General features: G+C 70.7%; 47 protein-coding genes, 1 tRNA gene, 1 rRNA gene and 1 other RNA gene. 30 read left to right on the top strand and 20 right to left on the bottom strand.

The genetic code is table 11. The features are described from left to right. The 3 genes from rrf to C5H89_RS06505 all read left to right on the top strand — a co-directional run. A 5S ribosomal RNA gene (rrf, locus tag C5H89_RS06495) occupies positions 1 to 77 on the top strand; the annotation flags it as partial. Positions 78 to 587: 510 nt separating this feature from the next. Further along, positions 588 to 1,247, top strand: a complete 660-nt coding sequence (locus C5H89_RS19335; protein WP_240181740.1) for a hypothetical protein — start codon at positions 588 to 590, stop codon at positions 1,245 to 1,247. Between the two features lie 156 nt (positions 1,248 to 1,403). Beyond that, a complete protein-coding gene (locus C5H89_RS06505) occupies positions 1,404 to 1,946 on the top strand; it encodes a DUF3145 domain-containing protein (RefSeq protein WP_101524819.1) in 543 nt (180 codons plus the stop codon). A 127-nt stretch (positions 1,947 to 2,073) separates the two neighbouring features. Here C5H89_RS06505 and C5H89_RS06510 read toward each other — a convergent pair whose 3' ends face one another. The 6 genes from C5H89_RS06510 to C5H89_RS06535 all read right to left on the bottom strand — a co-directional run bounded on the left by C5H89_RS06510 (position 2,074) and on the right by C5H89_RS06535 (position 8,691). After that, positions 2,074 to 3,474 (bottom strand): carboxyl transferase domain-containing protein, encoded by a 1,401-nt coding sequence (locus C5H89_RS06510; RefSeq protein ID WP_205304950.1) that lies wholly within the window; start codon positions 3,472 to 3,474, stop codon positions 2,074 to 2,076. A gap of 80 nt (positions 3,475 to 3,554) precedes the next feature. Then, positions 3,555 to 4,805, bottom strand: a complete 1,251-nt coding sequence (gene fabF / locus C5H89_RS06515) for a beta-ketoacyl-ACP synthase II (protein WP_104106247.1) — start codon at positions 4,803 to 4,805, stop codon at positions 3,555 to 3,557. Between the two features lie 72 nt (positions 4,806 to 4,877). After that, positions 4,878 to 5,123 carry an acyl carrier protein gene (locus tag C5H89_RS06520; protein ID WP_101524817.1) on the bottom strand — a complete coding sequence of 82 codons (246 nt, stop codon included), beginning with the start codon at positions 5,121 to 5,123 and terminating at the stop codon, positions 4,878 to 4,880. A gap of 84 nt (positions 5,124 to 5,207) precedes the next feature. Beyond that, on the bottom strand, positions 5,208 to 6,218 hold the full coding sequence (locus tag C5H89_RS06525; RefSeq protein WP_104106248.1) for a beta-ketoacyl-ACP synthase III: 1,011 nt from the start codon (positions 6,216 to 6,218) through the stop codon (positions 5,208 to 5,210). Further along, positions 6,218 to 7,399, bottom strand: a complete 1,182-nt coding sequence (locus C5H89_RS06530) for an acyltransferase domain-containing protein (RefSeq protein ID WP_104106802.1) — start codon at positions 7,397 to 7,399, stop codon at positions 6,218 to 6,220. Before C5H89_RS06530 ends, C5H89_RS06525 begins: the two co-directional genes overlap by 1 nt. A gap of 95 nt (positions 7,400 to 7,494) precedes the next feature. Further along, positions 7,495 to 8,691 carry a helix-turn-helix domain-containing protein gene (locus C5H89_RS06535; protein WP_240181741.1) on the bottom strand — a complete coding sequence of 399 codons (1,197 nt, stop codon included), beginning with the start codon at positions 8,689 to 8,691 and terminating at the stop codon, positions 7,495 to 7,497. A 124-nt stretch (positions 8,692 to 8,815) separates the two neighbouring features. Between C5H89_RS06535 and C5H89_RS06540 the strand changes: the two genes are divergently transcribed. Further along, entirely contained in the window at positions 8,816 to 9,802 is a 987-nt protein-coding gene (locus tag C5H89_RS06540; protein WP_104106249.1) for an alpha/beta fold hydrolase, read from the top strand. Positions 9,803 to 9,807: 5 nt separating this feature from the next. Here the strand turns inward: C5H89_RS06540 and aceE are convergent, their stop codons facing one another. Further along, positions 9,808 to 12,573, bottom strand: coding sequence for a pyruvate dehydrogenase (acetyl-transferring), homodimeric type (aceE, locus tag C5H89_RS06545; RefSeq protein WP_104106250.1), 2,766 nt, complete (start codon positions 12,571 to 12,573; stop codon positions 9,808 to 9,810). Between the two features lie 137 nt (positions 12,574 to 12,710). Between aceE and C5H89_RS06550 the strand changes: the two genes are divergently transcribed. The 6 genes from C5H89_RS06550 (at position 12,711) to C5H89_RS06575 (ending at position 17,506) form a co-directional block, all read left to right on the top strand. Next, on the top strand, positions 12,711 to 13,148 hold the full coding sequence (locus tag C5H89_RS06550) for a DUF3052 domain-containing protein (protein ID WP_101524813.1): 438 nt from the start codon (positions 12,711 to 12,713) through the stop codon (positions 13,146 to 13,148). 96 nt (positions 13,149 to 13,244) lie between these two features. Continuing rightward, positions 13,245 to 14,774, top strand: a complete 1,530-nt coding sequence (locus tag C5H89_RS06555) for an AMP-binding protein (RefSeq protein ID WP_104106804.1) — start codon at positions 13,245 to 13,247, stop codon at positions 14,772 to 14,774. A gap of 40 nt (positions 14,775 to 14,814) precedes the next feature. Then, the gene (locus tag C5H89_RS06560) at positions 14,815 to 15,279 is read left to right on the top strand and encodes a peroxiredoxin (RefSeq protein WP_104106251.1); all 465 of its coding nucleotides are present in this window, start codon (positions 14,815 to 14,817) and stop codon (positions 15,277 to 15,279) included. Positions 15,280 to 15,507: 228 nt separating this feature from the next. Then, a tRNA-Val gene (locus C5H89_RS06565) sits at positions 15,508 to 15,579 on the top strand. Between the two features lie 30 nt (positions 15,580 to 15,609). Continuing rightward, a complete protein-coding gene (locus C5H89_RS06570; RefSeq protein WP_104106252.1) occupies positions 15,610 to 16,728 on the top strand; it encodes a Nif3-like dinuclear metal center hexameric protein in 1,119 nt (372 codons plus the stop codon). An 85-nt stretch (positions 16,729 to 16,813) separates the two neighbouring features. After that, a complete protein-coding gene (locus C5H89_RS06575; protein WP_240181742.1) occupies positions 16,814 to 17,506 on the top strand; it encodes a C4-type zinc ribbon domain-containing protein in 693 nt (230 codons plus the stop codon). Positions 17,507 to 17,509: 3 nt separating this feature from the next. Here the strand turns inward: C5H89_RS06575 and yaaA are convergent, their stop codons facing one another. Further along, a complete protein-coding gene (yaaA, locus tag C5H89_RS06580) occupies positions 17,510 to 18,289 on the bottom strand; it encodes a peroxide stress protein YaaA (RefSeq protein WP_104106806.1) in 780 nt (259 codons plus the stop codon). Between the two features lie 55 nt (positions 18,290 to 18,344). Here yaaA and C5H89_RS06585 point away from each other — a divergent pair, with 55 nt between their 5' ends. Together C5H89_RS06585 and C5H89_RS06590 are read left to right on the top strand one after the other, a co-directional pair. After that, positions 18,345 to 19,793: an RNB domain-containing ribonuclease gene (locus tag C5H89_RS06585; protein WP_104106807.1), complete on the top strand. Its 1,449-nt coding sequence runs from the start codon at positions 18,345 to 18,347 to the stop codon at positions 19,791 to 19,793. A 118-nt stretch (positions 19,794 to 19,911) separates the two neighbouring features. Further along, on the top strand, positions 19,912 to 20,982 hold the full coding sequence (locus C5H89_RS06590; RefSeq protein WP_104106253.1) for a DUF4082 domain-containing protein: 1,071 nt from the start codon (positions 19,912 to 19,914) through the stop codon (positions 20,980 to 20,982). A 42-nt stretch (positions 20,983 to 21,024) separates the two neighbouring features. On the opposite strand, the gene C5H89_RS06595 is transcribed toward C5H89_RS06590, so the two are convergent. Beyond that, positions 21,025 to 22,440: an MFS transporter gene (locus C5H89_RS06595; RefSeq protein ID WP_104106254.1), complete on the bottom strand. Its 1,416-nt coding sequence runs from the start codon at positions 22,438 to 22,440 to the stop codon at positions 21,025 to 21,027. A gap of 51 nt (positions 22,441 to 22,491) precedes the next feature. After that, positions 22,492 to 22,965 (bottom strand): hypothetical protein, encoded by a 474-nt coding sequence (locus C5H89_RS06600; RefSeq protein ID WP_104106255.1) that lies wholly within the window; start codon positions 22,963 to 22,965, stop codon positions 22,492 to 22,494. 62 nt (positions 22,966 to 23,027) lie between these two features. Here C5H89_RS06600 and C5H89_RS06605 point away from each other — a divergent pair, with 62 nt between their 5' ends. Beyond that, positions 23,028 to 24,098, top strand: coding sequence for an MsnO8 family LLM class oxidoreductase (locus C5H89_RS06605; protein WP_104106256.1), 1,071 nt, complete (start codon positions 23,028 to 23,030; stop codon positions 24,096 to 24,098). 29 nt (positions 24,099 to 24,127) lie between these two features. Further along, positions 24,128 to 26,677, top strand: a complete 2,550-nt coding sequence (gene hrpB / locus C5H89_RS06610) for an ATP-dependent helicase HrpB (RefSeq protein WP_240181743.1) — start codon at positions 24,128 to 24,130, stop codon at positions 26,675 to 26,677. Between the two features lie 47 nt (positions 26,678 to 26,724). Here hrpB and rnpB read toward each other — a convergent pair. Beyond that, an RNA gene (gene rnpB, locus C5H89_RS06615) (RNase P RNA component class A) lies at positions 26,725 to 27,112 on the bottom strand. Positions 27,113 to 27,165: 53 nt separating this feature from the next. Between rnpB and C5H89_RS06620 the strand changes: the two genes are divergently transcribed. After that, positions 27,166 to 27,588 carry a tetratricopeptide repeat protein gene (locus C5H89_RS06620; RefSeq protein WP_205304902.1) on the top strand — a complete coding sequence of 141 codons (423 nt, stop codon included), beginning with the start codon at positions 27,166 to 27,168 and terminating at the stop codon, positions 27,586 to 27,588. 1 nt (position 27,589) lies between these two features. Here the strand turns inward: C5H89_RS06620 and map are convergent, their stop codons facing one another. Continuing rightward, entirely contained in the window at positions 27,590 to 28,465 is an 876-nt protein-coding gene (gene map, locus C5H89_RS06625) for a type I methionyl aminopeptidase (protein ID WP_104106257.1), read from the bottom strand. On the opposite strand from map, the gene C5H89_RS06630 reads away from it, so the two are divergent. Then, positions 28,464 to 28,673, top strand: coding sequence for a hypothetical protein (locus tag C5H89_RS06630; protein ID WP_101524803.1), 210 nt, complete (start codon positions 28,464 to 28,466; stop codon positions 28,671 to 28,673). The genes map and C5H89_RS06630 overlap by 2 nt on opposite strands. A 6-nt stretch (positions 28,674 to 28,679) precedes the next feature. Here C5H89_RS06630 and C5H89_RS06635 read toward each other — a convergent pair whose 3' ends face one another. After that, complete coding sequence (locus C5H89_RS06635) at positions 28,680 to 29,909, bottom strand: PQQ-dependent sugar dehydrogenase (protein ID WP_104106258.1); 1,230 nt, start codon at positions 29,907 to 29,909, stop codon at positions 28,680 to 28,682. A 32-nt stretch (positions 29,910 to 29,941) separates the two neighbouring features. Beyond that, on the bottom strand, positions 29,942 to 30,808 hold the full coding sequence (gene panB, locus C5H89_RS06640; protein ID WP_104106259.1) for a 3-methyl-2-oxobutanoate hydroxymethyltransferase: 867 nt from the start codon (positions 30,806 to 30,808) through the stop codon (positions 29,942 to 29,944). 127 nt (positions 30,809 to 30,935) lie between these two features. Between panB and C5H89_RS06645 the strand changes: the two genes are divergently transcribed. The 4 genes from C5H89_RS06645 to C5H89_RS06660 all read left to right on the top strand — a co-directional run bounded on the left by C5H89_RS06645 (position 30,936) and on the right by C5H89_RS06660 (position 38,220). Continuing rightward, on the top strand, positions 30,936 to 32,993 hold the full coding sequence (locus C5H89_RS06645; RefSeq protein WP_205304951.1) for an NAD(+) synthase: 2,058 nt from the start codon (positions 30,936 to 30,938) through the stop codon (positions 32,991 to 32,993). A 116-nt stretch (positions 32,994 to 33,109) separates the two neighbouring features. After that, a complete protein-coding gene (gene glnA, locus C5H89_RS06650) occupies positions 33,110 to 34,447 on the top strand; it encodes a type I glutamate--ammonia ligase (protein WP_104106261.1) in 1,338 nt (445 codons plus the stop codon). A gap of 1 nt (position 34,448) precedes the next feature. Next, positions 34,449 to 35,258: a hypothetical protein gene (locus C5H89_RS06655; protein ID WP_104106262.1), complete on the top strand. Its 810-nt coding sequence runs from the start codon at positions 34,449 to 34,451 to the stop codon at positions 35,256 to 35,258. Further along, entirely contained in the window at positions 35,248 to 38,220 is a 2,973-nt protein-coding gene (locus tag C5H89_RS06660; RefSeq protein ID WP_104106263.1) for a bifunctional [glutamine synthetase] adenylyltransferase/[glutamine synthetase]-adenylyl-L-tyrosine phosphorylase, read from the top strand. Before C5H89_RS06655 ends, C5H89_RS06660 begins: the two co-directional genes overlap by 11 nt. Positions 38,221 to 38,234: 14 nt before the next feature. Here C5H89_RS06660 and C5H89_RS06665 read toward each other — a convergent pair whose 3' ends face one another. Both C5H89_RS06665 and C5H89_RS06670 read right to left on the bottom strand, forming a co-directional pair. Further along, entirely contained in the window at positions 38,235 to 38,693 is a 459-nt protein-coding gene (locus tag C5H89_RS06665) for a hypothetical protein (RefSeq protein ID WP_104106264.1), read from the bottom strand. Then, a complete protein-coding gene (locus C5H89_RS06670; RefSeq protein WP_104106265.1) occupies positions 38,690 to 39,895 on the bottom strand; it encodes a TerC family protein in 1,206 nt (401 codons plus the stop codon). Before C5H89_RS06670 ends, C5H89_RS06665 begins: the two co-directional genes overlap by 4 nt. 222 nt (positions 39,896 to 40,117) lie before the next feature. Here C5H89_RS06670 and C5H89_RS06675 point away from each other — a divergent pair, with 222 nt between their 5' ends. The 7 genes from C5H89_RS06675 (at position 40,118) to C5H89_RS06700 (ending at position 50,381) form a co-directional block, all read left to right on the top strand. Further along, on the top strand, positions 40,118 to 41,335 hold the full coding sequence (locus C5H89_RS06675; protein WP_104106266.1) for a lipase family protein: 1,218 nt from the start codon (positions 40,118 to 40,120) through the stop codon (positions 41,333 to 41,335). 233 nt (positions 41,336 to 41,568) lie between these two features. Continuing rightward, positions 41,569 to 44,433, top strand: a complete 2,865-nt coding sequence (locus tag C5H89_RS06680) for an FAD/NAD(P)-binding protein (RefSeq protein WP_205304903.1) — start codon at positions 41,569 to 41,571, stop codon at positions 44,431 to 44,433. Positions 44,434 to 44,443: 10 nt separating this feature from the next. Beyond that, positions 44,444 to 44,590: a hypothetical protein gene (locus tag C5H89_RS18890; protein WP_162799262.1), complete on the top strand. Its 147-nt coding sequence runs from the start codon at positions 44,444 to 44,446 to the stop codon at positions 44,588 to 44,590. Between the two features lie 173 nt (positions 44,591 to 44,763). Then, on the top strand, positions 44,764 to 46,215 hold the full coding sequence (locus C5H89_RS06685; protein ID WP_240181744.1) for a SulP family inorganic anion transporter: 1,452 nt from the start codon (positions 44,764 to 44,766) through the stop codon (positions 46,213 to 46,215). A 175-nt stretch (positions 46,216 to 46,390) separates the two neighbouring features. Further along, on the top strand, positions 46,391 to 46,819 hold the full coding sequence (locus tag C5H89_RS06690) for a PPOX class F420-dependent oxidoreductase (protein WP_104106269.1): 429 nt from the start codon (positions 46,391 to 46,393) through the stop codon (positions 46,817 to 46,819). Positions 46,820 to 47,299: 480 nt separating this feature from the next. After that, positions 47,300 to 48,316: a magnesium and cobalt transport protein CorA gene (locus C5H89_RS06695; protein ID WP_104106810.1), complete on the top strand. Its 1,017-nt coding sequence runs from the start codon at positions 47,300 to 47,302 to the stop codon at positions 48,314 to 48,316. Positions 48,317 to 48,452: 136 nt separating this feature from the next. Further along, a complete protein-coding gene (locus C5H89_RS06700; RefSeq protein WP_104106270.1) occupies positions 48,453 to 50,381 on the top strand; it encodes a VCBS repeat-containing protein in 1,929 nt (642 codons plus the stop codon). 128 nt (positions 50,382 to 50,509) lie between these two features. Here the strand turns inward: C5H89_RS06700 and C5H89_RS06705 are convergent, their stop codons facing one another. Then, complete coding sequence (locus tag C5H89_RS06705; protein WP_104106271.1) at positions 50,510 to 51,478, bottom strand: alpha/beta hydrolase; 969 nt, start codon at positions 51,476 to 51,478, stop codon at positions 50,510 to 50,512. A gap of 171 nt (positions 51,479 to 51,649) precedes the next feature. Here C5H89_RS06705 and C5H89_RS06710 point away from each other — a divergent pair, with 171 nt between their 5' ends. The 3 genes from C5H89_RS06710 (at position 51,650) to C5H89_RS06720 (ending at position 53,956) form a co-directional block, all read left to right on the top strand. Continuing rightward, positions 51,650 to 52,423 carry an arylmalonate decarboxylase gene (locus C5H89_RS06710; protein ID WP_104106272.1) on the top strand — a complete coding sequence of 258 codons (774 nt, stop codon included), beginning with the start codon at positions 51,650 to 51,652 and terminating at the stop codon, positions 52,421 to 52,423. A gap of 70 nt (positions 52,424 to 52,493) precedes the next feature. Beyond that, on the top strand, positions 52,494 to 52,814 hold the full coding sequence (locus C5H89_RS06715; protein WP_104106273.1) for a Dabb family protein: 321 nt from the start codon (positions 52,494 to 52,496) through the stop codon (positions 52,812 to 52,814). Between the two features lie 44 nt (positions 52,815 to 52,858). Then, on the top strand, positions 52,859 to 53,956 hold the full coding sequence (locus C5H89_RS06720; protein ID WP_104106274.1) for an NAD(P)H-binding protein: 1,098 nt from the start codon (positions 52,859 to 52,861) through the stop codon (positions 53,954 to 53,956). Positions 53,957 to 53,973: 17 nt separating this feature from the next. Here the strand turns inward: C5H89_RS06720 and C5H89_RS06725 are convergent, their stop codons facing one another. From C5H89_RS06725 to C5H89_RS06735, 3 genes are all read right to left on the bottom strand, one after another. Continuing rightward, positions 53,974 to 54,690 (bottom strand): hypothetical protein, encoded by a 717-nt coding sequence (locus tag C5H89_RS06725; RefSeq protein ID WP_104106275.1) that lies wholly within the window; start codon positions 54,688 to 54,690, stop codon positions 53,974 to 53,976. 1 nt (position 54,691) lies between these two features. Further along, positions 54,692 to 56,008, bottom strand: coding sequence for a DUF4437 domain-containing protein (locus tag C5H89_RS06730; RefSeq protein WP_162799263.1), 1,317 nt, complete (start codon positions 56,006 to 56,008; stop codon positions 54,692 to 54,694). A 103-nt stretch (positions 56,009 to 56,111) separates the two neighbouring features. Beyond that, positions 56,112 to 57,644 (bottom strand): AMP-binding protein, encoded by a 1,533-nt coding sequence (locus tag C5H89_RS06735; protein WP_104106277.1) that lies wholly within the window; start codon positions 57,642 to 57,644, stop codon positions 56,112 to 56,114. Positions 57,645 to 57,671: the final 27 nt, after the last annotated feature.

The following is a 57,671-nucleotide window of genomic DNA, read 5'->3' on the forward strand; positions in this document are numbered from 1 at the left end:
CGAACCCGGAAGTTAAGCCTTTCAGCGCCGATGGTACTGCAACCGAGAGGCTGTGGGAGAGTAGGACGCCGCCGGACATACACTCCGCAGAGGCCACCCATTAGGGTGGCCTCTGCGCCATTTGGTCGATGCTCTCTGCATCTGACCTGCGAACGACGAAGAACAAGAAGGTGGATCTCGTGGCCGAGGAACGTCGTAGCCAGCGCCCCGCGCGCGGTTCGAGTACCGGCGGCAAGCCGCCGGCCCGTGGAGGCAAGCCCGCCGGTCGTGGCGGCACTCCCTCATCCGGTGGTAGGTCTGACGAGCGCTCGGGTAGCAAGCCTCCCGCTCGCGGCGGTGCCAGGCCGGACTCCCGTGGCGGCAAGCCCGAGAGTCGCGGTGGCAAGCCCGACTCGCGTGGCGGCAAGCCTGAGAGCCGCAGCTCCAGGCCTGACTCCCGTGGCGGCAAGCCGGACTCCCGCGGAGGCCGCGCGGCGCCGCGTGGTGGTCGGGACGGGCGTGGGTCCGACTCACGCCCGGAGTTTCGACGTGACCGCGAGGAGCGTGCTCCCCGCACCACCGACCAGGCTGAGTACGACGGTCCGCCGTTGCCCGAGGACATCACCGGGGCCGAGCTCGACCGTTCCGTCACCGCCCAGCTCAAGGGTCTGCCGGAGAAGCTCGCAGCCCGGGTGGCCCGGCATCTCGCGGCCGCAGGAGCACTGATCGACGAGGACCCCGAGACCGCCTACCAGCACTGTCTCGCTGCTCGCGCCCGGGCCTCGCGCCTGGCCGTCGTGCGTGAGGCGACGGGGGAGACGGCGTACGCCGCGGGGCACTACGCCGAGGCGCTGGCCGAGCTGCGTGCCGCGAAGCGCATGAACGGTGCCACGGAGTACCTGCCGATCATGGCGGACTGCCACCGTGCCCTGGGTCAGCCCGAGCAGGCACTCAAGCTCGCCAAGTCGCCCTCGGTGGCCAACTTCGCCCCCGAGGCCAAGGCCGAGATGACCCTGGTCGAGTCTGGGGCCCGGCGTGACATGGGTCAGCTCGACGCGGCCCTGCGCACGCTCGAGCTCGCCCCCCTGCTGTCCAAGAGCCGAGCGCACTGGGTGGTGCGGCTGCGCTACGCCTACGCGGACACGCTGGAGTTCGCCGGCCGCGAGAGTGACGCGCTGGCGTGGTTCCACCGGGCGCATGCCATCGACTCCGACGAGATCACCGACGCCGCCGAGCGCGCCGATGCGCTCGAGCGACGCTTGGGCTGAGGCGCAGTCGGTCGTGGCGATCGGCGTGTCGTCACGACCAACGCTGGCAAAGTGACCATTCATCAGTCACAATTGCTTCACAAACCACATACGTGTCACTTGCACCATCGTTCCTATTGTTCGAGACCGCTGGGGAAGGCGTAGCTCGCGCCGGGAATGAAGGAGGTCACGGTGACCACACGCACTGCACCCCGCCCGAACGGACCTGGGACCCGGGGGATTCTGTTCGTGCACTCAACGCCGTCCGCGTTGTGCCCACACATCGAGTGGGCCGTCGGGGGCGTGCTTGGCGTTGTCGTGAACCTGGACTGGATCCCACAGCCCGCTCAGCCCGGCACCTACCGTGCCGAGCTGTCGTGGTCCGGCGCTGCGGGGTCGGCTGCCGCAGTGGCGTCTGCCCTGCGTGGCTGGAACCACCTGCGCTTCGAGATCACCGAGGAGCCGACTGCCTCCACGGAGGGAGCGCGCTACTCGTTCACGCCCGAGCTCGGCGTCTTCCACGCCGTGACCGGTCTGCACGGGGACATCATGATTCCCGAGGACCGGCTCAAGGCTGCCGTCGTCAAGGCCGCTCTGGGTGAGACGACCATGCTGCTGGAGATCGACAAGCTGCTGGGCAAGCCCTGGGACGACGAGCTGGAGTCCTTCCGGCACGCCGGCGACGGCGCCCCGGTCCGCTGGCTGCACCAGGTCGTCTGACCAGGACCACCGCGCAGGGGTAGAGCACCCCGACGTCGAGAGCCCGCCTCCCGAGTCCCGGGAGGCGGGCTTTACGTCGTTCCTGGCCGGGGCCGCCACCGTCGTGCAGCACGGTGACCGCGGGCCGTCAGAGCGGGATGTTGCCGTGGTTCCCGCGACGGACACCGGCCTCTGAGACCTCGCGCTCCAGGGCCGCCGCGATGGCGGTGCGGGTGCGGGACGGCTCGACCACCTCGTCCACCACCCCGATCTCCACGGCCCGCTCCACGCCGCCGGCGATGGTCTCGTGCTCGGCTGCCAGCTCGGCCTCCACGCGCGGTCGGATCTCCACCGACACCTCTGCCAGCTTGCGCCGGTGCAGGACGCGCACCGCGGCCACGGAGCCCATGACAGCCACCTCCGCCCCCGGCCAGGCCAGGACCCGGGTGGCCCCCAGCGAGCGGGCGTTCATGGCGATGTAGGCGCCGCCGTAGCTCTTCCGCGTCACCAGGGTCACCCGTGGGACGACGCACTCCGCGAACGCGTGCAGCAGCTTGGCGCCCCGACGTACCACGCCGTCCCACTCCTGGCCCACGCCCGGCAGGTATCCCGGGACGTCCACCAGCACGATGAGAGGCACACCGAACGCGTCGCACATCCGGACGAACCGCGACGCCTTCTCCGCGGAGAGGGAGTCCAAGCAGCCTCCGAGCCGCAGCGGGTTGTTGGCCACCACGCCCACCGTGCGACCGCCGAAGCGCCCCAGGGTCGTGACGATGTTGGGCGCCCAGCGCGCGTGGAGCTCCTGGGCGGTGCCCTCGTCCAGGACCGCCTCTACCAGGGGGTGAACGTCGTAGGCGCGCTTGCGCGACTCCGGCAGCAGGGCAGCCAGGTCCGTGTCGGACACGGCGTGCTGCTCCAGCATGCCCTGGGTGCCCAGAAGGTGGGTCACGCCCCGAGCGCGGTCCAGGGCCTCGGACTCGGAGTCGGTAAGGATGTGCACGACGCCCGAGCGACGCCCGTGCGGCTCGGGCCCGCCGAGGCGCAGCATGTCGACGTCCTCCCCGGTGACCGAGCGGACCACGTCGGGCCCGGTCACGAAGATCCGTCCCTCGGGTCCGAGGATCACCACGTCGGTCAGCGCGGGTCCGTAGGCCGCGCCCCCGGCGGCCGGGCCCAGCACCACCGAGACCTGTGGGATCTTGCCGGAGGCCTGCGTCATGGCGTGGAAGATGCGCCCGACCGCGTGCAGGGACAGGACGCCTTCGGCCAGTCTCGCCCCGCCCGAGTGCCACAGGCCGATGATCGGTACCCCGTCGGCGAGGGCGCGGTGATAGGCGTCGACGACGACCCGGCACCCGACGTCCCCCATGGCGCCACCCATCACGGTGGCGTCGGAGCAGAACGCCACAGCCGGGGATCCGTGCACCCGACCGACGGCGGCCAGCATGCCGGAGTCGTCGTCGGCACTGATGAACGTGGTGGTGCCCTCGTCGAACAAGGCGGTGAGCCGGTGGCCCGGATGGCGCGGGTCCTGCGCCCGAGGCACCTTGGTGGCGTTCCTGGCCGTCCCCTGCCCAGCCGTCCCGTGCTCCGCAGCGGCCGGGGGTGCCTCTCCGGGCACCGGGGTCACTGGTCGCCTCCAGCGCTGCCGAAGGCCACGGCCACGTTGGCGCCGCCGAAGCCGAAGGAGTTGTTCAGCGCCGCGATCTGGCCGGTCGGCAGCGGTCGAGGGGCGGTGGGGATGTCGAGGTCCACGCGTTCGTCCTTGTCGTCCAGGTTGATCGTCGGGGGGCTCATGCGCTCGTGCAGGGCCAGGACGGTCGCCACCGCCTCCAGGGCTCCAGCGCCGCCGAGCAGGTGGCCGGTCATGGACTTGGTGCTGGTCACGACGCACTCGGTGACCGCCGAGCCCAGCACGGTGTGGAGCATCAGCCCCTCGGCCACGTCGCCGAGCGGGGTGGACGTGGCGTGGGCGTTCACGTGCTTGACGTCGGAGGGGGAGATCTCCGCGGCCTCGATGGCCTGGCGGATGGCTCGAGTGCCGCCCCGCCCCTCCGGGTCGGGCTGTGCGATGTCGTGGGCGTCGTTGCTGATGCCGGCTCCTAAGGCGTAGGCATAGACGCGGGCGCCGCGCGCCCTGGCGTGCTCCTCGGACTCCAGCACCAGTACGCCGGAGCCCTCGCCGAGCACGAAGCCGTCACGGCCGTTGTCCCAGGGACGGGACACCTTCGTGGGATCGGCAGTGCTCTTGGAGAGCGCCATCATGTTGGCGAAGGCCGCCATCGGCAGCGGGTGGATGGCCGCCTCGGTGCCGCCCGCCAGGACCACGTCGGCACGGCCGAGCCGGATCAGGTCGATCGCCATGGAGATCGCCTCGTTGCCCGAGGCGCACGCGGAGGTGGGCGCGTGCACCGCCGCCCGGGCGCCGAACGCCAGGGAGACGTTGGCTGCCGGAGCGTTGGGCATCAGCATCGGGACCGCCAGTGGCGAGACCCGCCGGGGGCCCCGGTCGCGCAGTGCGTCGTAGTTGTCCAGCAGCGTCGTGACGCCGCCGATGCCGGACGCGATGGCGACGCCCAGCCGCTCGGGGTCCGGGGCAGCGGCGTCGAGGCCGGAGTCCGCCCAGGCCTCCCGCGCCGCGATCATCGCGAACTGGCTGGATCGGTCCAGGCGTCGTGCCTTCACCCGTTCCAGCACCTCGGAGGGCTCGACGGCTACCCGACCGGCGATCTTGACCGGCATCTCCTGGGCCCACTCGTCCTCGAGCGGGCGGATGCCGGACTGACCGGCCAGCATGGCCTGCCAGGTGGTGGGCACGTCACCGCCCAGGGGGCTGGTGGTGCCCAGGCCGGTGACGACGACGCGACGCAAGGTCATGGTTCAGCGTTCCGTTCGGTAGAGGGGAGGTGGTCTGGGCCGGTGGTGTGGTGCACCACCGGCCCAGGTGGGTCAGACCAGCGCGCGCTCGATGAACGCGACGGCGTCGCCGACCGTCTTGAGGTTCTTGACCTCGTCGTCGGGGATCGAGACCCCGAACTTCTCCTCGGCGGCGACGACCACCTCCACCATGGAAAGTGAGTCGACGTCGAGGTCGTCGACGAACGACTTGTCGAGCTGGACGTCGTCGTTCTCGATGCCTGCGACCTCGTTGACGATCTCGGCGAGGTCGGAGCGGATCTCTTCGGTGGTGGCCATGTGCTTCCTTCTCTTGGTGGGTTTGCTGGGTCGAACTGTGGGTGGGCCTGGGTGAGCGCTCGTGGGCTTGGTGCCGACGCGAGGTCAGGGCACGACGACGACCTGACCGGCGTAGGCGAGACCGGCGCCGAAGGCGATGAGCAGGGCCAGGTCGCCGGAGCGAGCCTCCCCCTCCTCGATCATCCGGGCCAGGGCCATCGGGACCGAGGCGGCCGAGGTGTTGCCCTGCTCGGCGACGTCCCGGGCGATCCGGACCCGTTCGGGGAGCTTCATCGCGCGCGCCATGGCGTCGATGATGCGCATGTTGGCCTGGTGAGGCACGAAGACGTCCAGGTCGTCGATGCTGATCCCCGCGCGGTCGATGGCCTGCTGCGCCATCTTGGCCATCGTGAAGGAGGCCCACCGGAACACGGCGCTGCCCTGCATCGTCAGGTGCGGCATGACGCCACTGCCCGGGGTGAGCGCGGTGCCGACGACCTCGCGCCAGTCCTCACGCTGGCGGATCAGGTCGAACTGCTCGCCGTCCGAGCCCCAGACCACGGGCCCGATGCCGGGGGTGTTGCTGGGTCCGACCACGGCCGCACCCGCGCCGTCGGCGAAGATGAAGGCGGTTCCGCGGTCCTCCAGGTCGGTGAGGTCGCTGAGTCGTTCCACGCCGACCACCAGCACGTGGGAGGCGGTCCCTGCGCGGACCAGGTCGGAGGCGAGGGCGATGCCGTGGCAGAAGCCGGCGCACGCGGCGGAGATGTCGAAGGCCGCGGCCTGCTGGGTGCCGATCTCGTGCGCGATGGCGGTGGCCACGGCCGGGGTCTGCAGCAGGTGGCTGATGGTCGCGACGACGACGCAGTCGATCTGCTCCGGCGCGATCCCAGCCCTCTCCAGTGCCTGTCGCGAGGCCGCCACCCCCATCGCCTGGACCGTCTCCTCGGGCGAGGCGAACCGGCGCTGCCGGATGCCGGAGCGCTGCTGGATCCACTCGTCGCTGGAGTCGATGGCCGCCACCAGCTCGGAGTTCGACACCACCCGAGCCGGACGGTAGGCACCCAGACCGAGGATCCGGGCGTGCGGTGCGCCGGTGAGCGCTGCCAGGGGCATCAGGGGGACTCCGGGTGCAGGCGCAGCAGCGGCTGGCCCGGCGACACCAGGTCGCCGTCCTCCACGAGCCACTCGACGACCTGACCGCCGTGCGCCGCCGCCACGGGCAGCCGGTCCCGCAGGCTGGCCACGTCACCGATGATGCTGCCCGCGGCCAGGGCGACCGCGCCGGCGGCCTCCCGGGACCGGTGGAAGGTGCCCTTGACGGGGGCCACCACCATCCGCCACGTGGGGGAGAGGTCGATCGGGGAAGGCTCCCCGTGCCGCTCCACGAAGGCCCGGGCCTCGTCCAGCTGCTCCGGGGTCTTGAGGGCGAAGGTCTCGACGCCCTTCAGGGCTCGCTTGGCGATGCCGGTCAGGGTGCCCGCGGGAGGCATCTCCAAGATGCCGGTGACACCCAGGTCGGTCATGGTGTCCAGGCACAGGTCCCACCGGACGGGGTGGGCGATCTGGCCCACGATGCGGGCCAGCACCTCGCGGCCGTCGTGGACCACGTTGCCGTCCCGGTTGGAGATCACCCGGGTGCGCGGGTCGTGGGTGGACACCGAACGGGCCAGTCCTGCGAGGTGGCTCACCGCGGGCGCCATGTGCGAGGTGTGGAAGGCGCCCGCGACGCTGAGCGGCATCAGCCGTGCCTTCGCCGGCGGTGCCTGCGCCAGCGCGGCGAGCTGCTCCGTGGTGCCCGCGGCCACGATCTGGCCCGGACCGTTGTCGTTGGCGGCGGTCAGGCCGAGGGACTGCAGCGTCGCCAGCACCTCCTCGCGGTCGCCACCGAGGACTGCGGTCATCCCGGTCGGGCGCACCGCGGCCGCGTCCGCCATCGCCCGGCCCCGCTCCCGCACCAGCACCATGGCCTGCTCAGCGGTCATGACGCGTGCGCCCGCCGCCGCGGTCAGCTCCCCGACGCTGTGGCCCGCGACCGCGCCGATGCGCCGGAACGCGTCGGACGGGTGGGGGAAGAGCTCCAGGGCGGCGACCAGGCCGGTGGCCACGAGCAACGGCTGGGCGATCTGGGTGTCCCGGATCGTCTCGGCGTCCGAGAGCGTCCCGTGCCGCACGAGGTCTAGTCCCGCCACGGTGGAGAGCCACTCGAAGCGGGCGCGGAAGACCGGGTCCTCGATCCAGGGAGCGAGGAATCCGGGGGACTGGGCCCCTTGGCCGGGGGCGACGATGACGAGCACGCCACCACTGTGCCCGTTCGTGGCGAGCTTCTCTGCTCGGGCCAGCACGAAAGATCAACCGACAATTTTGTGGGGTTCCCACAAAGTCGCGCCCCTCAACGACCTGACTGGCGTCCTAGCACGAGGGCGATCTGCAGGGTGAACGCCTCTCGCGGCGCCGTGGGACTCAGCCCGGTGAGGTCGGCGATCTGGCGCAGGCGGTACCGCACGGTGTTGGGGTGCACGAACAGCACCCGCGCGGCGCCCTCGGTCGAGGAGCCCTGGTCCAGGTAGACCGCCAGCGTCTCGGCCAGGCCCTTGGCGGCGCACAGCGGGAGATAGACCTCCTCCACCAGGTGTCGGCGGGCATGGCCGTCCCCGGCCAGCGCCCGTTCGGGCAACAGCTCCTCGCTCGTCACCGGACGGGGGGCGCTCGGCCACCCCGAGGCGGCGCGCTGGGCCGAGAGGGCGGCACGTGCGGAGACGTGGGCGAACTCCAGCCCCGCGGTCACCGGGCCCACGACGACGGGTCCGGCACCGAACATGGAGACGATGCGGGTCGCCGCGGCACGCGCGTCCCGGACACCGCCCAGCACGACCACCAGGCGGTCGCCCTGGGTGGCGCACAGCGCGTCCATGCCGGCGGCCCGGGCCAGCCGGCGTACCTCCTCGAAAGCGTCGTTGTCGGTCCGCGCGAGCGGGACGGGACCCAGCACCACCGCGACGTCGCCGTGGATCCCCCAGCCCAGGGCACTGGCCCGCGAGAGCAGCGCCTCGTCGGGCTCGGCGCGGATCACCGCGTCCACCACCAGGGCCTCCAGGCGAGCGTCCCAGGCTCCGCGCGACTCGGCCGCCCGCGCGTAGACCTCGGCGGTCGCGAACGCGACCTCGCGGGCGTAGCGCATGACGGCCTCGTGGACGGCGGGGGAGTCGGCGGGGGATAGCAGCGCGTCGATGTTCGACTCCACGACGTCGATGCTGAGTCGGATCAGCTCGACCGTCTGCTGCAGGTTGATGACACCGGCCAGCTCCCGAGGCGCGGCCCCGAAGACGATCGTGGCCAGCGCGTGCCCAGCCGGGCCCTGCTCGTGCGGGGCGGGAGCGGCACCCAGCCAGTCGACGAAGCCCTTGATGCCGGCCTGGACGATCAGGCCCACCCACGACCGGTCAGCCGCGCTGAGCTCGCGGAACCACGGCATCTCCGACTCCATGCGCGCCATGGCACCGGTGCTCAGTGCTCCGGAGGCGCGGGACAGCGAGGTCACCACGCGATCGCGGTCCGCGAGAGGGTCCGAGCCTGCGCCGTGGGTCACACGTGGAGGCTAGTCGACGCTCGGTCCAGGTTTCGATCGGGTTACGAGGCCTGGTGAGCCTACGAGGGCGGTGTCGTTGCCTGGTTGAATCCGATCACAAGTCGCCATCGGAAGGTGCCGCACCATGACCAGCGCGTACGAAGTCTCCTACGTCGAGCTCCACGGGCACCGGCGTGCCTACGTGATGATGGGCTCCGGTCCCGCGCTCCTGCTGCTGCACGGACTGGGCTGCGACCACCGGACGTGGCTGCCTGTCCTGGAGTCCCTCGCCACGTCGTACACGGTGATAGCACCCGACCTGCTGGGACACGGGGCCTCGGACAAGCCGCGCGCGGACTACAGCCTGGGCGGCTACGCCAACGGGATGCGGGACCTGCTCACTGTGCTGGGGGTGGAGAAGGTGACCGTCGTCGGGCACAGCTTCGGCGGCGGCGTCGCGATGCAGTTCGCCTACCAGTACCCCGAGCGGACCGAGCGGATCGTGCTGGTCGCCTCGGGCGGTCTTGGCCCGGAGGTCACGCCGGTGATCCGGGCGATCACTCTCCCGGGGTTCCACCAGGTGATGGGGGTGCTCACCCTGCCCGGGGTCCGACACGCCTCAGGGACCTTCCTGCGGCTGCTGTCGAGCACGGGGCTGCCGCGGACCCGGGACCTCGACGAGGTGGCCGCGGTCTACGAGTCCTTCGCCGACCGCCGGGCGCGCACGGCCACCCGGCACGTGGTGCGGGCGGTCGTGGACCTGAAGGGGCAGGTGGTGACCATGGCGGACCGGGCCTACCTGACCAGCCAGGTGCCGATGTGCGTGGTCTGGGGACGGGACGACCACGTGATCCCGGTGAGGCACGCGGCCAACGCCGGTGTCCTGGCGCCCAGCGCCCGGGTCGAGGTGCTGGACGACTGCGGGCACTTCCCGCACAAGGACCACCCCGAGCGGTTCGTGCAGATCGTGGACGACTTCATCCGTACCACCCCCGTGCGCCCGCACTCCCGCAGTCAGTGGCGCCGGGTGCTGAAGGCAGGCGCCGCCCGCCCGCCTCTGCAGGCGGAGGCGGGCCGGTCCCCGATCAACCCGGTCGCCCCGGTGCCCCACGTGCGGGACACCGGAGCCTGAGCGGTTCAGGCGTCCCCGCCCTCCTGGGGTACGTCGGCGACAGCCGTCGGGTCGTCGATCCGGTACCGCCGGGCCGCCTCGACCACCTTGTCCACACTGATCTCGCCGGCGTCGGCCAGGGCCTGCAGGGCCTGGACCACCACGGACTCCGCGTCGACCTGGAAGAACCGTCGGGCCGCCGGACGGGTGTCGGCGAAGCCGAAGCCGTCGGTCCCCAGCACCCGGTAGTCGGCAGGCACCCAGCGGGCGATCTGCAGCGGGACCGCGCTCATGTAGTCCGACACCGCGACCACCGGGCCGGGGGCGCCCTGCAGCTTGTCGGTGACGTACGCCGTACGGCGCGGCTCGCCGGGGTTCAACAGGTTCCACTGCTCGGCCGAGACGCCGTCGCGGGCCAACTCGTTCCACGAGGTGACCGACCAGGTGTCCGCGGCGACGCCCCAGTCCTCGCGCAGCAGCGCAGCAGCCTTGTCGATCCAGGGCCAGCCGACGCCGGAGGCCAGCAGCTGGACCCGCGGGCCGTCGCCCTCGGCGACCCCGACCCGGTGGATGCCGCGCAGGATCCCTTCGGTGTCGACGTCCTCGGGCTCCGCGGGCTGGGAGATCGGCTCGTTGTAGACGGTCAGGTAGAAGATCACGTTCTCGGCGTCGGGGCCGTACATCCGGTTCAGCCCCGACTCCATGATGTGGGCGACCTCGTAGGCCAGCGCCGGGTCGTAGTGCACGACCGCCGGGTTGCTCGCGGCCAGCAGCGGCGAGTGCCCGTCGGCGTGCTGCAGGCCCTCGCCCGTCAGCGTCGTACGACCCGCCGTGGCGCCGATCAGGAAGCCGCGGGCCAGCTGGTCGGCCATCGCCCAGATCGAGTCGCCGGTGCGCTGGAAGCCGAACATCGAGTAGAAGATGTAGAACGGGATCATGTGCTCGCCGTGCGTGGAGTACGCAGAGCCGGCCGCCGTGGCCGACGCCATGGCACCCGCCTCGGAGATGCCCTCGTGCAGCATCTGACCGGACTGGGACTCCTTGTAGGCCAGCAGCAGCTTGCGGTCCACGGAGTCGTACTGCTGGCCGCCGGGGTTGTAGACCTTGGCACTCGGGAACATCGAGTCCATCCCGAAGGTCCGGTACTCGTCGGGGGCGATGGGGACGATCCGGTTGCCGATGTCGGGGTGCTTCATCCAGTCGCGCAGCTGGCGGACCACGGCCATCGTGGTGGCGACCTGGTTCTTCCCCGAGCCCTGCTTCAGGTCGGCGTAGGCCTCCTTGCCGGGCAGGGTGAGCGGCTTGGCCCGGTCCACCCGGCGGGGGATGGCCCCACCGAGGGCCTTGCGGCGCTCGAGCATGTACTCGATCTCCGGCGCGTCCTTGCCGGGGTGGAAGAACGGTGCGCCCCCCGTGCGGTCGTAGGACTCCTCGAGGTCGCGGTCGCTGATCGGCAGGTAGAGCCGGTCGCGGTACTTCTTCAGGTCCGCGGGGGTGAGCTTCTTCATCTGGTGCGTGGCGTTCTTGCCCTCCAGCGCGTCGATCGTCCAGCCCTTGATGGTGTGGGCCAGGATCACGGTGGGCTGCCCGACGTGCTTGCTGGCCGCGTCGAAGGCGGCGTACACCTTGCGGTAGTCGTGACCGCCGCGGGACAGCTTCTCGATCTGCTGGTCGCTCATGTGCTCCACCAGCTTGCGCAGCCTGGGATCCACTCCGAAGAAGTGGTCGCGGACGTAGGCGCCGCCCTCGGAGTGGTAGGTCTGGAACTGGCCGTCCGGGATGGTGTTCATCCGGTTGACCAGCACGCCGTCGACGTCGCGGGCCAGCAGCGGGTCCCAGTCCCGACCCCAGATGACCTTGATGACGTTCCATCCGGCGCCGCGGAAGTTGGCCTCCAGCTCCTGGATGATCTTGCCGTTGCCGGTGACGGGTCCGTCGAGCTGCTGGAGGTTGCAGTTGATGACCCAGGTGAGGTTGTCGAGCTCCTCGCGGGCCGCTACCCGGATGGCGCCCAGCGACTCCGGCTCGGCCATCTCGCCGTCGCCCAGGAAGGCCCAGACGTGCTGCTGCTCGGTGTCCTTGATGCCTCGGTTCTGCAGGTAGCGGTTGAAGCGGGCCTGGTAGATCGAGTTGATGCCCGTGAGCCCCATGGACACCGTCGGGAACTCCCAGAAGTCCGACATCAGCCGCGGGTGCGGGTACGACGGCAAGCCGGCGCCGGGGCCGTGCTGGACCTCCTGGCGGAAGCGGTAGAGCTGCTCCTGGGTCAACCGGCCCTCGAGGAAGGCGCGCGCGTAGATGCCGGGGGAGGCGTGACCCTGGATGTACACCTGGTCGCCGCCACCGGGGTGGTCCTTGCCGCGGAAGAAGTGGTTGAAGCCGACCTCATAGAGGCTGGCCGCGGACTGGTAGGTGGCGATGTGGCCACCGACCTCGAGCCCCTTGCGGTTGGCGCTGGAGACCATGACCGCGGCGTTCCAGCGGATGAACGCCCGGATCCGGCGCTCGGTCTCCTCGTCACCGGGGAACCAGGGCTCGCGCTCGGGCGGGATCGTGTTGATGTAGTCGGTCGAGCGCAGGGCCGGGACCCCCACCTGCTTCTCCCGGGACCGCTCCAGCAGCCGCAGCATCAGGTAGCGGGCGCGCTCTCGCCCCTTCTCGTCCAGCATGGCGTCGAAGCTGGCCAACCACTCGGCCGTCTCGTCGGGATCGATGTCCGGCAACTGGGTGGGAAGCCCCTCGTGGATCACGGACGGCAGGTGCTGACGCTCGGTGCTCTTCTGGTCGCTCACCCCAGCATCGTTGCACGCATGAAGGCGCCGGAAAATCTACCCACCGGTATGTGGGGTTGCGCTCGAGCCCATACTCCGCTGGACTACTCCCCACTCCGCACACTGGCGGAGTGAACCGGGTGACGAAGGAGAGTTCGTTGAGTGCGAGCGTGGGCGGACAGTCCACCCAAGGAACGGGCGGCAGCCCTGCAACACGGCTGGGACTCACGTCCGGCCTGGTGGTGCAGGAGCTCGGCTGGGACAACGACACCGACGACGACCTGCGGATCGCCATCGAGGACTGCATCGATGCCGACATGGTCGACGGTGACTACGGCAACGTCGTGGACGCCGTTCTGCTGTGGTGGCGCTCGGAGGACGGAGACCTCGTCGACGGCCTCGTGGACGCCAAGACCGACCTCGTCGGCGGTGGCGCGATCTGGCTCCTGACCCCCAAGGTGGGACGACCCAACAGTGTCGCCGCCACCGACATCGCCGAGGCCGCGCCGATCGCGGGCCTGGCCCAGACCACGACGGCCGCAGTCAGCAAGGACTGGCAAGCCACTCGACTGGTCACGCCCAAGACGCCCGCCTGACGCCGGCCTCCGAGTGGGGTCGGCCGAGCCCCGAGGACCCCATTGAGCATCGCCAAGACCCTGTCCGTACTCACGCGCGCCGGTGTCGTGCGACCCATGTCGCCCATCGTGCTGTCCAAGATCGTCAAGACGGTCACGGCCTGGGGGACCGGCCCGGCCGGCGGCTTCGCCCAGCTCGCCGTCACCAGCCCCGACCAGGTCGGGCTGATCGACGAGCTCGGATCGCTGACCTTCGCCCAGATCCACACCCGTTCCAACGCCCTGGCGCATGCCCTGGCCGAGCGCGGAGTGGGCGAGGGTGACCAGGTCGCGATCATGTGCCGCAACCACCGTGGCTTCGTCGACGCCACGATCGGGGCGGCCAAGCTCGGTGCCGACCTGCTCTACCTCAACACCGCCTTCGCAGCACCGCAGCTCGTCGACGTCATCGCCCGCGAGAAGCCGGTGCTGGTGATCCATGACGAGGAGTTCACCGACCTGCTCTCAGCCGCCGAGGTCCAGCAACGGCTGCTGGCCTGGACCGACACCGAGGGCCACCCCGACTCGATGGAGTCGCTGATCGCGAAGTACCCCACCAACGACCTGACCCCGCCGGAGCACCACGCGCGGCTGGTGATCCTGACGTCCGGGACGACCGGCACCCCGAAGGGGGCGCCCCGCAAGGAGGCCGGGATCAGCAATGCCGTGGCGCTCATGTCGCGGCTCCCGCTCAAGGCGCGGTGGCGCACGCACATCGCTGCTCCGCTGTTCCACACCTGGGGATTCGCCCACCTGTTCCTCGGCATGCTGCTCGGCTCGACGGTGGTGCTGCGGCGCAAGTTCGACCCCGAGGACGCGCTGAAGACCATCCGCGAGCAGGAGTGCGACTCCTTCATCGTGATCCCGGTGATGCTCCAGCGCATCCTGCAGCTGCCGCCCGAGGTGCTCGACAGTGTCGAGCTGCCGTCGCTGAAGATGGTGGCGTCGTCCGGGTCGGCGCTGCCCGGTGACTTCGCCCTGGCCTGGATGGACCGGTTCGGCGACAACCTCTACAACATCTACGGGTCCACCGAGGTCGCCTACGCCTCCATCGCGACACCCGAGGACCTGCGGCAGGCGCCGACGTCGGCGGGCAAGCCGCCGTACGCCACGGTGGTCAAGGTGCTGGACCCGTGCGGGCAGCCCGTACCGGACGGAGAGTCGGGTCGCATCTTCGTGAGCAACTCGATGCTGTTCGAGGGCTACACCGGAGGCGGTGGCAAGGAGATGGTCGGGGACCTGATGTCGACCGGGGACGTGGGGCGGTTCGGACCGGACGGTCGCCTCTACGTCGAGGGCCGCGACGACGAGATGATCGTCAGCGGCGGGGAGAACGTCTTTCCCAAGGAGGTCGAGGACTGCCTGTGTCGTCATGACGCCGTCGTCGAGGCCGCCGCGGTCGGGGTCGAGGACGACGAGTTCGGCAAGCGGCTGCGGGCCTTCGTGGTGGTCTCCGACCCTGCCGCTGCGGACGAGACGATCCTCAAGGACTGGGTCCGGGGCAACCTGGCGCGCTACAAGGTGCCGCGGGAGATCGTCTTCCTCAACGAGCTGCCGAGGAACGCCACCGGCAAGATCCTCAAGCGGGAGCTGGCCCACCGCCCCTGAGTGCGCCGAGGGCGGGGGCCGGTGCGAGGATGACGCCATCATGAGTGGACTCACCCTGGGCGGACCGGCCCCCGACTTCACCCTGCGCGACCAGTTCGGACAGGACGTCTCGCTGTCCGGCTTCCGCGGTTCCAAGGCCGTGGTCATCCTGTTCTACCCCTTCGCCTTCTCCGGGGTGTGCACCGGCGAGATGGCCGGGATCCGCGACCGGCTGGCGGAGTTCATGACCTTCGACACCGAGGTGCTCGCCATCTCGTGCGACCCGACCTACGCGCTGCGGGCCTTCGCCGACTCGGACGGCCTCAACTTCCCCCTGCTCTCGGACTTCTGGCCGCACGGCCGGGTCTCGCGGGAGTATGAGGTCTTCGACGAGGTGAAAGGGGCGCCGCACCGGTCGTCGTACGTGATCGACCGGGACGGGCTGCTCCGCTGGTCGGTGCACAACGCGGCCGCCAAGGGACGCGACCTGGACCAGCACCTGGAGCAGCTGCGCGCCGCAGTCTGACTCGACCTCGCAGTGACCCGGCGCGCTCGTGTTCCGGCACGTCCGGGAAGCGGGGGGAGGTTTGTCCCGAAGTTTTACCCGAAACCCGGGACAGCGGTTCTCGAGCCGACCTAGACTCTGTCGTGTTGAGCCGCTGGTGACCCGAGACGCCGGCGGCTCGACGCATTTCAGGGCCCGGCCGGGCTGCGACCTCCGCGCTGCTCGTCGCGTAGTCTGTGCCCGCCCCCTGCGTCGGTAGCTCAGCGGTAGAGCACTCGGTTTACACCCGAGCGGTCGGCGGTTCGAAACCGTCCCGACGCACCTCGTTCCTCGCCTCGATATCCTCGGCGCATGCCCCTGCTCCGTGAGGTCGTCAGCCAGGTCCACGCGTGGTACCCACCCGCCACCGCAGAGTCCTGGGACGCCGTCGGCCTGGTGCTGGGGGACCCCGAGTCGAGGGTGGGCAAGGTGCTGTTCGCGGTCGACCCCACCCTCGAGGTGGCGCGCGAGGCCGCGGAGTGGGGTGCCGACCTCCTGGTGGTGCACCACCCGCTCTTCCTCAAGCCCGTGCACGGGTTCTCCGCGACCACGACGAAGGGGCGCACCGCGCACGTCCTCACGACGGCCGGCTGCGCCCTGCTGACGGCGCACACCAACGCCGACCAGGCGGTGGGCGGTGTCTCGGAGTCGCTGGCCACGGCGCTGGGGCTGCACGACCTGTCCCCGCTGGTCCCCGGTGCCGGGATGGAGCTCGACGTGCTGGCGGTGCACGTGCCCACCAGGGATGCCGAGGCCGTGCGAGAGGTCCTCGCCGCGGCGGGTGCGGGGGCACTGGGGGACTACGACCGGTGCAGCTTCTCCGTGCCGGGACGGGGCCGGTTCCGGCCCCTGGAGGGGGCTCGACCGGCGGTCGGGAGCCCAGGCAGGCTGGAGGAGGTGGTGGAGGAGCGCATCGAGGTGGTGGTCCCGCGGGAGCGCCGGGCGCAGGTGCTCCGCGCCCTGCTGGCGGCCCACCCCTACGAGGAGCCGTCGTACCACGTCACCGAGATGGCCGACCCGGGCTCGCGGACCACCGGCACCGGTCGGGTGGGCGAGGTGGCACCGACCACCCTGGAGGAGTTCGCCCGGGCCGTCGCGGACGCCCTCCCGGCGACCGCCCACGGGGTGCGCGTCGCGGGCGACCCGCGACGTCCGGTACGCCGGGTGGCCGTGGTCGGGGGAGCCGGCGACTTCCTGCTCGACCGGGTGGCCGGCGAAGAGGTCGACGTCTACGTCACCAGCGACCTCAGGCACCACCCGGCCTCGGAGTTCGCCGAGAAGAACGGCCCGGCGCTCCTCGACATCGCTCACTGGGCGGCGGAGTGGACCTGGCTCCCGGTGGTGGAGGCGATGGTCGCGCGGCAGTGGAGCGATACGGTGGAGACCCGTGTCAGCACCATCTGCACGGACCCCTGGACATTCCGGGTCTGACGACCCACCTCTGAAGGAGCACCCGCTGAAAGCCGACCCCGCCACCCAAAGCCGACTTCTGGACCTCCAGGAGATCGACGCACGAGTGGACCAGCTCCGTCACCGGCGCGCCCACCTGCCCGAGACCGCTGAGATCGACGCCCTCCGCGTCAGCCGCGACGCCATCCTGGACAAGGTCCGCGACGCACAGATCGTGGTCGACGACCTCAGCGTCGAGCAGGCCAAGGCCGAGGCGGACGTGGAGCAGGCGCGGGCGCGGCGTGCCCGCGACCGGGACCGCATGGACCGTGGGCTGATCACCAACCCCAAGGACCTGCAGCGGATGACCTACGAGCTGGAGTCGCTCGAGCGCCGGGTGAGCAGCCTGGAGGACTCCGAGCTCGACATCATGGAGCAGGCCGAGCGGGCCGAGGCGAGCCTGGGGAGGCTGCGCGAGGAGCTCGCGGGACACGAGGAGCGTCTCGCCGAGCTGGAGGCCAGCCGCGAGCGCAAGTCAGCTGAGATCGACGCCGAGCTGCACGCGGCCATCGGGCAGCGGGCGCCGGTCGCGGCCGACATCCCCGAGGACCTGCTCTCCCTCTACGACAAGCTGCGCCAGACCAAGGACGGCGTCGGCGCCGCACTGCTGCGCGCCCGCCAGTGCAGCGGCTGCCGTCTCACCCTCGACCACGCCGAGCTCGCGGTCATCAACAACACCCCGACCGACCAGGTGGTCCGGTGCGAGGAGTGCAACCGGATCCTGGTGCGGACCGCCGAGTCGGGGCTGCCCTCCAGCTGAGGCTCAGAGCTCGCTGACCACGACGTCGAGCTGGGTCCCTCGCGGGCCGGGGGAGCCCTGCTCGACGTCCCAGCCCAGCCTGCACAGGGCCTCGGCCAGCTGGGTAGGGGTCCGGGGCTTGGCCCCGTCCTCCAGCAGGGCCCGCACGATGCGGCCCTTGGTCGCCTTGTTGAAGTGGCTCACGACCTTGCGTCGGCCCTGGTGCTCGTGCAGCACTCGGACCCCCACGACGCGGGGGGCCAGGTCGGGCGTCGGACGCCAGAAGGCGGCGTAGGTCCCGGAGCGCAGGTCCACGAGCAGGCCACCACCGAGCGTCTCCTCCACCGCAGGGCCCAGGGCGTCGCGCCATACCCCTGCCACCGACCCGAGGCCGGGCAGCGTGGCGTCGCCGGAGAGCCGGTAGGCGGGGATGCGGTCACCCGGGGCGACCAGGCCGAAGAGCGCCGAGGTGGTTCGCACCCCGGCGGTGGCGCGACGCTTGGCCGCGGGTGAGAGGGCGGCGAAGTCCAGCGCCTCGTACAGCACGCCGGTGTAGAGCGCGTCGGCTCGGGCGGTGGGGAGCGATGCGAGTGCGGCGTTGCTCGCGACCAGGCCGGCCTGGGTGGGACCCAGGCCCAGGACCTCCATGGCCTTCACGGGGTTGTCCGAGCACAGCTCGACCAGGGCGTCGAGCACGCTGCGGCGCGCGGTCCCGAGACCGGGGGAGGACAGGGCGTCGAGGTCGAGGGGGCGGCCGCGACGGGGCGCGGCCTTCCCCTCGCTGGGCGGGAGCAGGATGAGCACCTGCAAACCCTAGGACGCGTGCTGTCCCGGCCTGCCTGTGGCTAGGGTGCTGCGCATGCCCACGCCACGTGTTGTCCGGTTCCGTCGACCCGAGGACGAGGTCGCGGCGCGAGAGCTGCGCGAGGGCATCGCCGCGATCCAGGCCGAGCTCGGCGTCTCGTCGGAGTTCGACGAGGAGGTCCTGCGCGTCGCCGAGGCGGCTGCGGCGGCGCCCCGGCTGCCGGCGCTGGACCGCACGGACATCCCGTTCCTCAGCATCGACCCGCCGGGCGCGATGGACCTCGACCAGGTGCTGCACATCGAGCGCCGAGGGTCCGGCTACCGGGTCCACTACGCGATCGCCGACCTCGCGGCCTTCATCACCCCGGGCGATGCGGTCGACCGCGAGGCCAACCGCCGCGGGGAGACGCTCTACGGTGCCGACTCCAAGATCCCGCTGCATCCTCCGGTCATCTCCGAGGACGCAGGCTCGCTGCTGCCAGACCAGGTGCGCCCGGCGCTGCTGTGGACGCTCACGCTCGATGAGACCGGAGAGGGCACCGACGTCACCGTGGAGCGAGCCCGGGTGCGGTCCCGCGCCCGCTACGACTACGACCAGGCGCAAGACCTGATCGACTCCGGGCGGGCTCAGGAGAGCCTGGCGCTGCTGGCCGAGGTCGGGCCCCTGCGGCTGGCCCGGGAGGCCGCGCGGGGCGGGGTCAGCCTGCCCCTGCCGGACCAGCAGATCGACATGTCTGGCACGAGCTGGAAGCTGGAGTTCCGGCAGCTGCTGCCGGTCGAGAGCTGGAACGCCCAGCTCTCCCTGCTGACCGGGATCGCGGCAGCATCGCTGATGGTCCGGGGGCAGGTCGGGCTGCTGCGCACGCTGCCGCCCGCGGACCCGCGCGACGTGGCGCGGCTGCGGCGTACCGCCCAGGGACTGGGTCTGGAGTGGCCCTCCGAGGTGGCCTACCCCGACTTCGTGCGCACCCTGGACCCGGCCGAGCCCCGGCATGCCGCGATGGTCGTCGCCTGCACCCGCCTCTTCCGGGGCAGCGGGTACGCCGGGTTCCACGGCGAGGTCCCCGCCCAGCCCGGGCACGCCGCGATCGCCGCGGAGTACGCCCATGTCACCGCTCCGCTGCGCCGCCTGGTCGATCGCTACGCCTCCGAGATCTGCCTGGCGCTGTGTGCCGGCGAGCAGGTGCCGTCCTGGGTGCTGTCGAAGCTCGAGGAGGTCCCCGACACGATGAGGGAGTCCGGTCGTCGCGCCAACCAGTACCAGAACGCCATCCTCAACCTGATGGAGGCCGAGGTCCTTGCGGACCGCGTCGGGAAGTCCTTCGACGCGGTGGTGGTGGAGGTGGACGAGAAGGACCCGCGCCGGGGAGAGGTGAACCTGGTCGACCTGGCGATCGAGGCGAAGCTGAGCAGCGAGCGGGAGCTGCCCCTGGGCACCACGGTCACGGTGCGTCTCACGGAGGCGGACCCGGCGACCCGGCGCGTCGGATTCACCCTGGACTAAATCCACAGCCTGCGTATAGTGCCGCGCTACTGAAGCCGCGAGCTCGTGGGTCCGGTCCCGAACCAGATGGGGTGGAGCCTCCCTGCTGACGGCGTGCGCTGGCAACGGGGGACGTGACATGGGGATTCGCAGCACCGTGGTGGCGGGAGTCGGGGGACTGGTGCTCGCGGCCGTCGCCGTGATTCCACTGGCTTCGGCGAACGGGGAGCGAGAGCCGACGGGGCTGTGGCCCACCGGTTTCCGGGCCCAGCAGACGGCGGCCGACTGCGGCAAGTGGGCACTGGACGCCAACAACTTCTGCGTGGCGGACGACGCCCGCAACGGGCTCGAGGTGGGGGTCAAGTTCCGCACTGCTCGCCCGCTGGAGATCACCGGTCTGCGGGTCTACCGGGCCGACCCCGCCGAGCTGCGGGGGTCGCTGTGGGACAGCGACGGCAACCGCCTGCGCAGCGGACTGTTCCCGCCCCAGAGCGGCAACGGCTGGCAGGACATGAGGTTCGACCAGCCGGTGTCGATCCAGCCCGGCCGCACCTACGTGGCCTCGTACTTCACGCCCAGGACGAAGTACGCCTTCCGCTACGGGTTCTTCGCAGACTCCTCGCACACGGTGGGTCCGATCACCGCCCTGCAGGCCACCGACGCAGAGCCGAACGGCGTCCACTGCTACGACGACGCCGCGTGTGTCTCCTTCCCCGTGCGCGCTTTCCAGAGCTCGACCTACTGGGTGACTCCCCTGTGGGAGGCGGCTGCCAATGATCCTTCGAACCCCTCGGCCACGCCCACCGTCAAGCCGACCGGTGCGAGCAACCCCAAGCCCACCACCAAGCCCACCGGCGGGACGAGCCTGACAGACCTCCGGGTGCTGAAGATGACTCCACGGGCCGGTGCCAAGGGCGTCCGAGGCAAGGCGAAGGTGCGGGTCACGTTCTCGCGCGCCGTGCGCAACAGCTCCCTCAACCGGGCGAACGTCAAGCTCGTCCGCAAGGGCGGGGCCCGGGTCGCCGCGCGGCTCGTCTACGACGCGAAGCGACACGAGGTCGTGATCCGGCCGCGGTCCGCGCTGCGGGGGCGGACGACGTACCGGGTGGTCGTCACGGCCGGGGTGCGGGCCCTCGCGGGGGACCGTCTGGACCAGAACCCCGACAAGGCAGGCCGACAGCCCGCAACCTGGCACTTCCGCACCCGCTGAACCGCGCTGCGGGCATCCGGGCTGGTCTGCGCGCGGGGACCGTCAGCCCAGGGTTCCGGTGCTTCGCCGGGACTGGCTGCGACTGCGGTGCGTGGCCAGGGTGTGCATCGTCAGCACCGCGAACACCGTGAGACACACCATCGCGCTCACCGCGAAGGTCGCGCTGATCCCGGCGTTGGTCGTCCCGCCGCCGGCCGTCGTGTGGGCCGCGATCACCGCAGCGGAGATCGCGGTGCCGAACGAGCTCCCCACGGTCCTGAGCACCTGGTTGAAGCTCACCGAGCTGCCCAGCTCGGCCACGGCCACGCTGCGGGCGATGAGGGCCGGCATCGCGGCATAGCTGGCGCCCATCCCGACTCCGAAGAGAAACATCCCGCACACCAGCTCCCACAGCTCGGAATGGGCCAGCCAGAGAAGGACCGCGGCGCTGGTCATCAGGCCCGCGCCGGTCGGCAGCAGCACCGCGAGGTCGATGCGCCGGGACACTCGCCGCACCACCCGGTTGGCCAGGAAGCTGCCCACGGAGAGGGGGAACATCACGAACCCGGCCCAGAACACGGGCAGCGCCAGGCCGTAGCCGGTCGACTCGGGCGCCTGGGCCACCAGGCTGCCGAGCGAGAGACCGATGTAGAGCGCGCCCCCCAGCCCGATCGCGGTCGCGTTGGCGAGCACCACGTCGGGCCGCGCGAAGGTCCTCAGGTTGATCAGGGGATGGGAGGTCCGCAGCTCGACGAGCACCCAGGTCGTCATCACCAGCACGGCGGCCACGAGGACGCAGATGGTGGCCGGCGAGGACCAGCCCCAGCGGGCACCTTCGCTGATGCCGAGCAGCAGGCTGCCGAGGCCGGTTCCGAGCAGGGCTGCGCCCGCGAAGTCGAAGGCGGGCGCCGGAGCGCTCGTGGGCACGTCGTCGGGTATCGCCTTCACCACCACGACGATCGCGCTGACCACGAACACGGTGGCGAACCAGAAGGCGGCCCGGTAGTCGAAGGTCCCGGCCAGGATGCCGGTGAGCGGATAGCCGACGCCGATCCCGGTGGCCACCGTCACCGAGAGGCTGGAGATGGCGGACTGTGAACGGTCCGGGGCCGAGTGCTGTCTGACCAGGGCGATGGTGACCGGGACGATCCCGTAGGTCAGGCCCTGCAGCGCCCGTCCGAGGAGGAAGACCTCGAAGCTGGGTGCCGTCGCCGCCACCGCGCACCCCAGCAGCACGATCGCCAGGGACACCAGCAGCAGACGCTTCTTGCGGGGGCCGTCGCTGAGCCGCCCCATTACCGGCGTCGCGACCGCGCCGGCGAGCAGGTTCACCGTCAGCATCCACTGCGCGGTGCTCACCGCCACGTCCATCTCCACCGCGATGGAGGGCACCAGCAGCATGCCGAGCGAGGAGACGACGGCGGTGGACAGAGCCGCGTACACCAGCGCCGGCACCAGGGTGCGCTGGGAACCCCTCATGGGGTGCCTGGAGAGATGGTGCGCAGGGACGGCACGCGTGCCACGCGACCCTCAGTCGCGGGACGGGCGTGGGGCCCACTCGAGCGCGCTCGCTCCAGAGCGCGCGCGACCGCGCAGCGCGATCACCGCGAGGGGGTGAGGAGTGCCAGCCACGTGCGCCTGGGGAGCACGCCGGGACTGCGTGACCGCTCGGACGCGCTGGGTGAACAGGACGAAGCGCGGAGCGTCGCCACGCCCGGCGGGCGTGAGGTCCACCGCGACCCAGAGCCCGTCCGGCTCGAACGTGAGGGCATCCGGTTTCGCGCCGGCGGGTTTCAGGGCGACGTCGGGCGTGTGCACCCGGAGCTGGAAGTCGACCGCCCGCGCGTGGCTGTCGCGGGTGTTCTGGAGCCGATGGATCGCCTGGATGAAGTCCTTCTCCTCGCGGGCGATCGACCCCGCCAGGACCCACGGCGGCTGAGGGCCCTCAGCGTCGATCGTCGGTCGAACCTTGTTCCCGCACACCCACACGTCGCCCCAGCTCACGTGCCCATCCTCCCTCCGATGCTCCGCGGGAAGCCCGGCGGGGCTCCCCACGTTGACCCCGAGTGAAGCTCTCCCTGCTCGACCGCTCCCGCACCCGCGCCGGCGAGCCCGAACGGCGCGCCCTGACCCACACCGTCGAACGGGCCGTTGCGGCGGAGCAGCTGGGCTACGGGCGGTTCTGGGTGGCCGAGCACCACGGCGTTCCCGGCATCGCCTCGGGCGCGCCCGCGGTGCTGCTCGCCGCGGTCGGTGCCCGGACCGCCAGCATCCGCCTCGGTTCGGGCGGGGTGATGCTGCCGAACCACCAACCGGTGGTCGTGGCCGAGCAGTTCCTGATGCTCGCGGCCCTGCACCCGGGCCGCGTCGACCTGGGCGTGGGGCGGTCGCTGGGATTCACCGCCCCCGTGCGGCGGGCGCTCCGCCGCCCCGACGGTGAGCGCGACCTCTTCGTCGACGACATCGCCGAGCTGCGGAGCTACCTGGAGGGGACTGCGCCGGTCACCGCGCGGCCGGTCCTCGCGGAGGAGATCCCGGTCTTCGTGCTCGCGACCGGCTCCGGGATCGGAGTTGCGGCTGCTCTCGGGCTGCCGGTGGTGCTGGGCGGACCGGTGCTGGGCAGCCCCGACCTGTCAGAGCTGGTGACGGCGTACCGGCGCGACTTCCGGCCGCACCGGGGGAGTCGTCCGCACGTCACCGTCTCGCTCGACGTCCTGGTCGCGGAGACCGATGCCGAGGCGCGCGCGCTGGCCCTCCCGGAGGTCTGGGCCATGGTGCAGGCCAGGCGGACCGGGGTCTTCGAGGCGCTCGAGCCGGTCTCCGCGATCCGCGGGCGCCGCCTTGCCGGGCGGGTGCAGGAGCTCGTGGAGCGGGGCTTGGACGGGGTGGCCGCCGGCGCCCCGGGGACGGTACGCCGACGGCTGGAGCGGATCGCCGATCTCACCGGCGCCGACGAGCTGCTCGCGTCCGGCTCCACCTACGACCGCCGGGCGCTCACGGCCTCGGACGCTGCTCTGGCCGCACTGCTGATCGACTCGGGTCAGCTGGCTGCACGCCAGGCCCGTGAGGGGAACCGAGAGCACCATCCACCTGGTCAGATCGGTGCTGTGACGTCCCGCCACGGCGGAGGGAGGTGAGGCCGAGGCACGTCAGGCACACTGCAGGAGTGTCCGACCCGCTGCGCAGCCTGCTGGCCGCACCGCCCGACCTCCCGGTCACCGCGGGCCTGGCCGCTCTCGACGAGGCGCTCCGGACCCGCGGAGTCGCGGTGGTCCACGCACCGCCCGGCACCGGCAAGACGACCTTGGTCCCACCTTTGGTCGCCGACGTCGTCGCCGGACGGGTCGTCGTCACCCAGCCCAGCCGCATCGCAGCCCGCGCTGCTGCCCGTCGGCTGGCGCACCTGCTGGGCGAACCGGTGGGGGAGACGGTCGGGTACTCCGTTCGCGGAGACCGGCGCACCAGTCGACGTACCCGGGTCGAGGTCGTCACGACCGGCCTGCTGCTCCGGCGGATCCAGCACGACCCTGAGCTGGCAGGAGTCAGCGCCGTCGTGCTCGACGAGGTGCACGAGCGCCACCTCGACGCCGACCTCACCCTGGCGCTGTTGATCGACATCCGGGCCAACCTGCGCGAGGACCTGTCCCTGGTGGCGATGTCGGCCACCATCGAGGCCGAAAGGACGGCCACCCTGCTCGGCGGAGGCGACGATTCCCGAGGCGCTCCGGTGATCCATGTCCCGGGTGCCCTGCACCCCGTCCAAGCAGTCTGGTGCCCGCTGCCGGCGGGGTTGCGCCGTACCGACGACCGGGGGATCACCCCGGCCTTCCACGACCACGTCGCAGCGACCGTACGTCGTGCGCTCGCCGAGCACGAGGGAGACGTCCTGGTCTTCGTGCCGGGTGTCGCGGAGATCGAGGCGACCGTACGTCGCCTTGCCGGGGTGGGCGCGGACGTGTACGCCCTGCACGGACGTCTGTCAGGCGCGGAGCAGGACCGTGCGCTCAGCGAGGGCCCGCGTCGCCGGGTCATCGTCTCGACCGCGGTTGCGGAGTCGTCCCTGACGGTGCCCGGCGTGCGCGTGGTGGTGGACGCCGGATTCTCCCGCGAGCCGCGCACCGACCACCGTCGAGGACTGGCGTCCCTGGTCACCGTCGCGGTGAGCCGCGCAGCGGCCGAGCAACGAGCGGGCCGCGCTGGCCGTCTGGGGCCAGGCGCCGTGCTGCGTTGCTGGTCCGAGGCCGAGCACGCGCACCTGGCCGCTCACCCGCAGCCCGAGATCGCCACCGCGGACCTGACGGCCTTCGCCCTGGAGGTGGCGTGTTGGGGGAGTCGCGACGTGCAGGACCTGGCGCTGCTCGACCAACCGCCCGCGCACGCCCTGTCGGCAGCCAAGGAGGTGCTCGTCGACCTGGGGGCGATCACCGACGACGGTAGAGCCACCCGGAGGGGCCGGGTGATCGCCGGTGTGCCCGCCGACCCCAGGCTGGCGCGGGCCCTCATAGACGGGGCTGGTCTCGTCGGGGCCAGGCGGGCCGCGGAGGTGGTCGCGATGCTCAGCGAGGACGTGCGTGCTCCCGGCGGAGACCTGGTCGCCGCGCTCCGGTCGCTGCGCGCCGGCCCGCGGACGGGATCGTGGCGCAGCCAGGTCACCCGGCTGGAGGCCATCGTCGAGAAGCACCGCACCGTCGGCGACCGGGGAGGGGCATCGGAGCACGCCCGAGCACTCACCGATGACGTGGCGGTCGGGCTGGTGGTGGCCTTGGCGCATCCCGACCGGATCGCGCGCAAGCGCTCCGGCGCCTCGAGCTACCTGATGACGTCCGGGACGGGCGCGGCACTCGATCAGCGTGGCCCGGGACCCCTGGCTGGCCTGGAGTGGCTCGCGGTGGGCGACGCGGAGCGGCGGCCGGGGCAACGTGAAGCCCGGATCCGGGCGGCGGCGCCGCTCACCGAGGACCTGGCGCTGGAGGCGGCGGGGTCCCTGTGGGCCGAGGTGGACGAGGTCACCTGGACCGGAGGGCGGGTGCTGGCTCGGCGACGCACGCTGCTGGGCGCGATCGAGCTCGGTTCGGTCCCGCTCAGCGATCCACCGGCGCAGGCCGTGACCGACGCGATCCGGGAGGCGGTGGCGAGCGAGGGGATCGGTCTCCTCGCGTGGTCGGAGCCGGCCACGGCGCTGCGCGCTCGCCTCGATTTCCTGCACCGTGCTCTCGGTGACCCGTGGCCAGACGTGAGCGATGAGGCGCTGACCCAGAACCTCCAGTCGTGGTTGGGGCCGCAGCTGGCGCGGGTCCGGTCGGCCCAGGACCTGCGCCGCATCGATGTCGGCACCGCGCTTCGGGCGCTGTTGCCCTGGCCCCAGGCGGGCAGGCTCGACGAGCTGGCCCCAGAGCGGGTGGAGGTGCCCAGCGGGTCGAGCGTGCGGATCGACTACTCCGCCGAGCAGCCGGTGCTCGCGGTGCGACTGCAGGAGGTCTTCGGCTGGAGCGCAGTGCCGGTCCTCGCGGACGGCCGGGTCCCGCTGCTGCTGCACCTGCTCTCGCCCGCCCGGCGCCCGGCCGCCATCACCGCGGACCTGGAGTCCTTCTGGGACAACGGCTATCCGGGTGTGCGTGCTGATCTGCGCGGGCGTTACCCCAAGCACGCCTGGCCCGAGGATCCCCGCAGCGCACCGGCCACGCGACGTACGAACGCACCCCGCCCCCGACGGTGAGCGCGCGTTGATCCCGCCTGGGGGGAATCTCCCTGTCACAGGTGAAGCGAATGGGTCAGCCTGTAAGCCGGGTTCTGTCCCGCCGTGAGGCGGGGGCGATCATCCATCTACGACGGCCGTTGCCGGCCGCCTCCTGCGGTCTACCCGTGCACTCGGGCGGGCCGCCCTCGAACGTGCACGCACCACCCGCGGACGGATGGCTTCTTGACCTTGCTCCAGGTGGGGTTTGCCTAGCCGCTCCGGTCGCCCGGAGCGCTGGTGGTCTCTTGCACCGCCGTTTCACCCTTACCGCCCCGTGAGGAGCGGCGGTCTGTTCTCTGTGGCACTTTCCCGCGGGTTGCCCCGGGTGGGTGTTACCCACCACCTTGCCCTGTGGAGCCCGGACTTTCCTCGGCGCCGGGATGACCCCGACGACGCGATCGCCCAGCTGACCCATTCGCGCCCCGAGTCTAGGGGAATCGGGGAGACGGGTGCACCGTTGACCCGGCATGGAGAACGAGTACACCGCTCCGCCGATGGTCTTCCCGGGTCAAGGGGGTCCCGAGCATGCGTACGGCGTGGCCTACGACCTGTTGTGCAGGCGAGCGCCGGACGAGGCGCTCCGGCTGCTCGAGCCCGCCCTGGAGGCCGAGCCGGAGAACACCGGACTGCGGGTCCTGCGGGTCTGGGCGTGGCTGATCCGGGCCCAGCTGGGCCGTGCGGAGGCCGAGCTGCGAGAGCTCGCTGCCCGGTTGCCCAGTGACGCGTGGGTGCAGCACGCCCTGGGACGGGCGCTCGAGCGGCAGGGGCGTCCCGCCGAGGCCCTGCCGCACCTCAAGCTGGCGGCAGTGATGTCGGAGGACTACGACCACCAGGCGGCGGTGCTGCGCGTGGAGCGCGCCCTCGCGCACCGGGCGGGGATGGACACGTAGGTCAGGGGTTGGTCAGCACCTCGGCGCCGGTCGGGGTGACCAGCAGGGTGTGCTCGAACTGGGCGCTGCGGCGCCGGTCCTTGGTGACCACCGTCCAGCCGTCGTCCCACATCTCCCACTCGTGGGTGCCGAGGTTGAGCATCGGCTCGATGGTGAACGTCATGCCGACCTCGATCAGGTCGTCGTAGTGGTCGGTGTCGTAGTGGGGGACCACCAGCCCGCTGTGGAAGGCCGTGCCGATGCCGTGGCCGGTGAACTCCCGCACCACGCCGTAGCCGTAGCGCTTGGCGTAGGACTCGATCACCCGGCCGATCACGTTGATCCGGCGACCGGGGCGCACGGCGCGGATGCCGCGATCCAGCGCCTCGCGGGTGCGCTCGACCAGCAGTCGCGTCTCCTCGTCGACCTCACCGGCCAGGAAGGTGGCGTTGGTGTCCCCGTGCACGCCGTCGAGGAAGGCGGTGATGTCGATGTTGACGATGTCGCCGTCCTCGATGACCCGCCCGTCGGGGATGCCGTGGCAGATCACCTCGTTGACGCTGGAGCACAGCGACTTGGGGAAGCCGCGGTAGCCCAGGGTCGAGGGGTAGGCGCCGTGGTCGCACAGGAACTCGTGACCGATGCGATCGAGCTCGTCGGTGGTGACGCCGGGCGCCACGGCCGAGCCCACGAGCTCCCGGGCCTGTGCCGCCAGCCGTCCGGCGGCCCGCATCTTCTCGATGGTCTCGGCGTCCTTGACCTCGGACCCCTCGAACCGCGCGGGGGCGGGGCGGTCGACGTACTCCGGACGCGGGACGTCGGCGGGGACCGGGCGACGTGGAGAGATGGTGGCGGCAGCTACTGGACTCACGCCTGCGAGTGTAGTTTCTGCTGGCATGAGCAAAGCGCCGCAGTACTGGTTCTGCCTGATCCACCGCACGGTCGAGGGCCGGGACGGCTGCAAGAACGCCGACCGCCTCGGTCCCTACGCCACCGAGGCCGAGGCTGCCGCTGCCCTGGAGCACGTCCAGGCCAACAACGAGGCCTGGGACAACGACCCGACGTGGAACGACGACGCCGAGGCCGAGGACAAGAAGGAGGACTGACCCCCCTCAGCGGGGCCGGATCTCCAGCACCTCGTCGGCACCGCCGCCGTTGCTGGTGGTGACCAGCAGGCGTCCCGAGGGCAGGGACGTGACGCTGCGCAGGCGTCCGAACGACCTCAGACGTCTCGGCGCGCGCACCCGCTGGTGCACCCCCGACTCGTCGAACCGCAGGAACAGCAGCCTGCTGGCCTTGAGGGCGGCCACCGCGAGCGTGCCCTCGAGCGCTCCCCACTGCTTCCCCTGCACCCAGGCCGCTCCCGACGTGGCCAGCGTCGGCCTCCCGGAGCGCCACCGCGCGGACACCTGCTCCCCGGGCAACGACGGGTCGGTCATCGGCACGGCCTCGTTGTAGCCCGGCACCGGGTTCCACCCGTAGTCGCCTCCCGGGACCAGCAGGTTGACCTCGTCGTCCCGGTCGCTGCCCTGTTCCACCGACCACAGCGACCCGTCCGAGCGTTGCGCCAGCCCCTGGACGTTGCGGTGGCCGTAGGTGAGCACGTAGCGGGTCCGGGCGTCGGCGGAGCCGACGAAGGGGTTGGACGGCCACGGCGCGCCGGTGCCGGGGTCCAGCCGCAGCACCTTGCCGCCCAGCGAGCCCAGGTCGCGGGGGTTGGTGCCCACCGCGGCGTCGCCGGTGCCCACCAGCAGGGCACCGGTCCTGCGATCCAGCAACAGGCGGCACCCGCCGTGGCGACCGCTGGAGGCCGGGATGCCGCGCAGGAGCACCGTGCCGCCGCGCGCGCGGGCGCCGTCGGGGCTCAAGCGCCACGAGGTGACGCGCACGTCGTGGCCGTTGCCCGCGAAGCCTCCGTGACAGGCGTAGAAGCGGCGCGACGTCGCGAAGTCGGGCGAGACCGCCAGGGACATCAGGCCGGTCTCACCGGAGCTCCACACGGCGCTGCGGGGGAACCTCACGGTGCGTCGCTCGCCCTGCTGCACCACGCTGAGCCGCCGTCGGTCCCGCTCGGTGAGCAGGAACGTCCCGGCGGCCACGGGCTGGACGTCCCAAGGGATGTCCAGCCGCCCGACGAGGCGACGTACCTTCAGCCGCGGAGCGCTCCGGTCCGCGACTTGGTCAGCGACCGCGGCCGCCCCCCACCCGACTGCGCCGTCCCGACCGGCCGTGGGGCCGGCGGCAGGTACGGCGCCGACCGGGACGCTCAGGAGTCCCACGGCCAGCAGACCGGTCAGGCCCGCCAGCGCGGGGGTGGAGCTGGCGGCGAGGTGCAGGCGCATGGGGCGACGCTAGCTCCGCGCCGGCGCGTTGACTAGAAGGAGTGCTCCGGGCCCGGGAAGGTCCCGCCCTTCACGTCCTCGGCGTAGGAGCGGGCAGCGCTCAGCAGCACCCCGTGCACGTCGGCGTACTGCTTCACGAACTTGGCCATCCGACCGGTGCGCAGGCCGAAGGCGTCCTGCCACACCAGCACCTGGCCGTCGCAGCCGGGACCGGCGCCGATGCCGATGGTCGGGATCGCGAGCATGGCCGTCACCTCGGTGGCCACCACCTCGGGCACCATCTCCATCACGACGGCGAAGGCACCGGCCTCCTGGACGGCCAGGGCGTCAGCCAGGAGTCGCTGGCTGGCCTCGCCGCGTCCCTGGACCCGGTAGCCGCCGAGGGTGTGCTCGCTCTGCGGGGTGAAGCCGATGTGGGCCATCACCGGGATGCCGCCGCGCGTGCACCGCTCGATCACCGGCGCCATCTCGACCCCGCCCTCGAGCTTGACGCAGTGCGCGCCGCCCTCCTTCATGAAGCGCGCGGCGGTGAGATACCCCTGCTCGGGCGAGGCCTGGTACGAGCCGAACGGCAGGTCCCCGACCACCATGGCGCGTCGCACGGAGCGGGCCACGGCGCGGGTCAGGGGGAGCAGCTCGTCCACCGTGATCGGCAAGGAGGTCTCGTTGCCGAGCACGTTGTTGGACGCGGAGTCGCCGACCAGCAGCAGGTCGATGCCGGCCTCGTCGAAGGTGGCCGCGGTGTACATGTCGTAGGCGGTGAGCATGGTGATGCGCTCGCCCCGCTCCTTCATCTCGCGCAGGTGGTGCGTGCGCACCTTCCGCGTCGGCGTGGCGGTGCTGGCGGCACCCGTCCCGTAGGGGGCGGCCACCTCGCCGGCTGGCTGCTGCTCGCTCATCGTCGTCTCCTCGCAGGCATCTCGCGGCTCCCTGGTGGAGTCCACGGACGCCAGACAGGCTAGTCGCAGGCGCGAACCGCCACGTGTGGCGCCGCTCACCCGAGCCGGCCGGTCGGATCCCTAGACTCTGCGCGTGGACTTCTTCTCCGCCTACGCCCACGGGTTCGCCAGGGTCGCCGCGTGCACGCTGCCGGTGGCGCTGGCAGACCCCGCCGCCAACGCGCAGGCCGTGATCGAGCAGGCGCGCGCCTGCGACGCCGACTCGGTCGCCGTCGCGGTCTTCCCCGAGCTCTGCCTCACCGGCTACTCGGTGGACGACCTGTTCCTCCAGGACGTGCTGCTCGAGGGCGTGCACGCGGGACTCGCCGAGATCGCGGAGGCCAGCCGCGACCTGATGACGGTGCTCGTCGTGGGTGCTCCCCTGGTGCACGGCACCCGGGTCCTGAACTGCGCCGTCGTCATCCACCGGGGCGAGGTGCTGGGGGTGGCGCCGAAGTCCTACCTGCCCACCTACCGCGAGTTCTACGAGCGCCGGTGGTTCGCGCCGGGCGACGACCGCCGGGACGAGTGGGTGACCGTGGCCGGGACCGAGGTCCCCCTGGGTCCGGACCTGCTCTTCCGCGCCGTCGACGTCCCCGACCTCGTCGTGCACGTGGAGGTGTGCGAGGACATGTGGGTGCCGGTTCCCCCGAGCGCCCGGGCCGCTCTGGCCGGTGCCACGGTGCTGCTCAACCTCAGCGGGAGCCCTATCACCGTGGGTCGCTCGGAGGAGCGACGCCTCCTGGTGCGCAGCGCGAGCGCGCGCTGCTCGGCGGCCTACGTGTTCGCCGCCGCGGGACAGGGCGAGTCGACCACCGACCTGAGCTGGGACGGACAGACCATGGTCTACGAGGTGGGGGACCTGCTGGGCGAGACCGAGAGGTTCCCCGACGGCCCGAAGCGCACGGTGGTGGACGTCGACCTCGCCCGGCTGCGTCAGGAGCGGATGCGCCAAGGGACCTTCGACGACAACCGCCGCACCGCCGGCGGGTCCGGCGGTCCCTCTGACCCGGCGTTCCGGGTGGTCGACCTCGAGATCGGGCCTCCCAGCGGAGACATCGGCCTGCGCCGCAAGCTGGACCGGTTCCCGTTCGTGCCCGACGACCCCGAGCGGCTGGCGCTGGACTGCTACGAGGCCTACAACATCCAGGTGTCCGGGCTCGAGCAGCGGCTGGTGTCCATCGGCAGCCCCAAGCCGGTCCTCGGAGTCAGCGGCGGGCTCGACTCGACCCATGCGCTGATCGTGGCGGCGAAGGCCATGGACCGGCTGGGCCGTCCCCGCAGTGACGTCCTGGCCTTCACCATGCCCGGCTACGCCACCGGCTCGGCCAGCAAGTCCTACGCGATCCGCCTCTGCGAGTCGCTCGGGGTGACCTTCGAGGAGATCGACATCCGGCCGGCGGCGGACCAGATGCTGACCGACCTGGGCCATCCCTACGCCCGGGGGGAGAAGGTGTACGACGTCACCTTCGAGAACGTCCAGGCGGGGCTGCGCTACGACTTCCTGTTCCGGCTGGCCAACCAGCGCGGCGGCATCGTGGTCGGCACGGGGGACCTCTCCGAGCTCGCGCTCGGCTGGTGCACGTACGGCGTCGGCGACCAGATGTCGCACTACAGCGTGAACTCCGGGGTGCCCAAGACGCTGGTCCAGCACCTGATCCGGTGGGTGATCGGGCACGGCGAGTTCGACGCCTCCACCAACGAGGTGCTGGCCGAGATCCTGGAGCAGGAGATCACCCCCGAGCTGATCCCGTCGCAGGAGGGGGTGAGGCCGCAGGCGACCGAGGACTCCGTCGGGCCCTACGCGCTGCAGGACTTCACCCTCTTCCACCTGGTGCGCCACGGTCGGAGCCCCTCGAAGATCGCCTTCCTGGCCATGCACGCCTGGCGGGACGCCGATGCGGGGGAGTGGCCGCCCGGCTACCCGGTCCAGGACCGTCCGTCCTACGACCTGGCCACCATCAAGGCCTGGCTCGAGGTCTTCGTCCGTCGGTTCTTCGCCAACCAGTTCAAGCGCAGCGCCCTGCCCAACGGACCCAAGGTCAGCCCGGGCGGGACGATGTCTCCACGGGGGGACTGGCGGATGCCCTCGGACGCCCGGGCCACGGCCTGGCTACGAGACCTCGAGCGCGTTCCGCAGGGCTGAGGCGGCCGGGCACGCCCCGCGCGACCCACCGGCACCACCGGCCCCAGCAGGCGTGATCCGCCCCACCTCAGCAGTTCCGCGAAATCCGAAAGATGCCTTGCCCTATCGTTGCGCGCATGGGTAAGCAAGAGGACTTCGTGCTGCGCGCACTCGAGGAGCGCGACGTACGGTTCGTGAGACTGTGGTTCACCGACGTTCTGGGCTTCCTCAAGTCCGTCGCGGTCGCTCCTGCGGAGCTGGAGAGCGCCTTCGGTGAGGGCATCGGCTTCGACGGTTCGGCCATCGAGGGCTTCGCCCGGGTGCAGGAGAGCGACATGCTCGCCAAGCCCGACCCGTCCACCTTCCAGATCCTGCCGTGGCGCGGCGAGGGTCCCTCCACCGCGCGGATGTTCTGCGACATCCTGATGCCGGACGGCAGCCCGTCGTACGCCGACCCGCGTCACGTGCTGAAGCGGACCCTGGGTCAGGCGGCCGACAAGGGCTTCACCTTCTACACCCACCCCGAGATCGAGTTCTACCTCTTCAAGGACACCCCCCAGAGCGGGGTCGAGCCGGTGCCGGTGGACCGCAGCGGCTACTTCGACCACACCGCCCAGTCGATGGGCGCCGACTTCCGGCGCGAGGCCATCACGATGCTGGAGTCGATGGGCATCTCCGTCGAGTTCAGCCATCACGAGGGCGGCCCCGGGCAGCAGGAGATCGACCTGCGCTACGCGGACGCGCTGAGCACCGCCGACAACATCATGACCTTCCGCACCGTGGTGCGCGAGGTGGCGCTGAGCCAGGGGATCTGGGCGAGCTTCATGCCCAAGCCCTTCACCACCCACCCCGGTTCCGGGATGCACACCCACGTGTCGCTGTTCGAGGGCGACCGGAACGCGTTCTTCGAGGCCGGCGCCCAGTACCAGCTCTCCCGGACCGGGCGGCAGTTCATCGCCGGGATCGTGCGGCACGCCGCCGAGATCACCGCGGTCACCAACCAGTGGGTCAACAGCTACAAGCGCCTGATCGGTGGCGGTGAGGCTCCCTCGTTCATCTCCTGGGGGCACAACAACCGCTCAGCCATGATCCGGGTGCCGATGTACAAGCCCAGCAAGGGGCAGTCCACCCGGGTCGAGCTCCGTTCGCTGGACGCCGCCTGCAACCCCTACCTGGCCTTCGCCGTCACCCTGGCGGCCGGCATGAAGGGCATCGAGGAGGGCTATGAGCTGCCGCGCGAGGCGGAGGACGACGTCTGGTCGCTGACCGAGCGCGAGCGCCGCAGCCTGGGCATCGAGCCGCTCCCCAGGACCCTCTTCGAGGCCATCAACGTGGCCGAGAGCAGCGAGCTGCTGGCCGAGACGCTCGGCGAGCACGTCTTCGACTTCTTCCTGCGCAACAAGCGGGCTGAGTGGGAGGCCTATCGCGGCCAGGTGTCCGCCTTCGAACGCGACCAGATGCTGCCGGTGATCTGACATGACCTCGCACCGGGTGCCTGGCTCCGCGCGCCGATCGGGCGCGCGCAAGGCCCTGCCCCCGGCCCGGTCGGTGCTGGACCCGACCCCCGTGGCTCGCGACCACGTGCAGGACAACGACCGCCGCCGCCCGATCCCTCGCAAGCGGCCCAGGGTCGCCGGGGCGACCTCCAGGACCGACCCGACGCGGGTCAGTGGCCCGATCCGGGCGGTGCTCGAGCCGATGCTGTGGCTGGCCTTCGTCAGCGGCGTGGTCTGGCTGCTGGTGGCCATGGACCCGGGCGTGACAGACCCCGACCCGGGAGTCGTGGTCTACGAGTACACGCAGCCCCTGTCGATCCTGGTGGGCGCGCTGCTGCTGATCTCCACCATCAGCGCCCTGATGTGGCTGTCCTCCTCGACCTCGGCCACCCGGGCCAGGAGCTCCTTCGCCGGCTTGGGGATGCTCGCCTCGGGCTGGCTCTTCGCCAAGGTGCACCCCGTGGACAACGGCGACTTCGTCTGGCGGTCCTGGACCAGCATCGGGGTCGGGGTGCTCCTGGTCGCCATGTGCTCGGTGCCGTGGCCCACCAGCGCTGCCCGGGTCCCGAGGCGTCCGACCACGGGCACCTGGATGGTGCTTGCGTTGCTGCTCGCCGGTGGCGTCATCGTGTCCATGCTGGCGTGGGAGGCCTCGCGCACCGGTCTGGTCGGGTCCTCGGACGTGGAGCAGGCCTGGGACCTGGTGCTGCCGTTCCTGATCATGCTCGCCCTGCTGCTGGCGGTTGCCCGCTTCGTGCTGCACCGCCCCCAGCGGACCAATGCCGGCTGAGCCGAGCAACACCGCGCTGATCCGAGCCGGCTTCCAGGAGCCGGACCGAGTCCGGCAGGAGATGTCGGAGCTGGGCGAGCACGCTGCCCCCCTGCTCTCGACGTTCTCCCGGACCGCCGATCCGGACCTGGCGCTGTCCGGCCTGGTGAGGATGACCGCCAGCCCAGGGGCCGATCCCGAGATGCTGGCCGAGCTCGTCGACGACGAGGGCACGGCGATGCGGCTGCTGTCCGTCCTCGGTGCCAGTGCCGCCCTGGGCGACCACCTGGCCCGTCGGCCGCAGCACTGGCGCGAGCTGACCGATCCTCATCTGGGGTGCAGCCGTCCGGCGGCGTGGGCAGTCCGGGCGCAGCTGCTGGAGGCGGTGGGCGCGGACCCGGGCTCCCCGCACCCGGTCGCCACTCTCCCCGATGCCGCGGCCGTGGACGCCCTGCGCGTCGAGTACCGCCGGATCCTGCTACGGCTGGCAGCGCGCGACCTCGCCCACCACCAGAGCCTGGACGACACCGCGGCGGAGCTCTCCGACCTGGCTGCGGGCACCCTCGACGCCGCCCTGGCGGTGGCGCGCGCCCGGCTCGGTGACGACTGGCAGAAGGCCAGGCTGGCCGTGGTGGCGATGGGCAAGTGCGGGGGGCACGAGCTCAACTACGTCTCGGACGTCGACGTCATCTTCGTGCACGAGGTGGCCGAGGGGGTCGACGAGAACGCCGGCACCCGCGTTGCCGCGCAGCTGGCGAGCCACCTGATCCAGATCTGCTCCGAGCACACCGGCGAGGGGACCATCTGGCCGGTGGACGCCGCACTGCGCCCCGAGGGCAAGGCCGGGCCGCTGGTGCGCACGCTGGCCAGCCACCAGGGCTACTACGAGCGCTGGGCCAAGACCTGGGAGTTCCAGGCGCTGCTCAAGGCCCGGCCCGTGGCGGGCGACCTGGTCCTGGGGCGGGCGTTCGTCGACATGGTGCAGCCGATGGTCTGGCGGGTCGCGGAGCGGGAAGGGTTCGTCCTCGACGTGCAGGCGATGCGGCGCCGCGTGGTCGACCACATCCCGAGCAAGGAGGCCGCGCGCCAGCTCAAGCTGGGCTCCGGCGGACTGCGCGACGTCGAGTTCGCCGTACAGCTGCTCCAGCTGGTCCATGGCCGCGCGGACGAGCGGATCCGAACGCCCACCACGCTCAGCGCCCTCGCTGAGCTCACCCGGGGTGGGTACGTCGGGCGCGAGGACGGGGAGGCGCTGCACGAGGCCTACTCGTTCCTGCGGTCGATGGAGCACCGGATCCAGCTCTACCAGCTGCGCCGGATCCACGTGGTGCCCGAGGACGAGCGCGACCTGCGCCGTCTGGGACGCTCGATGGGATTCTTCCGGGAGCCGGTGCAGCTGCTGGAGAAGACCTGGCACTACCACCGGCGCGAGGTGCGGCGGCTGCACGAGAAGCTCTTCTACCGGCCACTGCTGGAAGCCGTGGCGCGGATTCCTGGACCCGACGCCCGGCTCACCGTCGAGCAGGCCGAGACCCGGTTGATGGCGCTCGGCTACGCCGACCCCCGGGCGGCGCTGCGTCACCTGGAGGCGATGACCAGCGGCGTCTCGCGATCCGCGGCCATCCAGCGCACTCTGCTGCCGGTGATGCTGGAGTGGTTCGCCGACTCGCCCGATCCCGACGCCGGACTCTTCGGGTTCCGCCGGATCAGCGAGACCCTGGGTGACAGCCACTGGTACCTCCGACTGCTGCGCGACGAAGGACAGGTGGCGCAGCGCTTGGCGCGGGTGCTCTCCACCTCTCGCTATGCCACCGAGCTGCTGGAGCGCGAGCCCCAGGGAGTGCGGATGCTGGGGGAGGACCTGACCCCGCTGAGCGCCGAGGCGCTGACCACCGAGATGCGGGCCACCGCCGGCCGACAGCTGTCCGCGGAGGACGCCGTACGAGGAGTGCGGGCGGTACGACGGCGTGAGCTGTTCCGGATCTCGGTGGGCGACCTGTTCGGCGAGACGGACGTGGCGGACGTGGGTCGGGCGCTGGCCAGGCTCACCGACGCCACCTTGGAGGCCACCCTGGACGTGGCATCGGGCGAGATCTGCCGGCAGCGTGGACTCGCCGAGCCCCCGGCACGTCTGGCGATCGTGGCCATGGGCCGGTACGGCGGCTTCGAGCTGTCCTACGGCAGCGACGCGGACGTCATGTTCGTCCACGAGCCGGTGCCCGGTTCCGACAGCCACCGCGCCGCGTCCTTCGCGCAAGCGGTGGCCAACGAGCTGCGGCGCCTGCTGGCCATGCCCGGCAGCGACCCCGCCCTGGAAGTCGATGCGGGCCTGCGCCCGGAGGGCAAGCAGGGACCGTTGGTGCGGACGGTGGAGTCCTACGCGTCGTACTACGCGAAGTGGTCCCAGGTGTGGGAGGCACAGGCGCTGCTGCGGGCCGACGCCACCGTCGGCGACCCGGACCTCCGCAGGCGGTTCACCGAGCTGATCGACCCGCTGCGGTTCCCCGAGGGCGGCATCAGCCTCGACGACGTGGTCGAGATCCGTCGGATCAAGGCCCGGGTGGACCACGAGCGCCTGCCGCGGGGGGCCGACCCGCACACGCACCTCAAGCTCGGCCGGGGTGGCCTGGCCGACATCGAGTGGACCGTGCAGCTGCTCCAGCTCCGGCACGCCGGGGCGGTGCCCGCGCTGCGCACACCGATGACCCTGGAGGCCTTGGCCGCAGCGGCGGAGGCCGGACTCATCTCGGAGCAGGACGCGCAGACGTTGGAATCGGCCTGGCGGCTGGTGAGCCACGTCCGCAACGCCGCCACCCAGGTGCGCGGCAAGGCCGTGGACCAGCTGCCCCAGGACGCCAAGGAGAAGGCTGCGGTCGCGATCGTCCTCGGCTACGGACCAGGGGACTCCGACCGCATGGTCAACGACTACCTGCGCACGACCCGGCGAGCCCACGCCGTGGTCGAGCGGATCTTCTGGGCCTGACGCAGAAGGTCAGGTCAGGCTGCCGGGCGGCGTCCCGTGGCGGCCTCGCGCAAGGCGCGCAGCGCCCCGGTGGACCACAGCGCCCACAGCACCAGCAGCGGCTGGAAGAAGAGCCTGACCAGTCGAGCGCGGTCACTGTCCAGCCCGAAAGCGTCGGTCCCCTCGACGTACTGCGCGACGTTGCCGGGGAGCACGGCGACGAAGAAGCCCGCCGTCACCACCCCCACGAGCACCTTCGGGCGGGCCAGCAGGAGCAGCCCGAGGCCGAGCCCGATCTCCGCCACGCCCGAGACCACGACCACCACGTCGCTGTCGACGGGGAACCAGGAAGGAACCTGCGCCTGGAACTCCTGGCGGGCGGTGGTGAGGTGGGTGGCGCCGGCGAACAACAGCACGGCGCCGAGCAGCCAGCGTGCGGCGTCCTGGAGCCGGGACGTCGCCGGAGTCGGCGGCAGCAGCGCCGCGGCCCTCATCGGGGCTTGGCCTCGCCCCGGGCCACGGCCTCGTCGCGGCTGGAGCGTGCCCGCTCGAGCAGTTCCATCAGGTCAGCCTCCGCGCGTGCCTTCTCGCGGTACTTCGGCCCCAGCGCGATGATCTGCTCGCGCTCGGCGAGCAGCGCGTTGTAGATCCGCTCCCGCTCGGCCGGGTCGTGGGTGTATTCGGAGTCGAGGTAGGACTCGGCGTGGCGACGGGCGTTGGCGATGGCGGTCTGCGCCTTGCCCGCGGGGCTGACCAGGGAGGCGATCACGGTGACAGCGAGGACCCCGATGATCACGGCGAGGGAGAGACCGATGCCGACCTCGACGACCGGGACGTGCTCGCCGTCGTTGATGAAGGGCAGGTTGTTCTCGTGCAGCGCGTGCAGGATCAGCTTGACGCCGATGAAGGCCAGGATCGCGGCCAGGCCGTAGGAGAGGTAGATCAACCGGTCGAGCAGACCGTCGATGAGGAAGAAGAGCTGGCGCAGGCCGAGCAGGGAGAAGGCCGTCGCGGTGAACACGATGTAGGTGTTCTGGGTGAGCCCGAAGATGGCGGGGATGGAGTCGAGGGCGAACAGGATGTCGGTGCCGCCGATCGCCACCATCACCAGCAGCATCGGCGTCATGACGCGCTTGCCGTTCTCGATGGTGAAGAGCTTGTCCCCGTCGTAGTGGTCGCTGGTGTGCATGAACTTCTTGGCGATCCGGATGATGAAGTTGTCCGCGCCGTGCTCGTCCTCGTCCTCCGGCTTGAGCAGGTTGCCAGCGGTGAGGAGGAGGATCAGGCCGAAGAGGTAGAAGATCCAGGCGAAGGAGTTGATCAGCGCGGCGCCGAGGAGGATGAAGCCGGTGCGTGCGATGAGGGCGAACACGATGCCGAAGAGCAGCACCTTCTGCTGGTCCTCGCGAGGTACCCGGAAGCTCGCCATGATGATCAGGAAGACGAACAGGTTGTCCACCGACAGGGCCTTCTCGGTGACGTAGCCGGCGAAGTACTCCGAGCCGGGGCCGCCGCCGGCGAACAGCAGCATGCCGAGCCCGAAGATGATGGCGAAGCCGACGTAGAGGGCCGACCAGATGGCAGCCTCACGCAGGGTCGGCACGTGCGCCTTGCGCACGTGGAAGACGAAGTCGAAGGCCAGCAGGGCCAGGATCCCGATGATCGTCAGTCCCCAGACCAGTGGGGTTACCTCCATGGCAGATCGCTCCTCGAAGCCCGCGCGGACGCCGACGGGGAGTCGGCTGGATGCGCGCTCAGGGGGCCCCGAGCGCGCCCTCAGTCTGCCATGTGACCCCTGACAGTGATCCGGCGTCGAGTGCTGGAACGGTCCGTGATAACCCGGCGATGAGGGTTGCCTGTGATGTCTGTCACATGGTCTCCTGGCCTACCTACTCGGGGGTAATCAAAGGAGCTCTAGATGTCACCTTCTCGTCTCACCGCAGGACTCGCCGCTGCGGCGGCCATGCTGCTCATCCCGTTCTCCGCACCGGCCGCCCAGGCCGCGGAGGACCTGCCCCCCTTCTACCAGGCCCCCGCGACGCTCCCGGCCAACAACGGCGACGTGATCCGCAGTGAGCGACTGGGCTACCTGCTGGATCCCGCAGCGGTGAAGGACCTGGCCTACACCTCGACCCGGGTGCTCTACCGGTCCACCAACCGCACCGGCAGGGCTATCGCGGTCTCGGGGTCCGTCATCGTGCCGAAGGCGCCGTGGGTGGGCAAGGGCACGCGCCCGGTCATCGGCTACGCGGTCGGCACGCAGGGGGTCGGTGACGCCTGCGCCCCCTCCCGCCAGTTCAGCCAGGGCTTCGAGTACGAGTCGATCTTCATGGCCGGTCTCCTGGCCCGCGGCTACGCGATCGCGATGACCGACTACGAGGGCCTCGGAACCGCGGGGCTGCACACCTACATGGACCGCGAGTCGCAGGGACACGCGGTGCTGGACGCGGTGCGCGCCGCGCAGCGGCTTGCTGGCACCGGGTTGTCCAGCACCAGCCCGGTGGGTCTCTACGGCTACTCGCAGGGTGGGGCCGGTGCCGCGTCCGCGGCGGAGCTCGCCTCCACCTACGCACCGGAGCTGAAGATCAAGGGGACGGTCGCGGGCGCGGTCCCGGCTGACCTGCGGGCGTTGCCGGGCGCCATCGACGGCACCCTCTACTCCGAGTTCACCTGGTACGCGATCGCCGGCCTCTCGGCCAGCTACGGCCTGGACATCAACGACTACCTCAACGACGCGGGCAAGAAGATGCTGGCCCGGGTCTCCGACAACTGCGTCTTCGACCTCCTGGGGTCCGCCTTCACCAAGTCCTCCGACTACACCGCGGACGGCTCCAGCCTCGGCCAGCTGATCGAGCGCGAGCCCTTCAAGACGATGATCGCCGAACAGCGCATCGGTCTGCGCAAGCCGAGCGCCCCCGTGCTCCTCACCCAGAGCCTGCTCGACGACATCGTTCCCTACCGGGTCGGTCGACAGCTGACCGTCGACTGGTGTGATCGCCAGGCCAACGTGCGCCTCAGCACCAACGCCACACCGCTGCACGTGGGCGGCATGCTCAACAACGCCACGGAGGTCTACGGCTTCATGGAGGCCCGGTTCGCCGGGCTGCCGGCCGCCAGCTCCTGCTGGAGGCTCTAGGTCGCGTGCCTCGCGCCGTGGGCGGCGCGGGTCTCCACCTCGGGGCGTGGCCTTGGTCGCGCCCCGAGGCGACTCCGGCCTTCGTGTCCAGTTCGTGTCCTGACGAACCCGTGGCTGGCTTGCATTCCTTGACAAAGTTGATCAATCTTACTGACATACAGGTCGAATTAGCCTGGATGCTGTGCTGACTGCTTGTGTCAGCCGCTGAGACGGATCGAGCAAGGAGTCAGCACATGTCGACATCACCGAGAGCCGCACGAGCGAAGGTGGTCGTCATCGGTGCTGGCGCGAGCGGCACCCTGACCGCCATCCACCTGCTGCGCGAAGCGGGTCGACGCTCCACCGGCCTCGACGTGGTGCTCCTCGATCCCGCGGACCGGTGGGCCCGTGGCGTCGCCTTCGGCACCCCGGACGAAGGTCACCTGCTCAACGTCACCGTGGCCGGGATGAGCGCCCTGCCCGAGGATCCCGCGCACTTCGTCTCCTGGCGGGCCCGGCACGTGGCCGGTTGCGACCCGGACCCCACCGCCTTCGTGCCCCGGCGCCACTTCGCGCTCTACCTCGACGACACGCTCGCCGACGCGATCGCGGCGACGGCGGGGACGGTGGGCATCGAGCACGTCCGTGCCCGCGCCGTCGGCGTCCGGCGCACGTCGACCGGCTGCTCGGTCCTGACCGACCGCGGAGAGATCGAGGCCGACGCCGTGGTGGTCGCCACCGGGCTGCCCCAGGTGGGCCATGGCTGGGCGCCCGAGGAGCTGCGGCAGTCGGCGTTCTTCGTGGCCGACCCCTGGCAGCCCGGCGCGCTGGACGTCGTACGCCGGGACCAGTCCGGTCCCGCCGACGTGCTGGTCGTGGGCTCGGGGCTGACCATGGTCGATGTCGCGCTGTCGGTGGCCGGCCCTGAGGCTCGGCCCGACCGCCGACTGTTCGCCGTGTCCCGGCGCGCGCGCCTGCCCAAGGCGCACCTGTCCACTCCGAAGCTGGCAGCCATCCCCGACATCTCCGACTGGGGCACCACGCTGGAGGAGGTGCGCAAGGCCACGGCCCAGCACATTGAGCAGGTGCAGGAGGCGAGCGGCGACTGGCGCCCCGCGGTGGACGGGCTGCGGTTCCGTGTGGCCACCTTGTGGGAGCGTTTCAGTGAGGAGGACCGCCTGGAGTTCATGGCGCGTGACGCGGGGGAGTGGAACGTCGTCCGTCACCGGATGGCCCCGTCCAGCGCGGTGACCATGCGCGAGATGTGGGAGACCGGTCGGCTCTCGATCGAGGCGGCGGAGGTCGTCGCGGCCGAGCCCCTGCCCCGTGGCGGTCTGTCGGTGACCCTGTCGGACGGGCTCCGTCGCGACGTCGGCTGGGTGGTGAACTGCACCGGTCCGCAGTCCGACATCCGGCTCCTGGGCAACGAGCTGCTCGACGACCTGCTGCGGCCTCGCGCCGGCACCGCCCTGGCCACCATCGCCACCGCCGGGATGGGGTTCCGCACCGACGCCGGTCGCCTGGTCGACTCGGCGGGCACCACGGACGCGCCCCTGTGGACCCTGGGAGCGCTGCGTCGCGGTGAGCTCTGGGAGTCGACCGCGGTGCCGGAGATCCGTACCCAGGCGCTGGCCCTGGCCTCCTCGGTGCTCGATGCCGTGGCTCCGCTGCCGCGCCGGCTGGAGGACGGCCGGCTGGTGGGTGGGCACCACCCGATCGCTCGACCGCGGGACCCGCTCGGCCTGCCGCTGTCCTCGACCGCCGAGGCGGCGGCGGCGTACAACGCCGGACTGGAGCGCGTGATGCGCTTGCAGTCCGGCGGGGACGAGCTGATCCGCGAGGCCGCCAGGCTCGATCCCGACTTCGCGATGGCGCACGCGGCCCTGGCGATGCTGGGCCACGAGGCCGGCGCCGAGGCGGACGTGCGCGCCTCGCTGGAGGCGGCTCAGCAGGCCGTGGGTCGACGAGGCGATGCCCGCGAGCGCAGCTTCGTCGACGTGGTGACGCGCCGCGTCGACGACGTGCGCCGCTCCGGGGCCCAAGCCCTGATGTCGCACATCGCGAACTATCCGCGGGACGTGCTGGCCGTCTCCGCGGCCGTGCCGACCATCGCCTTCTCCGGGGTCACCGACGTACAGCGCGAGTCCTGGGAGCTGGTGGAGGGTCTCGCCCCGGCGTACGGCGACCACTGGTGGTACATCTCGCTGCTCGCCTTCACCCGGCAGGACCAGAGCCGCTTCGAGGAGGCGGGGCTCCTCGCGGAGAGCGCCCTGTCGTGCGAGCCCTCGTCGGGGCACGCGGTGCACGCCCTGACCCACGTGATGTACGAGACCGGACAGCACGAGGCAGGCCGGGTGTGGCTGGACCACTGGGTCGCCGAGAGCGGCCGGTCCGCCAGCCACCGGGCGCACTTCTCCTGGCACGCCGCGTTGCACGAGCTCGCGCTGGGCGACACCGAGGCGGTACGTCGGCGCTACTACTCCCAGCTCGCCCCGCCCGGGGTCTGTGGCGTCCGCTCCCTGGTGGACTCCGCGTCCCTGCTGTGGCGCTGGGGGGTCACCACCGCGGAGTGGGACACCGCGGCAGCTGACGTGCTGGGCGTGCCGCCGGCGTTCGCGGGCGAGGGAAGTGCGCCGCCGATGCGGTCCATCCTGGACTCCCTGTCCGGTCCTGACGCGGAGCTCTTGCTGAGGCCGCAGACGCCCTTCGTGGCGATGCACGCCGCGGTGGCCCTGACCGGCGCCGGTGACGGCGCTCGGCTGGCCTCGCTGCGCGAGCACTGCGCGCGCTCCTCGGACACCGTCGTGGCCGGGGTGGTGACGGCGTGCTGCGACGCGCTGGCAGCGGTGCTGGAGCAGCGCTGGGCCGAGGCCGCCCAGCTGCTCACAGACCTGATGCCGGTGCTCGGGAGCGTCGGCGGGTCGGCGGCGCAGCGCGAGGTGATGGAGGAGACGCTGCTCTTCTGCCTCGTGCACGCGGGGCAGGCCGAGCCTGCCGCGACGCTGCTGGAGCGGCGCCTGGATCGTCGCCCGTCGCCGTTGGACCAGCGTCGGCTCGACGTGCTGGGGCGAGCGCAGGGGGCCGGCGCCGCTCGGGTCCCCGCGGGCAGTGGAGCCTGAGCAGGCACCGGTGGACGCCGCGACCCTGCTGTTCACGGTCGCCGGGGCCGGCACAGTGATCCTGCTGGTGCTCTACGAGCAGTTCCAGGCCGTGCCGGGCGCGGCGGTCGCCTTCCTGGCCGCCCGGCTGATCCTGGGGTGGGCGGACCCCGGGTAGGTCCGCGAGGGCGGGTGCGGAGCTGCCTCCGGCCAGGTCAGTACGCTGGATCCGGTCCTCGTTGCCGGGAGCCGCCCGCAAGCCCGAAGGAGCCCCGCGTCTTGAGCACACCTGCCCTGCCACGTGCAGCCGTCCAGGATTCCGCGCTCAACACCGAACCCACCGTCCGTGCCGTGCTGCGCTCACCCCGGCTGCTGCGCACCGAGGTCCTCGGCGGCCTCGTGGTGGCGCTGGCCCTGATCCCCGAGTCGATCTCGTTCTCCATCATCGCCGGGGTCGATCCCCGCGTGGGTCTGTTCGCCTCGTTCACGATGGCGGTCTCCATCGCCTTCCTCGGCGGGCGCCCGGCGATGATCTCGGCCGCGACCGGGGCTGTCGCCCTGGTGGTGGCCCCCGTGGCCCGCGACCACGGCCTGGACTACCTCATCGCGACGGTGATCCTGGCGGGGGTCCTGCAGGTCGCCCTGGGCCTGGCCGGGGTGGCCCGGCTGATGCGGTTCATCCCACGCTCGGTGATGGTCGGGTTCGTCAACGCCCTGGCGATCCTGGTCGTCGTCGCCCAGGTCCCCTACCTGGTCGACGTGCCCTGGTTGGTCTATCCCCTGACCGTCGCGGCCATCGCCGTGATCGTCGCGCTGCCCAGGATCACCAAGGCGGTGCCCGCGCCGCTGGTGGCGATCGTGGCCCTGACGGTGTTCACCGTCCTCGGAGGGCTGGACGTGCCGACGGTCGGCGACGAGGGGGAGCTGCCCCAGAGCCTTCCGTCGCTCCTGCTGCCGGACGTGCCGTGGAACCTGACGACCTTGGAGATCATCGCCCCGTACGCGCTGGCGATGGCCCTCGTGGGTCTGCTGGAGTCGCTGCTGACGGCCAAGCTGGTCGACGACATCACCGACACCGGCTCCAACAAGACCCGCGAGGCCATGGGGCAGGGCGTCTCGAACGTGATCACCGGCTTCTTCGGCGGCATGGGCGGGTGCGCCATGATCGGCCAGACGATGATCAACGTGAAGGCATCAGGTGCCCGAACCCGGATCTCCACCTTCCTGGCCGGGGTATTTCTGCTCGTCCTCGTCGTCGGGTTCGGGGACGCCGTGGCGGTGATCCCCATGGCGGCGCTGGTCGCCGTCATGGTGATGGTCTCGGTGGCGACCTTCGACTGGCACAGCATCCGTCCCGCCACTCTGGCCCGGATGCCCAAGTCCGAGACCACGGTGATGCTCGCGACCGTGGCGGTCACCGTCCTCACCCACAACCTCGCCATCGGAGTGGGGGTGGGAGTGCTGGTGGCCATGACCCTGTTCGCGCGTCGGGTGGCGCACGTGACCGAGACCCGCCGCGAGCTCCTCCAGGACGAGGCCGGCACCACCACTGCGGTCTACACCGTGACCGGCGCGCTGTTCTTCGCCTCCAGCAACGACCTCTACGAGCAGTTTGAGTACGCCGCTGATCCCGAGCGCGTCGTGATCGACCTGAGCCGGTCCCACATCTGGGACGCCTCCACGGTCGCTGCCCTGGATGCGATCACCACCAAGTACGAGCGCAAGGGCAAGACGGTGCTTATCGTGGGCCTCGACGAGGCCAGTGCCGAGCGGCACGGACGACTCAGCGGCGCCCTGAGCTGAGGACGGTCCCGACCCGGCTCCACGCGGCGGGCACCGGTCGCGTCGGCGTCGGCCTGCACCCGTTCCTCGGTCGGCTCCGGGCCTCGGACGGTAGTCCCTGACCGGTCCCGGGTACACACCTCCAGGGCCCAACGACCCCGCGACCAGCCCACTCCCTCGATGAACGGATACCCAGATGCCTCCCACGTCCCTGACTGACAAGGCCCGGCAGATGCTGGAGAAGGCCAACCCGGCCGTGATCGCGACCGTCCGCTCCGACGGCCAGCCGGTCTCGGCGGCCACCTGGTACCTCCTGCGCGAGGACCGCATCCTCGTCAACATGGACGAGGGTCGCAAGCGACTCGGCCACCTCAGGAAGGAGCCCCGCGTCTCGCTCACGGTCCTCGACGAGTCCTCGTGGTACACGCACGTCACGCTCATCGGTCGCGTCGTGGAGATCTACGACGACGAGGGACTCGCGGACATCGACGCCTTGTCCGCGCACTACACGGGTGAGCCCTACGCCCAGCGTGACCGCGCACGCGTGAGCGCCTTGATCGAGATCGAGCGCGTCCACGGCTGGGGAGCGCAGAAGAACAACGACCAGCCCGACGGTAGCCGGTAGCGGCTGGGGAGTACGGCACACCCGAACGCAGGTGTCCGCTGGCGAAACCCGGTGGCCGCACACGCAGGCGGCCGACGTGCGGAAGGCGGGATGACGGTAGCGCCGCTCGACGGCGGGCCGTGGGCGCCTTGGGTCCCGCGCAAGGGCTGATCGGATACGGGGGAGTGCCTCACGTTCCCGTCCGTGCCAGGGATCAGTTGGGCATCACGAAGAAGGTGCGGCCCACCGTACCGCTTTCTCGATCCGGTGAGCCTGGCGAAGCCTCAGTGCGCGACCTGAGGTGTCCGCGTGTCGCAGTCTTACCCGAAACCTCCGTGGACTAAGCACGGCACCACAGGCGCTCAGCCGCCGGGGTCGAGGAGGCAGCGGGTGGGAGACCGCGATTGAGGGCCCGTGCTCACGCAGCAGCCGCTGATTCTTGACGGGATCCTGACGCCTATGTCCGGCCTCCTCCGTCGTTCTCGTGCCAGCGTTGGGGCCATGGGAATTGTGCACAACGCCGTCTACTGCGGGGACGGTCGCAAGCTGGAGCCCGAATCTCTCGAGGTGACCTACGAGCTCCTGCGGGACCGGCACGGGATGGGTTGGATCGGTCTGTATCGGCCGTCGCGTCGAGAGATCGATTCCATCGCGGAGGAGTTCTCGCTGCACCCGCTTGCCATCGAAGACACCGTCAGCGCACACCAGCGACCCAAGATGGAGCGGTACGGGGGAGTGCTGTTCACCGTGCTGCGTCCCGCTTCCTACGTGGCTGCCGAGGACCGGATCGAGCTGGGGGAGCTGCATGTGTTCACCGGTCCGGACTTCGTGGTCACCGTGCGGCACGCGGAGTCACCGGATATCGCGAGGATCCGTCGCCGCATGGAGGCTGACCCCGACTTGCTGGCGCTGGGGCCGGAAGCAGTGCTGTACGCGATCCTGGACCAGGTCGTCGACGAGTACGAGCCGGTCGTCGACGGGCTCGAGGTCAGCATCGACGAGATCGAGTCGGCCGTCTTCGCCGAGGACGGGGGGGTGTCACGACGGATCTATGCGCTCTCGCGCGAGCTGGCAGGCTTCCAGCGGGCTACGCGACCGCTTCTTGCGATGCTCGAGGGGCTCACCGACGGCTTCGAGAAGTACCAGGTGGACGAAGAGCTGCGTCGTTCCCTGCGCAACGTCGAGGACCACACCATCCGCGTGATTGAGCGGGTCGAGGGTCTCCGCGTGCTCCTGCAGAACATCCTGACGGTGAACGCGACCCTGGTCGGGCAACGGCAGAACGAGGAGATTCAACGGCTCACCGAGTCCAGCCTGCGTCAATCCGAGGAGGTGAAGCGGATCTCCTCGTGGGCAGCGATCCTCTTCGCTCCCTCGCTGGTCCCGACGGTCTACGGCATGAACTTCCAGGTGATGCCCGAGCTCGACTGGCGACTCGGGTATCCCTTCGCCTTGTTGATGATGGCCCTGATGTGCGCACTGTTGTACGTGGTCTTCCGCCGAAAGGGGTGGCTGTGACGGGTCTGGGCACCAGGACCCGAAGGGCCCCGGGGAAGCAAGGGCCTCCACCTGCGAAGGTGAAGGCCTCGTCACTAGATAAGATATATTCTCACGAATTGTGGTGTGCGCCACTAATTTCTGAGGGGACAGTCCCGTGACCAGTTCAGCAACCCGAGGCTTCGCCACATCCGTCGTCCTGGCGCTGGGGGCGGCTGCGGTCGTGGCGCTGCCGCTCCTGCCACTCGGTGCCGACGCGGATGCGAGCGGCCCGAACTTCGTCCGCTGGGATGTGGACACCGGTGTGAGCGGTGCGGCGTTCACCTCCGTCGGTGAGGTGTTCCCCGGGGAGCGGAACATCGTCACCGCAGGCTATGGAGCGCTCGCGAACGGCGTACCTGCCGGAGGCGGCACGCTCCAGGTCTACCGGCCTGGAAGGAATCTGGGCGAGTGGCACAAGGTGGAGGTCTTCGGGACGACGGAGCAGATCATCTTCCCCAATCGCCCGACGGTCGCTGACGTCGACGGCGACGGGCTCAACGACCTGGTGGTGCCCTCGGGCTACTTCTTCGACACCAATCCCAGCAACGACGGTGGAGCGCAGGCGCGCAGCGCCATCACCTGGTGGAAGAACAGGGGGCTCGACGCCGCGGGGAACGCACGGGGGTTCGTCCGCCATGACCTGGTGACAGGGCAGGGTCCCTCCTACCACGGCGTGGAGGTGGTCGACCTGGACGGTGACGGAGTGCGCGACCTGGTGACGACCGCCGAGGCGGGCATGGTCGCCGATGACCAGTACGACGACACCGTACGACTGCAGTACCTGCGGGGTCTCGGCGATGCGCGCTTCGCGGCACCGGTGACCCTGGCCGAGGGGTCCGGGGGCAGTCTCCCCACCGTGGCCGACGTGGACGGCGACGGGCGTCAGGACATCGTCTCCTCCCAGTACTTCAAGCTCAACTACACCGACGGGGACGCCGCGTCCTTCATGTGGTTCCGCCAATCCGGGGACGCCTCGTCCGGTCTGAGCGCATCCAATTTCACCAAGCACCCGATCACGACGTTCGGTCAAGCCGGCTTCGGTTTCCAGATCCGTCCGGTCCCGGGATTCCGAACGCCTGGCACGGTGTCCTGGATCGGGACCAATCACCAGGGTCGGTGCTTCGTTCAACGATTCCTCAGCACCGTGATCCCCGGCGCGATCGATGTTCCGGAGATGGTGATGGAGTTTGTGCCAGGCGCGGACCTCACGGCTCCGTGGACGGTCAAGGAGCTCTCCCTCCCAGAGGTTCCGGCAGCTGACCCAACCGCCTGCGACCCTGCCTTCAACGTCCGCAACTCGCCCGTGGCTATCCACCCGACCGGCCACATCACCTCGCGTTCAGCCGCTGGGCAGGCCGCCCCCGGCGTCTTCGGGCATGGAGACCTCGACGGGGACGGGGATATCGATCTCGCGGTCTCCGGTGACGGAGATCGCCGCCTGTTCTGGATCGAGCAGCGTCCGGGCCAGGCCAAGGACACCGTCCTGCACACGTTGACGGCGCCGGGTGAGCAGTTCGGCCAGTCCGGCGGTGGTGTCGTGGAGGACCTCAACAAGGACGGCGTGCCCGAGCTGATCTTCTCCTCGTTCGACACCAACACTGTCGCCCTGTGGACTGCGGGCGCAGAAGAGCAGTCCCAGCCGCCCCAGCAGCCCTCTCCGACGGCCCACCCGAGTCCTACGCCGCTCCCTACGCCGCTTCCACAGGCGACGACGTACCGGACGAGGCTGAAGGCGACAGGACCGGCGAAGCGACCCGTCGCCGGTCGCGCAAGCACCTGGCGGGTCAGGCTCAGCGGAACCCACCCCGAGAAGACCCGCCTGGTGGCGGCCACCTTCCGTGCCACGGGCGCGAAGCGGGCGAGAAAGGTGGGGATCGTGAGGCTGCGTCCACGCGAGGGCAGGAGTCACGCGGGCCGGCTGACCTGGCGCCCCAGACGTAATGGCGTGCTCATCCTCCGCTACGCGGGAGGCGAGGTGTCCGTGCTGGTTGGGGAGCGGGCGTCCCGGACCACGGTGAGGGTCAAGGTGCGCGCTCGCCGGTGACCATGCGGGGCGGCGCACCTCCAGCATTCCGCCTCGAGACCGACGAGGATGTTCGACGAGATCGAGTTCAGCTCATGTGCGGGCTCATCGGGCCCCTTGAGCAGGTCTGGTCAAGGGGCCCGAGGGACTCAGCGGATCGGCGCCGCGAGGGGCAGGCTCCGGTCGACGAGCTCCTTCACCTTGGTGCCGCAGGTCGAGACCACGGCTGCGTCGGTGCAGTAGTAGGCCGACGTGCGGCTGCCGGTCGCCAGGTCCTTGGCCCAGGAGGAGCCGAAGTCCCGCAGTCGCGCAGTCTGGGTCGCGTTGGCCGAGCAGCCAGCGCCGATGACGCCGATGGCATCGGTGTTCTCACCCTCGACGTCGATGTGGCAGCTGCCGCCCGTCGGGATGCCGAGGGTGTACTTGCTCCACACCAGCTGGATGCCGACGTAAGGGTTCGCCAGTCCTATCAGGGCCTCCGCGGAGTTGTTGAAGAGGTTGGTGACGCTGGGGCGGGCGGTCACGGCGAGCACGGGACGCTTGCCGCCGTCAGAGATGGCCTGCAGGTTCGCGGTGAAGCCGCCGGCCGCGACCGGGTCGAAGAGGATCGCGCCGGCAAAGTTGTTGTAGCCGTTGGCGTCGAGCCGGCTGCCCAGCTCGCTGGCGAAGTGGCCGCCGGCCGAGTGGCCGCCGACGACGTAGCGCCGCGGCAGGGGCTTGCCCGCCGGGGGAGTGAGCGCGCGTTGAGTCATGAGGTCACCGAGTGCAGCGGCGAGCTCCGGGTTGCCAGCAGTCATGTCGCCGTTGACGCACAGGACCATCACGCCCTTCTCGGCGATCGCCTTGCTGGTGCCGCGCAGGTTGCCGCAGCCACGGCTGAAGCCGTGGTTGAGGACCATCAGCGCGGAGGCGCTGCCGGAAGGCAGATACCAGTCGGCGCTGTGGCTGGCACCGTCGACCACGATCTGGGTGTTCACACAGGAGCTGGTGGAGGAGGAGTAGTTGTTGCACGCCACTGGGGCGGCGGCTTGGACGCCGGGGGCGAGTGCGATCAGCCCGCTGGCCATGGTGCCGGCGGCCATCAGTCCTGCGAAGACTGCCTTCATCTGCTTCTTCATGAGCTCTCCGAGGTTCGTGACGCGGCAGGGGTCCGCATCTCATGGCAACCTAGGGATGACAAGCGCATGATGATATATGGCATATGATCTAAGAACGGAATGTGACCAAACCGTGACCTTGATCCCTTCGCGTCGATGCTTCGACCCCCGGATGCACACCAGGAGTGCGCCATGACGTTTGCCCCAGTTCAGGGTGCTCTGACCGCTGCCCCTGGCACCAAGGGGATCCGGTTCGCCCTGGTCCTGCCCTCCACCAACACCTCGGTTGAGCGGGAGGTTCACCACCTCCGTCCTCAGGACTGCTCCTGGCATACCGGCCGCATCATGATCAAGGCGCCCGCGCTGGACTCGGCCGACGCCTTCGGTGCCTTCCGTGAGTGCCTCAACGAGGCGATGCCGGCTGCCCTGGAGACGGTGATGACCTGCAAGCCGGACTACATCGTGATGGGCATGTCGGCCGAGACCTTCTGGGGCGGTGTCGTCGGCAATGCGGCGTTCGAGCAGGGAGTGCGGGACCTGACGGGTCTTGAGGTGACGACCGGCGCCACCGCGGCGGGGGAGGCCCTCAAGGCGTTCGGCGCGAAGCGGATCGGCGTGGTCACGCCGTACCAGCCGGTGGGGGACGAGCAGGTCGTCGCCTACTTCACCGAGCTGGGCTACGACGTCGCCGCGATCACCGGTCTCTGCTCGGAGAGCGCCACGTCCATCGCCGACGAGACCCCCGAGGACCTGCGGCGGGCCTTCCTCTCCGTGGACGGGCCGGACGTCGACGCGCTGATCCAGTGCGGCACCAACCTGGAGTGCATCGCGGTCGCTGCGGAGCTCGAGCGCGAGCTCGGCAAGCCGGTCATCGCGATCAACGCCGCCACGGTGTGGCACGCGTTCCGCGTCAACGGGATCCAGGACAAGTTCCAGGGCCACGGCTCGCTGCTCGAGCTGCACTGAACCAGTGCTGCCCTGAACCAAGCTCCACTCGACCGAGTTCCAGTTCCACTGAGCCAGATCGGATCTGAAGATGTTCAACCACGTAGGTCACCTCACCCTGTCCGCCGACGTCACCGACGCCCAGGTCGAGGCCATCGCCGCGGGCCTGCTCGCCCTGCCAGGACGGATCCCGGGCTTGGCGGAGGCCGAGGTCGTCGGTGATGCCGGGCTGAGTGAGGGAAACGCCAGCCTGCGCTTCCACATGCGCTTCGACTCTCAGGCGGACTGGGAGTCCTACCGGACGCACCCGGCTCACGTGGCGGTGGTCAAGGAGAGCATTGCTCCGGTGCTGGCGGGCAAGGCGTTCGTGCAGTTCGAGGACTCCGCTGTGCGAAAGTCCTCCGCCGCCTGAGCACATCATGGCGCGGCACAGGCAATGCAATATATGATCTATACATGGCATTCAGCACGATAACCAACCTTGATGTGGACGCCGCGCAGCAGCACAGCCGCGAGCTCCTCGACCGTTTGCTCACCACCGACTCCCAGACCTACGTCACCGGGCCACGCGGTCTCGGCGCGGGCGAGCGGGTCCTCGTGCTGGGAGGTACCGGATACATCGGCCGCGCGCTGCTGCCCGAGCTCGTGGCCCGTGGCTACCCGGCCGCGGTGCTGGCCCGCTCCGCGGAGGTGAAGAACGACGCCGAGTTCGCCGGCGTCGAGGTCGTGGTGGGTGACCCCACCCGCGCCGGGGACGTGGCCGACGCGGTTGCCGCGTCACCCACGGCGGTGGTGATCTCGCTGCTGAGCGGCCGGCGCCCCAACGATGCCGAGGAATGTCGTCTGGTCGACCACGAGGCTGTGGTCAATGGCATCAAGGCGTCCGTCGAGCACCAGGTCCAGCAGTTCATCCACATCAGCGACTTCGGTGCCTATCGTCCCGAGCTCATCCCGCAGGTCTACAAGCTGCAGGTCGAGGGCGAGCTGATCGGCCAGCACCATGGATCGCTGCCCTGGACGATCATCCGGCCGACCGCCTATTACCCCTACCTGTCGATGACCTTCGGTGATGTCAAGAACGGCGAGAAGTACCGCATCTTCGACCATGGCGAGTACAGCGTGGTCAACCCGATCGCTCGCGAGGATCTCGCCGAGTTCATCGTCAACCAGGTCCTCGACAGTGACGCGCTGGGCCGCGTCCTCCCGGTGGGCGGTCCCTGGGTCCCCGACAACGTGGTGACCCTCAAGGAAGCCGGTCAGATGATGTTCGACATCACCGGACGTGAACCGGACTGGGACGTGGTCGCGATGGCGACGTGGGACAAGAAGATCGCCCGACTCACCCGCCTTGGCAAGGTCGTCAAGAAGCTGGAGCCGGTGGCGTTCTACCTCGAGGCCGCCAAGTACTGGTCGGTGGTGGACCATGTCGCGCCGGCCTACGGCTCCCGGACGCTGCGCGGCTTCATGGAGAAGCTCAAGGATCGTGAGTTTCCCACCGGCAGCTTCCGGGAGCGGATGAAGAGCGGCACGAACATGATGCCCACCGACGTCTGAGGGCTCTTGGGGGCTCCTCAGAAGGCGGCGGTGCCGGGCTTGATCACGCCCAGCACCGCCGCCAGCACGACCATGGCCCAGATGCCGTACACCCAGGGCTCGCTCCGACGGATCGAGCCCTGGATGCCGTCTTCGACCTCTGGGGTCGAGCCGGTCGTCAGCAAGGCCCCGAAGGCGGGGCCGAACGGGCGCAGGGCCCGGCGAATCATCACTCCGCAGAAGACGCACAGGCCGTAGGCGAGCACCTTGCCGCCGAGCCACTTCGGGTTGGTCTCGACCCCGAAGGGCTCGGCCGCCACCAGCGCGTAGGCCCCCACCGCGACCAGTGCCAACGAGAGCAGCCAGCGCACGTAGAGGTCGGCCCGGTGGTAGACGTGCCCGCGGCGGCTGTCGCCGCCGCGGGCCTCGAGCAGCGAGACGGTCAGCCAGCTGAGCGTGCCGACCCATGCCAGCGCCAGCATCCAGCCGGTCAGGAAGAACTCGTCCCCGAGCGGCCCGTAGAACATCAACGTCAGGCCGCTGGCGCCGAACAGGATCAGCGACACGCGTGGCGCCATGTCGCAGCCGACCATGATCTTCGCGGCGATCGCCCGGCTCTCCGGCTGCAGCTCCGGCTTGATGATGAACCGGCTCGCGTAGTAGACGCCGAGGTCGCCCCCGAGCCAGTACACGAAGAGCAGGATGTGCAGCAGGATCGCCAGGGTGTGTCCGTTGAGGCCGTGGGCTACCTCCACCTCACATCCCGTCGCCGTCCCAGCGCCCGCGGGAGCGGCTGCGCACCGGGAGGCTGGAGATGATGGGTGCGGGGATCGGGTCGCCCTTCTTCCAGGGCCGGCCCTGGCCCCAGTTGTGGGCGCCGGCGTCGGTGCGCTCGTCGGCGTGCTCGGTGGCAGCGCCACTCCAGCCCCAGTCGAGGTTGATCGACTCGCGGGTCGGCTCGACGTCGGACTGGTCGCCGTGCGAGTGGTCAGCACCGTGCTCGTGCGAGTGGTCGTGATCGTGATCGTGATCGTGATCGTGGTCGTGCGAGTGACCCTCGTGCCCGCCGTGACCGCCCTGGAGATTGAAGGCGTCGAGCGCCTTGGCGATCGCGATCGCGGAGCGGTCGGCGCCGGCGCCGTGGTGCCTGACGGGGGTGTCGTAGCGGCCCTGGTCCTTCTGGAACTGCCACGAGGCGGTCAGCTGGCGCATGTCCTCGTCGGTGCGCCAGGGCTGCGCCAGGTCGTGGGTGGAGCTCGACCAGGGGAGGGCGGGGTGCGGGCTGTCGTCCAGGCCCTCGGGCCCGTAGTTGACGCCCTCGCCGCCCCAGCGCACCCACTCGTTCTGGGTGTACCAGTTGGCCAGCTCGCCATCCGAGCGCAGCAGCCAGGTGGCGCCGCCCTCCATCGTGGTGAAGTGGCCGTGCTTGACCCGCGCGGGGCGGAAGAAGTAGGTGCCCAGGTCGAGGGTGCCGAAGTTGTACTCCATGTGGCCCTGGGTCGTGTAGGCCTCCTCGTAGCAGGGGTGGTGGGCCAGGCGGTGGTCGGCCCAGCCCTCCTGTGCGTGGACCAGCCGGGTGTAGAACCCCGTGGTCGGGTCGACGTGGAGGTACTTGATGAAGAGCCCCGGCATCGGGCCGGGGTTGGGTACGGCGTCCCAGGTCATCGCCTCGGAGTCGATGACGATGACCTCCTCGCGCGAATCCGCCCAGGGGGTGGCGCCGGCGAGCGAGTCGACCGCGTCGAAGCCGGCGTCGCCGTACTCGCGGTAGTGCAGGAGCTTCGTGCCCTCGGCGATCCGCAGGTAGTCGTTGGGCACGCCCTTCGGGGCGTAGACGTAGCCGCCCTTGCCGATCTTGCGGCCGCCGTAGTCGATCTCGCCCTCGAGCACGTAGTACTCGGTGTTGGCGTGGTGGATTCCGGGCCCGCGGCCCCATTCGGTGTGGAAGTCGACTCGCAGGGAGGACGAGCCGTCCTCCTCGTCAACCGAGAGCCGGCGCTCGCTGGCGCGGCCCTCGCCGCCGGGCAGCTCGGCGGCGTGCCAGACGTAGTCGTCTTCCTGGATCAGTTCCACATGGGGTCGCACGAATCCTCCGTAGCTAGTTGGGGTATATATGATATCTAAACACAAGTCGTGACCCAGGAACACGTCCGTGTCTTGGCTGGCGAGAGGTCTTTCAGGCCGGGGGCCTCAGGTCGCGTTTGACGACCTTGCCGCCCGCGTTGCGGGGCAGCGCGTCGGCCCGGTACCAGCGCCGGGGCACCTTGTAGCCAGCCAGGCGCGCGCGGCAATGTTCCTCGAGCGTCTCGGGATCCAGGGTGGCGCCCGGTGCCAGGACGACGTGCGCCACCACCGTCTCGCCCCACGTCTGGTCCGGCTCGCCGACCACGGCGCTCTCCAGCACGCTGGCGTGTCCGGCGAGCACCTCCTCGATCTCCCTCGGGTACACGTTGGTGCCGCCGGAGATGATCAGGTCCTTCTTCCGGTCCACGATGGAGATGAAGCCGTCCGCGTCGCGCACCGCGATGTCACCGCAGGTCACGAACCCGTCCTCGGTGGTGCAGGCGGCGGTGGCCTCGTCGTCATCGAGATAGCCGTTCATCAGGTACGGCGAGCGGCTGAACAGCTCACCGGGCTCCCCGGGGCCGACCTCGCAGCCAGCCTCGTCCACGAGGCGCACCTCGGTGAGGTACCACGGATGGCCGACCGAACCGGGCCGCTCCCGCATGTGCACCGGGCGCAGGTTGGTGATGATGCCGGACTCGGTCGAGCCGTAGAGCTCGTGCACCCCGCACGCCGGGAACCGCTCCATCACCCACTGCTTGAGCTCCCAGGGGAGCGCCGCGGCGTTGAAGTACAGGGTGTCGAGGCTGGACAGGTCGCGACTCGCGAACGCCTCGTCGGCGAGGGCGCGCAGGCCCTGGGCGTGGGTGGGGACCAGGAACGCGGACTGGACGCCGTCCTTCTCGACCAGGTCCAGGAAGGCCAGCGGATCCCAGCGGTTCAGCATGCTGACCGTGCCGCCGGTGTGCACCGGTGCGTAGCCGAAGGCGAAACCCGCGCCGTGGTACATCGGGGCCACCGCGGCGGAGACCCTGCCGTTGGCGAGCCCCCACTCCAGCGCGCTCATCATGAAGGTCAGCGCCCGGCTCCGGTGCGAGATGACCACACCCTTCGGGCGACCGGTCGTCCCCGAGGTGTAGGTGATGCAGAACGGGTCGTGCTCACCGACGGCGACCGCGGGGTCGATCGCGGAGGCCGAGGCCAGCGCGTCCTCGTACTCCTTGCCGAGGCTGGACCCGTCCAGGCTCAGGCAGGCCAGCCCGCGCTCGTTGACCACGTCGGCGACGATGGGCGCGAGCGCGTCGTCCAGCACGACGATGCGAGCACCGCTGTGTTCCAGGATGTTCGCCGCCTCCGCAGGGGTCAGCCTCGGATTCAGCGGCACCATCACCAGCCCGGCCTTGGCGATGCCCGCCGCGACCTCGGGGTATTCCAGGCGGTTGCCCAGGAGCACCGCGACCCGGTCGCCGGGGGTCAGGCCCATCGAGATCAGGTGCTGGCTGAGGCGGCTGGAGCGTTCGTGGGTCTGGGCGAACGTGAGCCGCCTGTCGCCGTCGATCACCGCAGTGGCGCGCGGAGTCGCGGCGGCGTACTCGCGCAGGCCGCTGACGATCGACAGCGGTGCTCCGCCGGTCTGGACTGCCATCTGCAACTCCTGGTCTCGCGGGTGGGT

Origin of the sequence: Nocardioides sp. 616 (assembly GCF_002930065.1) — a bacterium.
Classification (GTDB): domain Bacteria; phylum Actinomycetota; class Actinomycetes; order Propionibacteriales; family Nocardioidaceae; genus Nocardioides; species Nocardioides houyundeii.

Bases quoted from the DNA above. Each gene is read 5' to 3' on its own strand.
- C5H89_RS06505 (WP_101524819.1), top strand. From the start codon at position 1,404: ATGAAGGAGGTCACGGTGACCACACGCACTGCACCCCGCCCGAACGGA.
- fabF (WP_104106247.1), bottom strand. From the start codon at position 4,805: ATGACCTTGCGTCGCGTCGTCGTCACCGGCCTGGGCACCACCAGCCCC.
- C5H89_RS06520 (WP_101524817.1), bottom strand. From the start codon at position 5,123: ATGGCCACCACCGAAGAGATCCGCTCCGACCTCGCCGAGATCGTCAAC.
- C5H89_RS06525 (WP_104106248.1), bottom strand. From the start codon at position 6,218: ATGCCCCTGGCAGCGCTCACCGGCGCACCGCACGCCCGGATCCTCGGT.
- C5H89_RS06540 (WP_104106249.1), top strand. From the start codon at position 8,816: ATGACCAGCGCGTACGAAGTCTCCTACGTCGAGCTCCACGGGCACCGG.
- C5H89_RS06555 (WP_104106804.1), top strand. From the start codon at position 13,245: ATGTCGCCCATCGTGCTGTCCAAGATCGTCAAGACGGTCACGGCCTGG.
- C5H89_RS06560 (WP_104106251.1), top strand. From the start codon at position 14,815: ATGAGTGGACTCACCCTGGGCGGACCGGCCCCCGACTTCACCCTGCGC.
- C5H89_RS06570 (WP_104106252.1), top strand. From the start codon at position 15,610: ATGCCCCTGCTCCGTGAGGTCGTCAGCCAGGTCCACGCGTGGTACCCA.
- C5H89_RS06585 (WP_104106807.1), top strand. From the start codon at position 18,345: ATGCCCACGCCACGTGTTGTCCGGTTCCGTCGACCCGAGGACGAGGTC.
- C5H89_RS06590 (WP_104106253.1), top strand. From the start codon at position 19,912: ATGGGGATTCGCAGCACCGTGGTGGCGGGAGTCGGGGGACTGGTGCTC.
- C5H89_RS06595 (WP_104106254.1), bottom strand. From the start codon at position 22,440: ATGAGGGGTTCCCAGCGCACCCTGGTGCCGGCGCTGGTGTACGCGGCT.
- C5H89_RS06620 (WP_205304902.1), top strand. From the start codon at position 27,166: ATGGAGAACGAGTACACCGCTCCGCCGATGGTCTTCCCGGGTCAAGGG.
- C5H89_RS06630 (WP_101524803.1), top strand. From the start codon at position 28,464: ATGAGCAAAGCGCCGCAGTACTGGTTCTGCCTGATCCACCGCACGGTC.
- map (WP_104106257.1), bottom strand. From the start codon at position 28,465: ATGCCAGCAGAAACTACACTCGCAGGCGTGAGTCCAGTAGCTGCCGCC.
- C5H89_RS06635 (WP_104106258.1), bottom strand. From the start codon at position 29,909: ATGCGCCTGCACCTCGCCGCCAGCTCCACCCCCGCGCTGGCGGGCCTG.
- panB (WP_104106259.1), bottom strand. From the start codon at position 30,808: ATGAGCGAGCAGCAGCCAGCCGGCGAGGTGGCCGCCCCCTACGGGACG.
- glnA (WP_104106261.1), top strand. From the start codon at position 33,110: ATGGGTAAGCAAGAGGACTTCGTGCTGCGCGCACTCGAGGAGCGCGAC.
- C5H89_RS06655 (WP_104106262.1), top strand. From the start codon at position 34,449: ATGACCTCGCACCGGGTGCCTGGCTCCGCGCGCCGATCGGGCGCGCGC.
- C5H89_RS06660 (WP_104106263.1), top strand. From the start codon at position 35,248: ATGCCGGCTGAGCCGAGCAACACCGCGCTGATCCGAGCCGGCTTCCAG.
- C5H89_RS06665 (WP_104106264.1), bottom strand. From the start codon at position 38,693: ATGAGGGCCGCGGCGCTGCTGCCGCCGACTCCGGCGACGTCCCGGCTC.
- C5H89_RS06670 (WP_104106265.1), bottom strand. From the start codon at position 39,895: ATGGAGGTAACCCCACTGGTCTGGGGACTGACGATCATCGGGATCCTG.
- C5H89_RS06675 (WP_104106266.1), top strand. From the start codon at position 40,118: ATGTCACCTTCTCGTCTCACCGCAGGACTCGCCGCTGCGGCGGCCATG.
- C5H89_RS06680 (WP_205304903.1), top strand. From the start codon at position 41,569: ATGTCGACATCACCGAGAGCCGCACGAGCGAAGGTGGTCGTCATCGGT.
- C5H89_RS06690 (WP_104106269.1), top strand. From the start codon at position 46,391: ATGCCTCCCACGTCCCTGACTGACAAGGCCCGGCAGATGCTGGAGAAG.
- C5H89_RS06695 (WP_104106810.1), top strand. From the start codon at position 47,300: ATGGGAATTGTGCACAACGCCGTCTACTGCGGGGACGGTCGCAAGCTG.
- C5H89_RS06705 (WP_104106271.1), bottom strand. From the start codon at position 51,478: ATGAAGAAGCAGATGAAGGCAGTCTTCGCAGGACTGATGGCCGCCGGC.
- C5H89_RS06710 (WP_104106272.1), top strand. From the start codon at position 51,650: ATGACGTTTGCCCCAGTTCAGGGTGCTCTGACCGCTGCCCCTGGCACC.
- C5H89_RS06715 (WP_104106273.1), top strand. From the start codon at position 52,494: ATGTTCAACCACGTAGGTCACCTCACCCTGTCCGCCGACGTCACCGAC.
- C5H89_RS06720 (WP_104106274.1), top strand. From the start codon at position 52,859: ATGGCATTCAGCACGATAACCAACCTTGATGTGGACGCCGCGCAGCAG.
- C5H89_RS06735 (WP_104106277.1), bottom strand. From the start codon at position 57,644: ATGGCAGTCCAGACCGGCGGAGCACCGCTGTCGATCGTCAGCGGCCTG.